Here is a 53987-nt window from a genome sequence, read left to right as displayed (position 1 = left end):
GAGCAACTTTTAACTGAATTGTTTAAAAAATATCCAGCTGCAAGGCCCGTGGCTGAGCGAGCTGATGAGAAAAAGTTCCTGCGACACGGCGCTGTTTTTCAGTCTGGCTAAAGTCCGCCTACATGGATTCGTCTACACTTTTGTTCGGCTTTTGTGTGGCGCCTCTCAATATCTTTCTCGATGTTCAGGTGACTTTAACAACGGGCGCTCGTCTTAAGTCTCAACATCCGGCAATGTACAGGCTATCGACCCCGAGCGATCTTGGGTCGAACCAATCCTGCGTGATCCGGAGCAGCACCCGCCAACCCGCACGATGACGAGCGCACCTTGAGCATTTCCGCCAATGGTGCCTACTATTTGTACGTGCTCGGTAGCGCGAGATCGGTGCAGCTCTTCTCGGTGTCCATTCAGGCACGGGGTGGCGTAGATGTTCCTTCGCCGGAAAAACATCGGTAAGGTAGGGGTCGGAATTCCAGACCCGCGAGGAGTAGTGATGAGCGAGGCGTTGTCCATCCACCATGACCAGGCTGGTCATCAGTTCGAGACCAATGTGGACGGTCATCGTGCCTATCTGACCTATATGGATCTGGGGAAGCAGACCCTGGATATCTATCGCACCTTCGTGCCCAACGCATTGCGTGGTCGCGGTATTGCGGCAGCCTTGACCGAGAAGGCGCTGGAGTACGCTGACGAAATGGGCTACACCGTCATCCCATCGTGCTCCTACGTCGAGCGCTACATGGAGCGTCACCAGCGGCATGCGGCCAAGCTGAGTCAGTGACCTTCAACAAAACGAACGCATAAAAAAACGCCGGGTTCAGCCCGGCGTTTTTTTGTTTGCGCTTTTTGCGCCGCCAGACAGGCGATCAGCTGCGATCGCGTTTAGGCAGCACGTCCTTGAGCTTGGCATGCATGCTGCGCAAGGTGTTTTCGGTCGCGGTCCAGTCGATGCAGGCGTCGGTGATCGACACGCCATATTGCAGGTCGGCGAGGTCTTTCGGGATCGCCTGGGCGCCCCAGTTCAGGTGGCTTTCTACCATCAGGCCGATAATCGACTTGTTGCCTTCGAGGATCTGGTTGGCGACGTTCTCCATCACCAGCGGTTGCAGGGCCGGATCCTTGTTGGAGTTGGCGTGGCTGCAATCGACCATGATGTTCGGCTTGATCTTCGCCTTGTTCAGCGCCTGCTCGCAGAGCGCAACACTGACCGAATCGTAGTTCGGCTTGCCGTTGCCGCCGCGCAGCACCACGTGACCGTAGGCATTGCCCTTGGTGGTCACGATCGACACGCCACCTTCCTGGTTGATGCCCAGGAAGCGGTGCGGGCTGGAAACCGACTGCAGGGCGTTGATCGCCACGGTCAGGCCGCCATCGGTGCCATTCTTGAAGCCGACGGCCGAGGACAGGCCGGAGGCCATTTCACGGTGCGTCTGGGATTCGGTGGTGCGCGCGCCGATGGCCGACCAGCTGATCAGGTCCTGCAAGTATTGCGGGGAGATCGGGTCGAGGGCTTCGGTGGCGGTCGGCAGGCCTTTTTCGGCCAGGTCCAGCAGCAACTGGCGACCGATGTGCAAGCCGTCCTGGATCTTGAACGAGTCGTCCAGGTAAGGGTCGTTGATCAAGCCTTTCCAGCCGACGGTGGTACGTGGCTTCTCGAAATACACGCGCATGACCAGATACAGGGTATCGGACACTTCGGCAGCGAGCACCTTCAGGCGCTCGGCATATTCGTGGGCGGCCTTGATGTCGTGGATCGAGCAAGGCCCGATCACGACGAACAGGCGGTGGTCGGTGCCGTCCAGAATGTTGCGAATGACTTCGCGGCCCTTGGTGACGGTGCGCAGTGCGGCGTCGCTCAGGGGAATATCGCGCTTGAGCTGATCGGGAGTGATCAGAGTCTCGTTGGAGGCGACGTTTAGGTCGTTGATCGGTAAATCAGCCATCGTTTACTCGTCAGGTCACGGGTGCCGGCCGCCAGCGAACCCGCGCGGCGGAGCACAGCAAATTAAGCGCGTCGGGGAGCCGAACCTTAGCGCGTTACACCGTGGCTCGACAATGGGCAGACGCCGGTTTGGTGGGGTTTCGCAGTCAGTTTCCCTGCCGCGAGGCGCAAATCGATCAAGAATGCCTCTATTCCAGCACCGGCTGCGCAAAAGCCTTGCGCACCGAGTCGTGAGAGAACTCGTCGGCATGCTCCTGGACCCATTCGAGGGCCAGGGCCTGGATATCCTGCAAGTCTTCGTGGGTGTCATGCAGGCGGCAGTAGCGTTCGATCTGGCACACCTGCTCGCCCATTCGGGCGCTGAACAGCGTTTGTTCGTCGACGAAAGCGATGCCTACCAGATAACCACGCTTGCGTCGCAGGCACCAGGCCACATAGCCCAGGTAGCGCATGTCCGGGTTCACGGTCGGCATGCGTACCTCCAGCGCCGTGCCGTGGCGCCACGCGCGGTGATAATTGCAAGCCATGCCCCCGAGACTGATAGTGTGCAGCTGTCGTCGCGAAATACACTCAGGTTTCAGTAACGTTAACTCGACAGGCACATCGTCAGGGTGAGGAATGAATCGTCCCATGAACACAGACTCCATGTGTCGGCCATCTGACATTGTTCCCTCCAGTATAGTGGTCGAATTGGAACTGACCGATTTTGACGTCGACCAACGGCTGCTGGCGATGAGCGGTGTATCGCTGGTTATTTTCACCAGTGTCGGCTGCGCCGGTTGCCGTTTTGCCCGCGAGCAATTGCCGACACTCGACCTGGCAGTCGATCGACTGTGCTGGATCGATGCCGGCAACAACGGCGGGGTGGTCGAGCGTTATCAGGTCTTTCACTTGCCGGCGCTGTTTGTCGTTCGCGACGGCGAATTCTTTGGAGCACTGAAATCGCGCCTGACCGACATCGAGCTCAATCGGGCTGTGCGCCAGGCGCTGAGTCGAACAGCAGAGGAGTTGCCATGATGGGAGCAGTTGCCAGGCCGACGGTCGGCATTATCGGGACCGGCGCAATCGGCGGTTTCTACGGGGTGATGCTGGCGCGTGCCGGTTTTGATGTGCATTTTCTGCTGCGCAGCGAGTTTTGCGCTGTGTCCGAGCACGGGTTGCAAGTCGATAGCGCGCCCCACGGTGCGCTGAAACTGAATCCGGTGCAGGCTTATTCGAACGCTGAAGACATGCCGCCCTGCGACTGGCTGCTGGTGGGGGCGAAAACCACCAGCAACGCCGATCTGGCACCCGCCATCCTGCAGGCGGCGGCACCGAACGCCAAGGTACTGCTGCTGCAAAACGGACTGGATGTCGAAGACAGCCTGCGCGCGTTGCTCCCCGATTCGCTGCATGTGCTCGGAGGGCTGTGCTACATCTGCGTCCATCGCGAGGCGCCGGGCGTCATTACCCATCAGGCGCTGGGCGCGGTGCATGTGGGTTATCACAGCGGTCCCGCCGATGGACCGGCACGCAGCGCAATTGTCGAGGAGGGCGTCGGACTTTTTCGTAGCGCCGGCCTCGATTCCCAGGCCATGGCGAATTTACATCAGGCGCGTTGGCAAAAACTGGTCTGGAATATCCCTTACAACGGTCTCTCGGTTTTGCTGGGGGCAAGCACTACACCGTTGATGGCCGATGCCGACAGTCGCGAGCTGGTCAAGGCGCTGATGGCTGAAGTGGTGCAAGGCGCTGTTGCCTGCGGGCACGACGTACCGGCAGGGTATGCCGAGCATTTGTTCATGGTGACCGAGAAAATGCCCGACTACTGGCCGAGCATGTACCACGATTATTTGCACAAGCGACCGCTGGAACTGGCCGCGATTTACGCCCGGCCTTTGGCGGCGGCGAAGGCAGCCGGGTGTGAAATGCCACGCATCGAGGCCTTGTATCGCAGTTTGAGTTTCATTGATCGACGCAACACCTGAGTCGACCGACCTGAGGGGGAAGGGCATGCCAAAGGCAATTGACGACAAGCTGGTGCTGGCGATTTCTTCGCGGGCGCTGTTCGACCTGAGCGAAAGCCACAAGGTCTACCTGTCGAGTGGCGTCGAAGCGTACCGGCAGTATCAGATCGAACACGAAGACGAAATCCTCGAGCCCGGCGATGCCTTCCCGTTGGTGCAGAAACTCCTGAACCTCAACAACAGCCTCGGCCGCGCCCGGGTCGAGGTGATTCTGGTGTCGCGCAACAGCGCCGACACCGGGCTGCGGGTGTTCAACTCGATTGACCACTACGGGCTGGCGATTTCCCGCGCGGCCTTTGTCGGCGGGCGCAGTCCGTATCCCTACCTCAAGGCTTTTGGCTGCGACCTGTTTCTCTCGACCCACGCTGAAGACGTGCGCAATGCGCTGGACGCCGGGTTCGCGGCAGCGACCATTCTGTCGGGCGGTGCCAGCCGTGCGGCCAGCGACGAGTTGCGCATTGCCTTCGACGGAGACGCGGTGCTGTTTTCCGATGAGTCGGAGCGCATTTATCAGGCCGGTGGTCTGGAAGCCTTTCAGGCCAGCGAACGTGAGGCCGCCCGCGAGCCGTTGCGCGGAGGGCCGTTCAAGGGCTTTCTCGCAGCCCTCAATCTGTTGCAACGTGAGTTCCCGGAGGACGCCTGTCCGATCCGTACCGCGCTGGTCACGGCACGATCGGCACCGGCCCATGAGCGGGTCATTCGCACGTTGCGCGAATGGGACATCCGTCTCGACGAGTCGCTGTTCCTCGGCGGCCTGACCAAGTCGGCCTTTCTCGAAGCCTTCGCGGCCGACGTGTTTTTCGACGATCAGGCCGGCCACTGCGAATTGGCCCGTGAAGTCGTCGCCACCGGTCATGTGCCCCATGGCATAAGCAACGAGCAAAAGGTTTAAGCCCGCCGTTCAATGCGTTGCGCCGGACGCCGCAGTCGCCAAGGCACTGCTAAGCTGAATCAAATCTGCGCCATGTTGGCAGTCGAGGAGGTCATATGATTCGTTCGATGCTGTATGCCACTGACCTTGGCCTGTACGCGCCCGTGGTGATGCAGCATGCCCTGGAACTGGCCAGGACCTTCAATGCCAGTTTGTATGTCGTGCATGCGGTTGAACCCATGGGGTTGTTTGCCGAATCGGTGCTGCAAAGTTATCTCGATGAACAGGCGCTGAACGAGTTTCACAGCCAGGGCCTGAATACGGTGATCGCCAGTATCGAGCAGCGGGTGCTCGACAGTTTTCGTGAGGAGTTGGGGGATGAGGGGGAGCACGATCTGGAGCGGATTCAGGCTGTACGGGTGCTGCAGGGCGATCCGTCGCAGGTGATTCTGGACCAGGCGCAGAAACTCTCCGTGGATTTGTTGATCGTAGGTAGTCACAGCCACGGTGCCGGTGCGGAAACGCCTTTGGGGCGAACCGCCGCCCGTGTGTTGCAACTGTCCAAGGTGCCGGTCTATCTGGTGCCGCTGGTGCAACGTCGTCGCCAAGGGGACCGCTAGGACACGAATAGTGGCAATCTGATAAAAAAGTTCTAGATTTATTCTTCGTGCCATTAATATAGTTATATATCGTCGCTGATGCCCGTGGCGTCTACCTGCTTTGAGGGATTCATATGAAGCTTCAACAATTGCGCTACATCTGGGAAGTGGCGCACCACGACCTCAACGTTTCCGCTACAGCCCAAAGCCTTTACACCTCTCAACCCGGCATCAGCAAACAGATCCGTCTGCTGGAAGACGAACTGGGCGTCGAGGTTTTTGCTCGCAGCGGCAAGCACCTGACCCGCGTTACCCCGGCCGGCGAGCGCATCATCACCACTGCTGGCGAGATTCTGCGCAAGGTTGAAAGCATCAAGCAGATCGCCCAGGAATTCTCCAACGAGAAGAAAGGCACCCTGTCGATTGCCACCACTCACACCCAGGCGCGTTATGCATTGCCGCCGGTAATCAGCAATTTCATCAAGCAATACCCGGACGTTGCCCTGCACATGCACCAGGGATCGCCGATGCAAATCGCCGAAATGGCGGCTGATGGCACCGTGGATTTCGCCATTGCCACCGAAGCGCTCGAGCTGTTCGGTGATTTGGTGATGATGCCGTGCTACCGCTGGAACCGTTGCGTGGTCGTGCCTCAGGGCCACCCGCTGACCAAACTGTCGAAACTGACCCTCGAAGCCCTGGCCGAATACCCGATCGTGACGTACGTGTTCGGTTTCACCGGCCGTTCGAAACTCGACGAAGCCTTCAGCCATCGCGGCCTGACGCCGAAAGTGGTGTTCACCGCCGCCGACGCCGACGTGATCAAAACCTATGTTCGCCTGGGTCTGGGCGTGGGCATCGTGGCGAAAATGGCTGTCGATACCAAGCTCGACAGCGACCTGGTGGTACTCGATGCCAGCGAACTGTTCGAGTCCAGCGTGACCAAGATCGGCTTCCGTCGCGGCACCTTCCTGCGGGGTTTCATGTGCGACTTCATCGAGAAGTTTGCGCCGCACCTGACCCGCGAAGTCATGGCCAAGGCCATTCAGTGCCACAATAAGCAAGAGCTGGAAGAGCTGTTCGAAGGCGTAGAACTGCCCGTTCACTGACAGCGTTTCTGCCGGTCAAACCACCTCGGTGACAGCGAACTGTTGCCGAGCGCCAGCCACCATGATCTCCACCTCATCGCCCTCGAACTTGCCCAGCAGGCTTTTGCCCAGCGGTGAGCGCGGGGTGATGACGGTAATCAGTTGCCCCACCAGGTCGACCTTCAGCCCGGCTGCATCGGGGGCCAGAAACAGCCATTGTTCGCGCCCCTTTTCGTCCTCCAGCCCCAACAGCGCGCCCACTTCGATGCCCCGCTGATCGTCATACGGGCGCAGGGACAGGTTCTGACAGAGGCTCAGTGACTGGCGAATTTCCTCGACCCGCCTGGCTTGCCCGGCCGCGAGATAGGACGCTTCCAGCCCCAGGGTGTCGTACTTGTTCTCGGCGATGTTTTCTTCGTGGGTTGCCGTTTCGTAGGCGGTTTGCGCGGCGCGCTCGGCGATGTCGAGATCGATCCGCAGCTTGTCGAGAATCAGTTGGTGGACGGTTTGCTTATTCATGATCAATCGCAGAATTGCAGGACGTTGGCGCGGCTTTTTTCGCTGGGTGCAGTCCGGTCCTGTTGCAGCCAGAACTGACAGTTCGGGTTGGCCAGGTTGCGACTGCTGCCGCGTGCCTGATCAAGCCGTTGCTGCTGTTCGTTCTTGCGCAGGTTTTCTTCATATTGCTCGAACAGCGGGCTCTGTGACGGAATGTTCGGCAGCGGTTGAGCCACTGCGGGTGGTTGGGCCAGTTGCTCTACCGCTGCCGCGATCGGGGCGAGTTGCTCGCTGAACAGCAGGCGCGACGCGAGCCAGCAGGTCAACACAATGGCAATGAACCCGAGCCACATGCCGAGGGCGATACTGCCTGTCAGTTGCAGGGCGCTAAGGCTGATCGGGAAGGATCGGCGCGGAGTGGGGCTGTGGGGCATGGTTGCCTCCTGGCGAAAGGTGACTGGCGGGTAGCGATTGTCGCATGAAGAATAATCGCCGTCGGCTCTTCTGCACGGGGTAATTTATGCGGACAATCGGCGCCTTTGCCAACGGGAACCTGGTATGCCTGAAATGAAAACCCGCTGGGATATTTTTTGCACCGTGGTCGACAACTTCGGCGACATCGGCGTGACCTGGCGACTGGCCCGGCAACTGGTGGCCGAACATGGACTGGCGGTGCGTCTATGGGTCGATGACCTGCGAGCATTCGAGCGCCTGTGCCCGGAAATCGACATTGACGCTGTGCAGCAATGGCAGCACGACGTCGATGTGCGCCAATGGCCAGCCGAATGGCAGCCGACCGAAGCCGCCGATGTGGTGATTGCTGCGTTTGCCTGCCAGTTGCCGAGCGCCTATATGGACGCCATGGTCGAACGGGAAAAGCCGCCCCTATGGATGAACCTCGACTATCTGAGCGCCGAGGACTGGGTGATCGGTTGTCACGGCTTACCCTCTGTGAAGTACAAAAGCGTACAGAAGTTCTTTTTCTTCCCTGGATTCCAGAAGGGCACCGGCGGACTGCTGCGTGAGCGAGGGTTGCTGGAACGGCGTCGGCAATTTCAGCAAGACCCGCAGGCTCAAAGAGAATTCCTGCAAGGTATGGGGATTGATCCTGCGCCCGGCGCGCAGTTGATCTCATTGTTTGCCTACGAAAACAGCGGTCTGGCCAGCTGGCTCGATGCAATGGCTGGCGATTCTACGGCCACTCATCTGCTGGTGCCGGAAGGGCGGATTCTCGGCGACGTCGAGCGTTGGCTCGGTGTGCAGGGGCTGGCGGCCGGTGCCGTGCATGTGCGCGACGCCTTGACCGTGCAGGTGCTGCCATTCGTCCGCCAGGACCAATACGACCGGTTACTGTGGTGCTGCGATTTCAATGCCGTGCGCGGCGAAGACTCCTTTGTGCGCGCCCAATGGGCCGGCCGGCCATTTCTCTGGCACATCTATCGGCAGGAAGAAGACATCCACCTGGACAAGCTCGAAGCCTTCCTTGAACTTTATGTAAAAGGGTTATCTGCACCTGCGCGGGAGGCGATCAGCGGTCTCTGGCGGGCGTGGAACGCTGGTGAAAAAATAGCCGACCACTGGCAATTGACCCGTAAACACTGGCCAGAGCTGGAAAAACACGCCGAGGCGTGGTGTCAGGAACAGGCCTTGCAGGCCGATCTTGCCACGGCGCTGGTACAGTTTTATGGAAATTGGATATGATACGCGGCCTAGATTTTTGTAAATCCCATCCAAATTCGGATATTCGCAATGAAAACTGGTAAAGAACTGAAACCCGGGACCGTGATTCGTCTCGAAAACGATCCTTGGCTGGTTCAGAAAGCTGAATTCACCAAGTCCGGTCGTAACAGCGCGATCATGAAGACCAAGCTGAAGAACCTGCTGACCGGTTACAAGACCGAGATCGTTTACAGCGCCGACGACAAACTGGACGACGTAATCCTCGACCGCAAAGAAGCGACCCTGTCCTTCATCAGCGGCGACACCTACACGTTCATGGACACCACCGACTACACCATGTACGAGCTGAACGCTGAAGACATCGAAGCCGTTCTGCCTTTCGTTGAAGAAGGCATGACCGATGTTTGCGAAGCGATCTTCTTCGAAGAGCGTCTGGTTTCCGTAGAGCTGCCGACCACCATCGTGCGTCAGGTTGACTACACCGAAGGTTCCGCTCGCGGCGACACTTCCGGCAAGGTAATGAAGCCTGCCAAACTGAAGAACGGTACCGAGCTGTCGGTTGCTGACTTCATCGAAATCGGCGACATGATCGAGATCGATACCCGCGAAGGCGGTTCCTACAAAGGCCGTGCCAAATAAGCACAGCTTCAGGAATGAAAAAGCCCGACCATTGAGTCGGGCTTTTTTGTGCCTGCAGAATCTGCGTTGACCCCCACATGTTGTTCTGCGTTATTTCTTCAGGTGTTGCTTGAGCTCTTCAGACGCCTGCAACATCGCCGAACGCACCGCTGGCACCTGGCTCACCACGTTGAGCAAACCGTAGTCGTGGATCAGGCCGTTGTAGCGAACCGAGGTCACCGGCACTCCGGCTTCATCGAGTTTGCGGGCATAGGCTTCGCCTTCGTCGCGCAATACGTCGGCTCCGGCGGTCTGAACCAGCGCTGGAGGCAGTCCTTTCAACTGGGCAGTGGTCGCGCGCAGTGGCGAGGCGTAGATCTCGTTGCGCTGCTTGGCATCGGTGGTGTAGTTGTCCCAGAACCACTTCATCATGTTTTTGCTGAGGAAGTGCCCCTCGGCAAACTGGTTGTAGGACGCGGTTTCGAAGTTGGCATCAGTCACCGGCCACAACAGCACCTGGAACCTGATCGCCGGAGTGCCCTTGTCCTTGGCCATCAGCGCAACCACCGCCGCCATGTTGCCGCCGACGCTGTTGCCGGCTACCGCCAGGCGCTGGCCATCGACATTGATCTCTTTGCCGTGCTCGGCCACCCATCGGGTCGCGGCATAAGCCTGGTTGATCGCCACCGGGTAATGCGCTTCCGGCGACGGCGTGTAGTTCACGAACACCGCCGCGGCACCCGAACCCGTCACCAGGTCACGCACCAACCGCTCGTGGGTCGGGAAATCCCCCAGCACCCAGCCACCGCCGTGGAAGAACATGAACACCGGCAGCTCGCCCTTGACCCCGGCCGGCCGGACGATGGTCAGGCTGATCGGTTGGCCGTCGACTTGAATGGTCTTCTGGCTGACATCGGCTTTTGGCAGCGTCAGCTTGACCCCGGACTGAGCGCCTACCAGAACCGCGCGGGCCTCGGCGGGCGTCATTTGCTCCATCGGTTTGCCGGTGCCGGCGTTCAGTACGTCGAGGAATGCCTGGGTGTTGTGTTCAACCCCGTTACCTGCGATCGCGTTCCCGATGGACAAGGCGAGAAGGGTACCGGTCAAGACTTTGCTGAAAGTGTTCATGTTCGTTTCCTGTTCGGGCCTGGTAATCAGCGGTTAGACGGTAACGTGCAGACGCACATCGACGTTGCCACGGGTGGCGTTGGAGTACGGGCAGACCTGGTGGGCCGCATCGACCAGTGCTTGTGCATCGGCTTGTTCAAGACCCGGCAGGCTGATGTGCAGGTCGATGTCCAGGCCGAAGCCGCCAGGGATCTGGCCGATGCCGACATGGGCGGTGATAGAAGCGTCGTTGGGAATGCTGCGCCTGGTCTGGCTGGCCACGAATTTCAGGGCACCGATGAAGCAGGCGGAGTAGCCGGCAGCGAACAGTTGCTCTGGGTTGGTGGCTGCGCCGCCGGCACCGCCGAGCTCTTTCGGCGTGGCGAGCTTGACGTCGAGGATGTTGTCGCTGGAAACCGCCCGACCGTCACGGCCGCCAGTGGAAGTTGCGATTGCGGTGTAGAGAGTTTGCATGGTGAAAGCCTCATTCGGGGTTTGGTTGTTTTGCGCTAAATGTTTGCGCGCTAAGTAAGTGCGAGGTAAATGTATCGCGCTAATATTTAGTGCGCAATATAAAAAATAAAATAAATTTGCCAGGACAGACAAACGGTTGAGAAGGATTGGCTGGAACTATCGAGTTAGAGCGACTGGAGGTTATGCGGGCGGTTTTCGGAGGGGAAATCGAGTTCTGTGGGACAGCACAAAGCAAATGTGGGAGCGGGCTTGCTCGCGAAGGCGGTGTTTCAGTCAACACAAGAGTCGACTGATCTACCGCTTTCGCGAGCAAGCCCGCTCCCACAGGGGATTTGTGGTGGATTGGAGACTAGAGGCTGTCTTGCAGGTGACGACGCAGCTCCTGCAACTCCGCCTGCAGGTTTTGCAGGCGCTCCACGGTCATCCCGCTGGCGCCGAGGATGCACTGGGGAACATCGCGGGCCTTGTCGCGTAACGCCCGGCCCTGTTCGGTGAGTTCGACGATCACCACCCGCTCGTCTTCGCGGCTGCGGGTTCGGCTGAGCAGGCCTTCGGCTTCCAGGCGCTTGAGCAGCGGCGTCAACGATCCAGGATCGGTCAGCAACCGCGTGCTGATTTCACCTACGGTCAAACCGTCCCTTTCCCATAGCACCATCATCGCCAGGTATTGCGGATAGGTCAGGCCCAGCGCTTGCAGCAAGGGTTTGTAGACCTTGGTCATCATCAGCGAAGTGGAATGCAGGGCGAAGCAGGCCTGATTGTCCAGCAGCAGGTTGTCGCAGTTGTCCGGGGTGTTGCGCTCGGTGCTCATGTTGAAGCCTTGATCTGTGATCTGAAGAATCTAGCGGGCGAATCTTTAATGCGCCAGATAATTTTGATCAGTGCAGTTGCAAATGGGTTTGCAGCACCAGATCCCAGGGCGGAACAGGGCTGAAACGGGTTTTCAGGTACTCCAGCAACAAGCGACTGCGGGAGTTGGGCTGCTGTTCCAGGCGCAAGGCATAGATGCCGGCGCTTTCCGGTTTCGGCAGGCCGCTGTCGCAGAACAGCGGCAGCAACTCACCGCGCAACAGGTACTCGCTGGCCAGCCAGGTCGGCAGATGCGCGATACCCAGTCCGGCCAATGCGCCACACACCAGCGCCTCGGCATTGTTGGCGCTCATGCGGATCCGCGCCGGCCGGTGCAACTGCATTTGCCCGCCGCGCTCGAAACGCCAGGCGAAGGGGGGAGCCAGGCCATCCCAGTCAAGCCCGTCGTGTTCAATCAGCTGTGACGGCTCGCTCGGCACGCCGCGACGCCGCAAATAATCAGGGCTGGCGCAGGCGATACGCACCATGCTCGCCAGGGGCGTGGCTACCAGCCGGGTGTCGGCCAATTGCCCGGCACGCAATACCAGATCGACCTTGCCGAGGTTCAGGCCCTGCATATCGACGAAGCTGTCGATCAGGTGCAGTTGTACATCGAGCCCGGGGTAGAGCATCAGGAAATCGGCAATCACCGGTGCCAGGTGCCGGCGCCCAAAAGCTGCCGGCGCATCGATACGAATCAGGCCTTCCGGCGCGCTGCTCAGGGACACGGCCTCGGCCCGGGCCAGGCGCAATTCGGCGACGATCCGCCGTGCGCGCTCGGCAAAGGCCAATCCCGCCGGGGTGGCGCGTACCGCATGGGTACTGCGCAGGAACAGTTGACTGCCGACTGCGCTTTCCAGGCTGTCGATACGTCGAGCCACGGCCGAAGGGGTCAGCGGATGACGGCGCGAGACGGCGGAAAAACTGCCGGTTTCCAGCACGTCGAGGAACAAGGCCAGTTGGTCGGTCAGTTGATTGGGGTTCATGGCAAGTTTGTGCTTGTGCGAATTTGGCACAGCCATTGTGCGATGCTGTGCGTTTCCGCGCCAGCAGCAACTGCGTAGGATCAAAGGCCTGACGGCGATGGGGAAAAGGCTGTGATTGAGTTCTTGATGTATCTGGTGTTCGGCGCTGCGTTGGGCACGCTCGGCGGGTTGTTTGGCATCGGCGGCGGCCTGATCGCCATTCCGCTGCTGGGCGTGCTGTTCGGGCTCGATCAGCAGATTGCCCAAGGCACGGCGCTGGTGATGGTGGTGCCGAACGTGATGCTGGCGCTGTGGCGCTATCATCAGCGCAACCGGATCGAACTGCGCCACGCGCTACCGCTGGCCATCATGGGGTTCTGCTTCGCCTGGCTCGGGTCGATCTGGGCGGTGGGCATTGATGCGCAAACCATGCGCATTGGTTTTGTCGCATTCCTGATCGCGCTGTCGGCGTACAACCTTGTTCGCATGTTCGCCGCCAGCGCTCCGGCGACCTCGCAGATGAACTACTCATGGCCCTGGCTGGGCGTGCTTGGCGCTGCATCCGGCACGATGGGCGGGTTGTTCGGCGTGGGGGGCGCGGTGGTGGCGACGCCGGTGCTGACCAGTCTGTTCGGCACCAGCCAGGTGGTTGCACAGGGGTTGTCGTTGGCGCTTGCCTTGCCGAGTACAGGGGTGACGCTGGTGACTTACGCCGCGCACCATCAGGTCAGCTGGGTGATCGGCTTACCTTTGGCGGTCGGTGGGTTGATGAGTATCAGTTGGGGGGTGAAGGTTGCCCACGCTTTGCCCGAGCGGCTGCTGCGTGGGCTGTTTTGCGGGTTCCTGGTGTTCTGTGCGGTGATGCTCGCCTTCAAAGTTTGAAGCCTTCGACGATGTGCTCGGCCAGGCACTCAGTGATGGGCGACGGGTTATGCAGGTTGCGCACGAGCATGATGCTGGCCTCGGGCAGCAGCGGCAGGTCCTCGGCCTCACCGAGGATGCGCATGTCAGCGGTGATCAGGCTTTCAAGTTGTGCCGTGACGGCCAGGCCGGCGCTGACCACCGCCATGATCGCCGACAGGCTGTCGCTGTTGTACGCCACCCGGTAATCGCGCCCCCGGGCATCCAGGGCATTGCAGGCCCACAGTCGGCAGAAGCAATCACTGTTGAACATCGCCAGCGGCAGCGGCGTCTGCTCATGAGCGCTGTAGCATTGCGCTTGGGCCCAGACAAAACGTTCCTTGCGCAACAACTGGCCGATTTCGCTGCCCGGTTCGCGGGTCACGATGGACAGGTCGAGATCCTGGCGCATCAGCAGTTGTTTAGATGATTCGCAGTGCACTTCTATCTGAATCAGCGGGTAAGACTGGGCAAACCGGCGCAAGATCCCCGGGAGGAACCGCATCACATAATCGTCCGGCGTGCCGATGCGCACGGTGCCGACCATGTCGGGCTCACGCAAGGTATTGAAGACCTCACTGTGCAGCTTGAGGATGCGTCGCGCATAGCCGAGCAACACCTGGCCTTCGGCCGTCAGTCGCACCTGCCGCCCGTCGCGCTGGAACAACTGGCGCTGCAGCACATCTTCTTCCAGGCGTTTCATCTGCATGCTGACGGCAGACTGGGTGCGGTTGACGATTTCGCCAGCGCGGGTAAAGCCGCCCTGGTCGGCGATGGCGACGAAGGTGCGCAACACTTCGGTATCGATACTCGGGTAGGCGGACATCCATCAATCTCCGAGATATGTGACATCAGAAACATTCGTTGGATTGATCTTAGACCCGGCGCGAGACTGGATCCATCCAAACGGAGGGCAACAAGATGAAAGGTCAACACGAGTTCCAGGGATCAGAAAAACACTCGATTCACGTGATATCCGATCTGCTGCACAAGGTCGGCCGCTGGTACGAACTGCATCGCGAGCGCGAACTGCTGGCGAGCTTGAGCGACGAAGCACTCAAGGACATCGGCATGAGCCGTGCGGATGTGGAGAACGAGTCGATCAAGCCGTTCTGGAATGACCCGATGCATAAATGATGAATGCCACGCTACACAAACCCCTTACCGGTGAGGTAGGTTGCGAGCAGACAAGGAGGCACCCATGCCCGCAACGTTGTCCTTTACCCTCAAACAGGCTCGGCGTCTGGCGCTGGCCGCCCAAGGGTTCAACGGGCGGTCGTCGTCAGCGGCGATCAAGGCAGTTGCGCTCAATCGCCTGATCGAACGGCTGGGCATTCTGCAGATCGATTCGGTCAATGCATTGGTGCGTTCGCACTACCTTCCGCTGTTTTCCCGCCTCGGCAATTACTCATCCGATTTGCTCGACCAGGCTGCCTGGAGCCAGGGCCGGCGCCGTACGTTGTTCGAGTATTGGGGCCATGAAGCCTCGTTGTTGCCACTTTCCATGTACCCCTTGATGCGTTGGCGCATGCAGCGTGCGAGCCGTGGCGAAGACATCTATCAGCAATTGGCGCGCTTTGGCCGTGAACAGCAGGACACCATTCGCCGGGTGCTGGCTTCGGTCGAGGAGCAGGGCGCGTTGGGGGCCGCAAGTCTGTCGACCCGTCAGGAGCGGGCCGGCCCCTGGTGGGACTGGAGTGCGGAAAAGCATGCGCTGGAATGGTTGTTCGCTGCCGGTGAAGTGACCGTTGCCGGACGGCGCGGATTCGAAAGGCTCTACGATCTGCCGGAGCGGGTGATTCCCCGGGCGGTGCTTGCGCACCCCATCCTGAGTGAAGGCGAGGCCCAGCGCGGCCTGTTGCGGCATGCGGTAACGGCCTTGGGAGTCGGTACGGAGAAGGACTTGCGTGACTATTTCCGCTTGAACCCTGGGGACAGTCGTCCACGTTTGGCCGAGTTGGTCGAGGCAGGGGAATTGCTGACCTGCGAAGTCCAGGGCTGGCGGCAACCGGCCTATTGTCTGCCCGAGCCGAAAGTGCCGCGCAAAGTCGTCGCCAGTGCATTGCTCTCACCGTTCGATTCGCTGATCTGGGAGCGCAGCCGGACCGAGCGGCTGTTTGATTTCCGCTATCGGCTGGAGATCTACACACCGCAAGACAAGCGAGTGTACGGCTATTACGTCCTGCCGTTTTTGCACAACGAACGGATTGCAGCACGGGTGGATCTTCGCGCGGAACGGGCTGCGGGCCGTCTGGCAGTGCATGCGGTGCATGAAGAGGACGCGGGGCTGGACGAGGAGGGGATGCTGGCGCTGGCGGTCAATCTGCGGCAGATGGCGGATTGGCTTGGGCTGGCGCAGGTTCAGCTCAATTGCCCGCGGGCGAGTGCGGCAAGGTTGCGGGAGGCATTCACACAAATTGGCGGTGTTTGATCTGACGTCATCGCGAGCAAGCTCGCTCCCACAGTTGACCGAGTTGTTTGGGCGAACGCGGACCCTTGTGGGAGCGAGCTTGCTCGCGATGGCGGTCTATCAGACAAGCAAAATCTAGCGTCGAACCTGCTTCAGTGTCTCAGCAATCAAAAACGCCAGTTCCAGCGACTGATCGGCATTCATCCGCGGATCGCAATGGGTGTGGTAGCGATCCGACAAGCCATCCTCGGTAATCGGCCGCGCGCCACCGATGCACTCGGTCACGTTCTGCCCGGTCATCTCGATGTGGATACCACCGGCATAACTGCCTTCGGCTTCGTGCACCTGGAAGAACTGCTTCACCTCCCCAAGGATCTGCGCGAAGTCGCGGGTCTTGTAGCCGCTGCTGGCTTTGATGGTATTGCCGTGCATCGGGTCGGAACTCCACAGCACCTGCTTGCCTTCACGCTGGACGGCGCGGATCAGCTGCGGCAAGTGATCACCGACCTTGTTAGCGCCCATCCGCGCGATCAGGTTCAGGCGGCCCGGGTCGTTGTCCGGGTTGAGCACATCGATCAAGCGAATCAGGTCGTCGGGGTTCATGCTCGGGCCGACCTTGACCCCGATCGGGTTGTTCACCCCGCGCAGGAATTCGACGTGGGCACCGTCGAGCTGGCGGGTGCGGTCACCGATCCACAGCATGTGGGCCGAGCAGTCGTAGTAATCGTTGGTCAGGCTGTCGCGACGCACGAAGGCTTCTTCGTAGTTCAGCAACAGTGCTTCGTGGGCGGTGAAGAAACTGGTTTCGCGCAACTGCGGCGAGGTGTCCATGCCGCAGGCGCGCATGAACGCCAGGGTTTCATCGATGCGATCGGCCAGGTGGCTGTACTTCTCGGCCAGCGCCGAGTTGGCGATGAAGTCCAGGTTCCACTTGTGCACCTGGTGCAGGTCGGCGAAACCGCCCTGGGCGAAGGCGCGCAACAGGTTCAGGGTCGCGGTGGACTGGTGGTAGGACTGCAGCAGGCGCTCCGGATCCGGCACGCGGCTTTTTTCGTCGAAGCTGATGCCGTTGACGATGTCGCCACGGTAGGCGGGCAAGGTCACGCCATCGATGGTTTCGTCATTGGCCGAACGGGGCTTGGCGAACTGCCCGGCCATGCGCCCGACCTTGACTACCGGGCAGCCGGCGGCAAAGGTCATCACGATTGCCATCTGCAACAACACCTTGAAGGTGTCGCGGATTTTCGCCGCGGAGAACTCGGCGAAGCTTTCGGCGCAGTCACCACCCTGCAACAGAAACGCGCGGCCCTGGGTCACCTCGGCAAACTGACGGCGTAACTCCCGGGCTTCGCCGGCAAACACCAGCGGCGGATAGCTGGCCAAGGTCTGCTCGACCTGCTGCAAATGCGCGGCGTCGGGGTATCGGGGTTGTTGCTGGATCGGCAGGGCGCGCCAGCTGTCAGGGCTCCAGGGTTGGCTCATCACGGTCTCTAGTGTTTTCGCTCGGACGTCCATGTTATCAGCAAATTAGTGCGTGACCTGTTCCCGTCGCTTCGCCGACAATCTCGCCTTTGCCGCTCTCCACGCGCGGTGTTATTGCGTTGCCGGCCCCGGTGACGATCAGGAGATGAAATGACTGAGGAGCGCGTCGAGCATCTGCTCGCCGAGGTACAGGACGAGTTCGGCGTGATTCGCGTGCTGGAAGTGGCCGATTACCGTTTTCTCGAGTTCGGTGATGCCATCGAGCAAAGCTGCGTGTTCACGGCCGACCCGAGCTGGCTCGAGTACGACTACACCCGGGCGATGCTGATCGGAGCGCTGTGCCACCAGCAACCGGAAAGTGCGCTGTTTCTCGGCCTCGGCGCCGGGACGCTGACTCAGGCTTGCCTCAAGTTCCTGCCGCTGGAAGATGTCGAAGCCATCGAGCTGCGCCCGGATGTACCGCGCCTGGCCATTGAATATCTGGGGCTGGATGACGATCCGCGCCTGTACATCCGTGTTGGCGATGCGCTGGAGCTGCTGGACACCGCTGAGTCGGCGGACCTGATTTTCGTCGACCTTTATACCGACGTCGGGCCGGGTGTCGGTCATCTGGCCTGGAGCTTTCTGGAAAACTGCCAGAAGCGATTGAATCCGGGGGGCTGGCTGGTCATCAATCAGTGGGCTACCGACGATGGCAAACCCCTGGGCGCCGCCTTGTTGCGCGGTTTATACCACCGACATTACTGGGAGCTGCCGGTGAAGGAGGGCAACGTGATTCTGATCGTGCCGTCGGAGCTGGACCAGGAACTGGACATGGACGGCCTGATCGCCCGCGCCGAAACGCTGGCGCCGCGGTTAGGGTATTCGCTGGACTCGTTGATCAAGTGCATTCGCCCGGCCACCTGAGGAGCACAGATTCCCCTGTAGGAGCTGCCGAAGGCTGCGATCTTTGAAGATCAAAAGATCGCAGCCTTCGGCAGCTCCTACGCAGACTTTCAGCAACCTTTGAACACTCCGGGCCGTCGCTCCACCATCGACCGCACACCTTCCTTGACGTCCTCGCTGGCCATCAACTTCTTGACCAGCAGCGGCAACGCCTTTGCCGCCGCGGTTTCCCCTTCATATCGGGCCTGTCGCGCCGACATCAGTGTCGCCTGAACCCCAAGCGGTGCCTGGCGGGCGATCCGTTCGGCCAGTTCAATCGCCCGGGGCAGCAAGTCCTCGCTGGCCATGACCTCCTGCACCAGGCCCAGGTGCAAGGCATCACGGGCGTCGAATTCGTCACCGGTCAACAACCAGCGCATGGCGTTCCCCCAACCGGCGACTTGATGCAGGCGCAGGGTCGCACCGCCGAACGGGAAGATTCCCCGTTGCACTTCCATTTGTGCAAACCGGGTATTGCTGGCGCACAGGTTGATGTCGGCGGCCAGCATCAATTCGATGCCGATGGTCAGGCAGTAGCCTTGGGCGGCGACGATCACCGGTTTGCTGACCCTGGGGCCTGCGAACACCGCCCACGGATCACAGCCGCCGGGCGGAACCTGCCAGCCATCTGCCAGTGTGACGCTGGCATTGACCAGGTCGAGCCCGGCGGTGAAGTGCTCGCCATGAGCGAACACCACCGCCACCCGCGCCTCGCTGTCGGCTTCGAACTCGCCATAGGCCAGGCTCAACGCGTTGAGCAGGTCGAGATCGAAGGCATTGCGCTTGGCCACCCGATCCAGACCGATCAGGAACACGTGGCCATGCCGTTCGCGGCTGACTCGACTGGAGCTGGGCTGATTCATGGAGCGATCCTCGGGGTGGGAAGGGCGTGCCGGACCGGCGGTCTGCACGGCAAAGGGTGAACCGTTTTAGCGCCATCACCCGCAAGGCCGGGCCTTTGAAAAGTAGACGGCTGACCGATTATTCGCAAAGCCTGTGACACAACGGCGTATCCGGTGGATTTCCGATAAAAAAAGCTCCCTTTTTGGGCAAATTCCGGTATAGTGCGCGCCGGCCTTTAGCCGGGCCGCGTTTAGGTAGAGCAATTCCCCGAAGCCAGCTTCGGCTGCACGTCCGTACTGCGGACTCTCCCTTGACGATTCTTTTCATTCATTCGTTTTCGCAAATCCCCGCCGACAAAGCTGCCAGGGCGACTCTTGAGTCTCAACACGGCACGCGCAGCTTTGGAGCATGGGTCTTTGCGGATGCACTTAGAGGCAGACCCATGACCCAGGAAACCGGCGGCTTCGCCGCTTTTAATCTTAATCCGAATATTCTTGCAGCCGTCACCGCGACTGGCTACGAAGAGCCATCGGCTATTCAGCAGCAATCGATCCCGATCATCATGGCCGGTCACGACATGATTGGTCAGGCGCAAACCGGTACGGGTAAAACCGCTGCGTTCGCCCTGCCAATCCTGCATCGCATCGATCCTGCAAAGCGCGAACCGCAAGCCCTGATCCTGGCACCAACTCGTGAGTTGGCGCTACAAGTTGCAACCGCTTTCGAAACCTACGCCAAGCAAATGCCGGGCGTAACTGTTGTGGCTGTCTACGGCGGCGCGCCGATGGGCCCACAGCTGAAAGCAATCCGTAATGGCGCACAGATCGTTGTCGCCACTCCGGGCCGTCTGTGCGACCACCTGCGTCGCGACGAAAAAGTACTGGCGACCGTGAACCACCTGGTTCTCGACGAAGCCGACGAAATGCTCAAGCTGGGTTTCATGGACGACCTGGAAGTTATCTTCAAGGCTCTGCCTGCAACCCGTCAGACCGTATTGTTCTCGGCCACCTTGCCGCAGTCGATCCGCGCCATTGCCGAACGCCACCTGTGCGATCCGCAACACGTGAAGATCCAGACCAAGACCCAGACCGTTACCGCGATCGAGCAGGCTCACCTGCTGGTTCACGCTGACCAGAAGACTTCGGCCGTTCTCAGCTTGCTGGAAGTGGAAGATTTCGACGCCCTGATCATGTTCGTGCGTACCAAGCAAGCGACCCTGGATCTGGCCAGTGCCCTGGAAGCCAAAGGCTACAAAGCCGCTGCGCTGAACGGTGACATCGCCCAGAACCAGCGTGAGCGCGTGATCGATTCCCTCAAGGATGGCCGTCTGGACATCGTTGTGGCGACCGACGTTGCTGCTCGTGGCCTGGACGTTCCGCGCATCACTCACGTGTTCAACGTTGACATGCCGTACGACCCGGAGTCCTACGTTCACCGTATCGGCCGTACCGGCCGTGCCGGTCGCGAAGGTCGTGCGCTGCTGCTGGTGACTCCGCGTGAGCGCCGCATGCTGCAAGTGATCGAGCGTGTAACCGGTCAAAAGGTTGCTGAAGTTCGCCTGCCGGACGCTCAAGCCGTTCTGGATGCGCGCATCAAGAAACTGACCAACAGCCTGTCGCCGCTGGTGGCCGAGGCCGAATCGACTCACGGTGATCTGCTTGATCGCCTGACCGCCGACATCGGTTGCAGCCCGCGTGCCCTGGCCGCAGCCCTGCTGCGCAAGGCAACCAACGGTCAAGCGCTGAACCTGGCCGCTATCGAGAAAGAACGTCCACTGGTGCCGAACAATGCACCGCGTGGCGATCGTCCAGAGCGTTCCGGTGATCGTCCTGAGCGTGGCGACCGCGAGCGTCGTGCTCCGATGCCACTGGGCGAAGGCCGTGCACGTTGCCGTACCGCGCTGGGCGCGCGTGATGGTATCGCTGCCAAGAACCTGCTGGGCGCCATCCTCAACGAAGGTGGCCTGGCGCGTGAAGCGATCGGTCGCATCCAGGTGCGTGACAGCTTCAGCCTCGTCGAGTTGCCGGAAGATGGTCTGGAGAAGTTGCTGACCAAGCTGAAGGACACTCGCGTTGCCGGCAAGCAGTTGAAGCTGCGTCGCTACCGCGAAGATTGATCCGCTCTCGGGCTGATTGATCGAACATGAAAAATCCCCGACTGGTTCGGGGATTTTTTATGCCTGTAAAAAAGATCGCAGCCTGCGGCAGCTCCTACATGGGATCACATTCCTCCGTAGGAGCTGCCGAAGGCTCGGGCCGCGTTCGGACGATCTTTTGCCTTATTGGCTAACCGAAGCGATAGATGTCCATGCCCAATGCCCCCATGGTGAACCCCTGATGGGCAACGCTGAACGGCCCCCCGGCAGCGCGGGCAAAATACAACGGCAACAAGTGCTCATCACTCGGATGATTGCGTACAGCGTTTGGCGCCTGCGCGCGATAGTCGTGCAGCGCGTCTTCGTCGTTCGCGGCGAGTTTTTCGATCATCCAGTCGCGAAATGCCCGGGCCCAGGGTTCAACGCTCTCGGGGCCGGCATGCCAGTCCAGTTCCCGCAGGTTGTGAGTGATGCTGCCGGAGCCGATCAGCAGCACGCCATGCTCGCGCAGGCTGGCCAGCGCGTGACCAACACGGGTCTGCAGGGCGGGACCGCCACGGGTGGGCAATGAAACCTGGACAATCGGGATGTCTGCCTGCGGGTACATCAGCGATAAAGGCACCCAGACGCCATGGTCGAAAGGTCGATTGCTGTCGATACGTGCTGCAAAGCCAGCGGTTTTCAGTAATTCGGCAACCTCTGCGGCGAGTCGTGGATCGCCGGGGGCCGGGTACTGGACTTCGAACAGGGCTTTGGGAAAGCCACCGAAGTCATGCCAGGTTTCCGGTTGTGGATTGCCGCTGACCAGCAGCTCATTGCTTTCCCAGTGTGCGGAAACAATCACAATGGCCTTGGGCTTCGGTAATTCGGCGGCCAGGCGGGCGAGTGCCGGCCCGCTGGCGCCGGGTTCCAGGGCGAGCATGGGGGAGCCGTGGGATATGTACAGGCTGGGGAACATGAATGAGCTCCTGAGAGTTAAGATGCAACATCTTCAGTCAGATCATTAATCTAAATCTAATATAAGTTTTAGGGTGTTTTGATCGAATTTTCGGGGTTATTTATGCAGCCGGAGTTTTGGCACAAGAAGTGGGCGGCGAACCAGATCGGCTTTCACCTGCCACAGGTGAACCCTTATCTGAAACGGTTCTGGCCAGCGTTGAGCCTTGAAGAAGGCGCGCGCGTGCTGGTGCCGTTATGTGGAAAAAGCCTGGATCTGCTATGGCTCGCCCATCAAGGCCATGAGGTCTTGGGAGTCGAACTGTCGGAAAAAGCCGTCGAGGAGTTTTTCAGCGAACATGGCTTTGATCCGGCCGTTAGCGAGCAGGGGCCGTTCAAGGTTTATCGGGCAGGTTCCATTGAGCTGTGGTGCGGCGATTTCTTCGAGCTGACGGCAGGCGACGTTGCCGATTGCTCCGCGCTTTATGATCGCGCGGCGTTGATCGCGTTGCCGGCGCAAATGCGCGAGCGCTACGCCGCCCATTTGAAGCGGATTCTGCCGAAGGAGTCCCTTGGCCTGATGATTACCCTGGATTACGACCAGGCGCAAATGCCCGGTCCGCCGTTTGCCGTACTCGATGAAGAGGTGCGACGGTTGTTCGGGGACTCATGGGCGCTGAAGATCCTGGAAGATCAGGATGTGTTGAGCGAGAGCGGGAAATTCCTGGAGGCGGGTGTCACGCGGCTGGAGGAGCGTGTGTATCGGGTTTCCAGTCGGTAGGAACGGTTAGCAGTACTGGCCTCTTCGCGAGCAAGTCGAATCGTCGCACCGCCGCTCCCACATTTGACCGCGATTCCCTGTGGGAGCGGGCTTGCCCACGAAGAGGCCCTGAAAAGCACTGACGCTTTTGAACAGGCAAAAAAAGGCCCGCATCGCTGCGGGCCTTTTCATTTTTGCTGTGAAGTCTCTTAGCCCCGACGACGAGCCAGAGCGTCGATACGCTCTTCCAGTGGCGGGTGGCTCATGAACATGCGGGCGAACCCTTGCTTGATGCCACCGTTAATGCCGAAGGCGTTCAGGGTGTCGGGCATGTGCACCGGCAGGCCTTGTTCCGCCCGCAGGCGTTGCAGGGCGCCAATCATCGCGGCGGTGCCGGCCAGGTTTGCACCGGCTTCGTCGGCACGGAATTCGCGCTTGCGCGAGAACCACATGACGATGGCGCTGGCCAGGATGCCGAGAACAAGTTCGGCGAAGATGGTTGCCACGTAGTAGGCAATGCCTTGGCCTTCTTCGTTCTTGAAGATCACCTTGTCGACGAAATTGCCGATGATTCGTGCGAAGAACATCACGAAGGTGTTCACCACGCCCTGGATCAATGCCAGGGTAACCATGTCGCCATTGGCTACGTGGCCGATTTCGTGGGCCAGGACGGCTTTCACTTCATCCGGCGAGAAGCGCTCGAGCAAACCCTGGCTGACCGCGACCAACGCGTCGTTCTTGTTCCAGCCGGTGGCGAAGGCGTTCGCCTCGTAGGCCGGGAAGATACCGACTTCGGGCATCTTGATCCCGGCTTCGCGGGACAATTGCTCGACGGTTTGCAGCAGCCATTGCTCGTGACGGGTACGTGGCTGGGTGATGATCTGGGTGCTGGTGCTCATCTTCGCCATCCACTTGGAGATGAACAGCGAGAACAGGGAACCGGCGAAACCAAAGACCGCACAGAAAATCAGCAGCTGATTGAGGTTGAGATCAACCCCATTGGCCGCCATGAACCCGTTGAAGCCGAAAAGGCTCAGGGTGATGCTGGCAATCAGCACGACCGCCAGGTTAGTGGCCAAGAACAGCAGGATGCGCATCATGGTTGTAGAAATCTCCTCAAGCTAAAGATGTAGCGTACTGCGGGGTATATAAGGTGCTGCACCGGGGTATTCAACCGGGTGACTATTTCAAACTGTGTCCTACGGCAACAGTCTAGCTGCTTGCAGGGCATTTCCGACAAGTGTGCAGGAAGTGTTTGTCAGTCAATTCGTGCCGAAGGCCCAGCCTTTGTTAGGCGTGGGCAGGCAAGGGGCTGTCCGGTAGCGACAAAGCGACGGCCAGTGGCCCAATGCAAATAAATGTTGCCGGATGAATCACCGTGCGACGTTCGGGGGCATCGCACGGTGACGGACCGCTTACTGGCGGTAGGACTTGAGGAAGCCGCCGATGCGTCCGATGGCCATCTCCAGGTCATCGACACGGGGCAGGGTCACGACGCGGAAGTGGTCTGGCCATGGCCAGTTGAAGGCGGTGCCTTGAACCACAAGCAGCTTCTCGGAGAGCAGCAGGTCGAGGACGAACTTTTCGTCGTTATGGATCGGGCAAACCTTGGGGTCGATCCGCGGGAATGCATACAGCGCGCCCATCGGCTTGACGCAGCTCACGCCCGGAATGTCGTTGAGCAACTCCCAGGTGCGGTTGCGTTGCTCCAGCAGGCGGCCCTGGGGCAGTACCAGGTCGTTGATGCTCTGATAGCCACCCAGGGCGGTCTGGATTGCATGCTGGCTCGGCACGTTGGCGCACAGGCGCATGTTCGCCAGCATGTCGATGCCTTCGATGTAGCTCTGGGCGTGGTGTTTCGGTCCGGAAATGGCGATCCAGCCGGAACGGAAACCGGCCACGCGATAGGACTTGGACAGGCCGTTGAAGGTCAGGCACAGCAGGTCAGGCGCCAGGGAGGCGGTGCAGATGTGCACGGCGTCGTCGTAGAGGATCTTGTCGTAGATCTCGTCGGAGAACACCACCAGGTTGTGCTGGCGGGCCAGTTCCAGCATGCCCAGCAGCACTTCCTTCGAATACACCGCGCCGGTCGGGTTATTCGGGTTGATGATCACCAGGGCCTTGGTGTTCGGGGTGATCTTGGCCTTGATGTCAGCCAGGTCCGGCCACCAGTTGGCTTGCTCGTCGCACAGGTAATGCACCGGATTGCCGCCGGACAGGCTCACGGCTGCGGTCCACAATGGATAGTCCGGCGCTGGCACCAGCACTTCGTCGCCATTGTTGAGCAGCGCCTGCATCGACATTACGATCAGTTCGGATACGCCGTTGCCCAGATAGATGTCTTCAATGCCGACGCCTTCCACCTGCTTTTGCTGGTAGTACTGCATCACGGCCTTGCGCGCACTGAACAGGCCCTTGGAATCACTGTAGCCCTGGGCGGTCGGCAGGTTGCGGATCACGTCCTGGAGGATTTCATCCGGTGCTTCGAAACCAAAAGGCGCCGGGTTGCCGATGTTCAGCTTGAGGATGCGATGACCTTCCTCTTCCAGGCGCTTGGCGTGCTTGAGCACCGGGCCGCGAATGTCGTAGCAGACGTTGGCGAGCTTGTTCGATTTGCTGACCTGCATGGCGATGTGTTCCCGAAAATGAACGATCCAGACGGTGTTTGGGCAACCGTGCTGGGAATCCTGCGTATTCACACAGGCCTGACGCCTTGAGATGCAGCACCCATATTTCCGTTTGAATGCGCGTGGTCTGGCTGCCAGACTGGCGTTTGACGAGGCGCAATCATACGTGCCGCCCGATCCGTGGAAAAGGTACAGATCGGGCTTTTTCAGCCGCTGAGGTGTGATGATGGAAAAGTTGGAAAAAACCCTGGAAGAATGGAAGGCGATGCTCGACCCGGAGCAGTACAACGTGTGCCGCCTCAAAGGCACCGAACGTCCGTTTTCCGGCAAATACAACGCCACCAAGACCGACGGTATCTACCACTGCATCTGCTGCAGCGAGCCACTGTTCGACTCCAGGACCAAGTTCGATTCCGGCTGCGGCTGGCCGAGTTTCTACGCGCCGATCGGCGACAGCGCCATGACCGAAATCCGTGATGTCAGCCACGGCATGATCCGCACCGAAGTGGTCTGCGCCAAATGCGACGCGCACCTGGGGCATGTATTCCCTGATGGTCCGCCGCCGACAGGCCTGCGTTATTGCATCAATTCGGTATGCCTGGACCTGGTGCCCCGCGAGTAATGCGAGCCCCGTAGGAGCTGCCGAAGGCTGCGATCTTTTGATTCTTGGCCTCAAGAAAGACCAGGTCAAAAGATCGTCCGAACGCGGCCCGAACCTTCGGCAGCTTCTACAGTTGGTCAGTGTTTTGATTAATTAAATTGCACACAATTAAATTGCTAGCTATTTTGTTGTTTCTTCCATTCGTTCGGAACCTCAAACATGAGCGACAACCTGCTGAGCATCCCTTGCACCACGATCAAGGGCGAGCAAAAGACCCTGGCGGATTTCGCCGGCAAGGCCGTGCTGGTGGTCAACACGGCCAGCAAGTGCGGTTTCACTCCGCAGTACAAGGGCCTGGAAGAGTTGTGGCAGACCTACAAGGACCAGGGTCTGGTGGTGCTCGGATTTCCCTGCAACCAGTTCGGCAAGCAAGAGCCGGGCAATGAAGGGGCGATCTCCGAGTTCTGCGAGTTGAACTTCGGTGTCAGCTTCCCGCTGTTCAAAAAGATCGACGTCAACGGTGCCGATGCCCATCCGCTGTTCGTGCAATTGAAAAAGCGCGCACCGGGGGTGCTGGGTTCCCAGGGCATCAAGTGGAACTTCACCAAATTTCTGATTGGCAAGGACGGGCAACTGGTCAAGCGCTTCGCTCCGGCGACCAAGCCGCAGGACCTGACCCGCGAGATCGAAGCCCTGCTCAAATGAATACCTTGTCAGTCGATTCCCTGAAGCTCGACAGCCAGTTGTGTTTTAAGCTGTACGCGGCTTCCCGGGCGGTGATTCGCGCCTACAAGCCAATGCTCGATCAGTTGGGCCTGACTTACCCTCAGTACCTGGCGATGCTGGTGTTGTGGGAGTGGCAGGAAGCGGCCCCGGAGCAACCGACCGTCAAGGCATTGGGCGAGCGTCTGGCCCTGGATTCCGGCACGCTGACACCCTTGCTCAAGCGCCTGGAACAACTGCAACTGGTGCAACGCCAGCGTTCGGCGCGCGATGAGCGTGAAGTGCACCTGAGCCTGTCGCCAGCCGGCGCGGCCTTGCGTGACCAGGTCGGGCCACTCAAGGCGCGCCTGTTGTGCGACAGCGGGGTCGATCTGAATCGTCTCAACGAATTGCGCGATGGCCTCGATCACCTGTTGGGGCAGATCAAGGCGTTGTCGTAGCGGGGATCCACAGGTCCAGCAGGGCGGCCAGTTCTTCGCGCCGAAAGGGTTTGGCCAGGTAGTCGCTCATGCCCGCGGCACGACAGCGTTCACGCTCCTCCGACATGGCGTTGGCCGTCAGGGCAACAATGGGCAGTTGGGGCCAGCGTCCGTTGCGGCGGATTTGCCGGCTGGCTTCATAGCCGTCCATCACCGGCATGTTGCAGTCCATCAGCACCAGGTCGAAATCCCGTTGTTCGAGTTGGTCCAGGGCCTCGCCGCCATGAGCCGCGGTGGTGACCTCACAGCCGAGTTTGCCGAGCATGCCCTTGGCCACCAACTGATTGACCGGGTTGTCTTCCACCAACAGCACTCGTCCGCGGCGTAGCGGGCATTGAGTGTCGAGCCTGGCCTCATTGATCGGGTGGGTTTGCGGTTGCAGGATCCGCTGCAACGTCTGAAGCAGCGTACTGCGGGCCAAGGGGCGGGCCTGTTGTTGCAGGGGGGCGAGGGCGCTGGCCTCTTCGCTGGGCATGAAGTTGCCGTAAGCGGTGATCAGCAGGATCGGCGCGCTGAGGGTGGGGCGCAAATTGAACAGGCATTCGGGGCAGTCGGTGATGAGCACGTCGGCTGTCAGGCCAAACAGTGGGTCATCCATCGAACGCCGCTCATAGTCCAGCCCCCAGACAGGCAACAGGCTGTTCAACAGTTCCCCCAGACCGCTGCTGGCGGCAGTGATGGCAATGACCTTGCCCTTGAGCGAAACAGCAGGCATTGCGCGAGTATGACTGGGCAAAGGCAAGTCTGCGCAGAACTGGCTGCCAAACCCAGCCTCGGAACTGATCGTCAGGCGTCCTTGCATGGCTTCGCAAAGGTTGTAGGTCAGGGCCAGGCCCAGCCCGGTGCCGCCAAACTGACGGGTAATACCGGCGCCGGCCTGGGTGAAAGGCTGGAGGATCTTGACCTGGGCATCCTGGGGGATGCCGATGCCGGTGTCGCACACTTCGATCCTGACGCCGTCGCCGAACGTCGACAGGCGCACGTCGACCCGCCCGAAACGGGTGAACTTGAGGGCGTTGGACAGCAGGTTACTGACGATCTGCCGCACCCGGGTCGGATCGCCGAGCACCAGTGCCGGGAAATGCGGATCGATCAGGCAGGTCAGTTCGACGCTGGGGGCGGCGTTCTGCGACAACAGGTTGGCGGTGTCTTCGATCAGCGAACCGAGGTCGAAGGGGATGTGTTCGAGTTCGAGTTGGCCGGCATCGAACTTCGACAAATCGAGAATATCGTTGAGCAATTCCACCAGCACTTTGCCCGAGTCATGGGCGATAGACAGTTGCTGCTGTTGTTCGGCATTCAGCGGCCCGTCGAGTGACAGCGCGATCATCCCGAGCAAGCCATTGAGAGGCGTGCGGATTTCATGGCTCATGTTGGCCAGGAACACCGAGCGGGCTTCGGCCATGTCGAGGGCGGTACTGCGGGCGGCTTCCAGTTCCTCGTTGGATTGGCTCAACCGCGCGTTGATCGCCTTGAGTTCGGCAGTGCGGGCCGAGACGATATTTTCCAGTTGGCCGAGGTATTCGGTCAGGCGGTTTTCCGCGTTGCGCCGCTGCTGGATTTCGGTGGCGATGTTCTTGAATTGCTGGTTGGCAACCTTGACCAGCACGCCAATTTCATCGTTGGCGTGTCCGGTGGGACACTCCAGTGAGGTCGATTCGGTGCTGCCCGGGTCGCGACCGCTGAGTTCACGGATGACTCGCACCAGGGGTTTGGTCAGCATCACATAGAACAGCGCCAGCAGGATGCCGGACAGCAGCAGGCTGCGGGCGAAGCCATTGATCAGGGTCACTTCGGCCCGGCGCAGGAATCGGTCGCCGAAGGCGTAAGTATCGACGTTCAGCCGCAGCGTACCCAGGGATTCGTTGGGCATATGATCCAGGTAAAGCCGGTCTTCGAACTGTCGGTTGGCGCCGAACAGGAAGTCACTGAGCATCCGGTAACCGTTTTCCACACCGGGTCGCTTGACGTTGGCCAGAACGGTACCGTTGTTGTCGGTCAGTTTTGCGCCGATGATCGCTGGCGAGCGCAGCAGGCCCAGGGTCAGTTCCTTGGCGAGTTCGGCGTCGATGTTGTAGGCGATTCGCGAGGCCGGGTTGTGGCTGATTTCCAGCAATGAAAGGATTTCACGATTGATGGAGGCGTCTTCACTGGCATAATCGATGCCTATTTGCAGCAGGCTGAGCAGCGTGCCCAGAATGAAACCGACCAGCACAGTAAGCCGGGCTTGCTTGAATGACAGCCGGTTGGTGAATTTGATGTCCATGAGGGGGTGAACCACTTCGGTTTCCTTTCGCTGCTCAAGCATAGTCGATCATGCATGCCTGCTGATGTTCTCGCGAGGCTTGTACTGCGGGGGCCGCCGCTTGCGTGACGCTGTGTTTCGTCGCTGTATCACCATCATTACTGTGAACGTGCCTGAGGAGAAGTCGTGGATTCCCGATTGAATGCTTTTCTTGAACGCGCCGATGCCGTTCTGGCCCGTATCGAGCCGTTGCTGCCGGCCCCCCGGCCAGCCATCGACTGGACCCAATGCCTGGCCGCGCGCTGGCAGCGCGAGTCGCGCGGCGGTTATCTGATGCCGCTGGAGGTCAGCCTCGACATGCGTTTGTCGGACCTGATCGGCGTCGACCGGCAAGTCGAGCAGCTTGGGCGCAATACCCAACAGTTTCTCGACGGCATGCCGGCCAACCACGCCTTGCTCTGGGGCTCACGCGGCACCGGCAAGTCGTCGCTGGTGCGCGCCTTGCTGGCTGAGCACGCTCAAGCCGGATTGCGCTTGATCGAGATTGAACGTGATCACCTGGCAGACCTGCCGCGAGTGGTCGAACAGATCGGCAAACTGCCTCAGCGTTTCGTGTTGTTTTGCGATGACCTCTCGTTCGAGTCGGGCGAGGGTGATTACCGAGTGCTCAAGAGTGTCCTCGATGGCTCGCTGGAACAGGCGCCGGACAACGTTTTGCTGTACGCCACGTCCAACCGTCGCCACCTGGTGCCGGAAAAGGAAAGTGACAACGAAAACTGGAAACGGGTCGACGGCGAACTGCATCCGAGCGAGGCGGTGGAAGACAAGATCGCGCTGTCGGACCGCTTCGGCCTGTGGCTGTCGTTCTATCCGTTTACCCAGGAACACTTCCTCGACGTCGTCGAGCACTGGATCGGCCAGTTGGCCGGCAAGGCCGGACTGGCGTGGCAGCGCACCGAGGAACTGGACATCCTGGCGGTACGCTGGGCCACCGGCCGAGGCAATCGCAATGGGCGTTGCGCCTATCAATTTGCTCGTTATTGGGTCGGGCTGAAACTGTTGGAGCACAAGGCATGATCGATTTACAAAAGAGCGGCCAGGGCCTCGAAGGCTACGGCATGCTGCACGCACAGCTGGAGTCATTGCTGGCGGACGAGCGGGATTTTATCGCCAATGCCGCACAATTCTCGGCGTTTCTGTTCAATCAACTCGATGACTTGAACTGGGCCGGTTTCTACCTCAACCGTCATGAAGAGCTGGTGCTGGGCCCGTTTCAGGGGCAGATCGCTTGCGTACGGATTCCGTTCGGCCGTGGCGTTTGCGGGACGGCGGCAGCCACCCTGCAGACTCAACGAGTCGAAGATGTGCACGCGTTCCCCGGTCACATTGCCTGCGACAGCGCCTCGAACAGCGAACTGGTGGTGCCGTTGGTCAAAGACGGCCGATTGATCGGCGTGCTTGACCTCGACAGTCCGAAACTTGCGCGTTTCACCGCGCAGGACCAAGCCGGGATCGAACAGCTGGCGGCGATTTTCCTGCGCCTGACCGACTGCTGATCAAGACGCCAGGCCGGCCTTGGCCAGCAGGCCGGAGGCGTCCACCGCATCGATCTGCCCGGGGTCGAGGAAGCGCCTGGCGTACTGCAAATAGATCCGTGCCTTGATGAACAGCCCGAACAGCTGCGGGTCTATGTGGGCATCACGGCACATGAACGCCATGATGCTCAGCGCCTCGCTCAGGGTCTTGGCTTTTTTGTATGGGCGGTCGGCGGCCGTCAAGGCTTCGAAAATATCGGCAATCGCCATCATCCGCGCCGGCAGGCTCATCTCTTCTCGCTTCAAGCGTTTCGGATACCCGCTGCCGTCCATTTTTTCGTGATGCCCGCCGGCTATTTCCGCGACGCTGCGCAAGTGCCCGGGGAATGGCAGATGGTTGAGCATCTGGATCGTCTGAACGATGTGGTTATTGATGACATAACGCTCCTCGCTCGTCAGTGTGCCCCGGACGATGCTCAGGTTGTACAGCTCGCCGCGGTTGTATTTGTGGGGCGGAACGTCGAGCTTGAAGCCCAGGGGATTGTCTTGCGGTATCACTTCGTTTTCGCTGCGTTCGAACAGGTGCTCGGGTTTGTCCGCCAGTAAGGGTTCGCTGACGGGCAGGGCTGGGGCAGGCGTTCGGGCCTGACGCCGGTTTTCTTCCCAGGACACGCCCAATCGGTCATCCAGGGTCCGGGTCCAGGTGCGTTCAGCCAGGCGGCGCAGGCGTTGCAGATCAGCGTCGGCCATGGCTTCGCCGCCGAGATTGCAACGGGCCACAAAGGCGAAATCATCATCCAGTCCGGCCAGGCTGGTATTGCGCAGTTCCGCCAGCGCTCGCTCGTCACCGCCCAGGGCAATGGCCTGCCAGTAGCTGATCCAGGCATCGCGCTTGAGCACCTCGAAGCGGGTACGGATCTCGTGGATGCGATCGGTCAGGGTTTCCAGTTTCGTGGCTTTGTCGACAACGTATTCCGGCGTGGTGACCTTGCCGCAATCGTGCAGCCAGGCGGCGATGTGCAGTGCCTCCCATTCATCTTCGGTTGGCTGATAAGCGCTGAAGGCGGGCTCCTGGCTGTCTGCCGCCGCTTGGGCAAGCATCAGGGTCAGTTCCGGCACCCGCTGGCAATGGCCGCCGGTGTAGGGGCTTTTGGCGTCGATGGCGCCGGCCAGCAGTTGAATGAAGGCGTCCAGCAGCTGTTTTTGCCGGGCTTGCAGGCGCTGGCTTTCGATACACACGGCAGCCGCGCCGGACACCGCCTGGAGAAACGCAATGCGGTCCGGCCGCAGTTTGTCCAGATCGCTCTGCTCGCCGCTGTCGGCCAACAGCAACACCAGCAGACCCACGGTTTCGTTGTGGCGATTGTGCAGGCGGATTCCGATCAGATGGACCCGGGGGCTTTCCAGCGAGAGCAGGATTTTCCGCAGATCATCTGCCTGCTCGAAACCCAGGTTGCTGACGACAGTGTCGACGTTGGCCAACTGGTGCAGCCATGGGGGGCTTTGCGGGTTCTTGAGCGAGTGTCCGCGGATGTCGAAGGCTTGCAGGTTCTCGGCGGTGTTGTTGATCACCAGTCCGTGAGGTTCCATGTGCTCGCCATCACCTTCGCGCAGATAGATCAGGCCGGCCTGGGCCTGACCGATTTTCACGGTTTCAAACAACACCCGTTCCAGCAGTGGGGCGAAGCGGGTTTCGGCGCTGAGGCTGTCTGTGATCTGGAAGAAGCTTGCCAGGGTGTCTTTCATCCGTGCCATCGACACACTCAGCTGGTCGACTTCGAGCACTGGCGAGCGACGGGAAAGCGGAAAATTGAAATCGAAGCTGCGAATCGCATCGGCCTCCTGCACCAGGGCGCGCAAGGGCTTGACCAGGACTCTCGACGTCAGCCAACCCAGGGGCACGCATAACAGCAGGATTGCCAGGGTAATGAGCGCACCTTGCCAGCGCATCCGGTACGCGTCGACGAGCAACTCGTCCTCCGGTACCAGCAGCGCCAGTTGCAGTCCTTGGGGGCCGCCTTCCTGCATGCTGCTGCGGGCCACGATCCACTGCCGGCCGCTGGCGTTCAGGTGACTGCCCTGAGGGGGACTGTTGAGCAACGCACCCAGGCTGGGGCTCAGGTCCGCCGCCTTGATCAGGCGGGACGTCTGATCATCGATGATCAGCCTGCGGCTGTCGGGGTAGGCAATGGCATTGCCTTGGGCATCGAACAGCACGATTTCGGTGTTGGGGGTCACGACGTGCTTGGCCAGGGTCGCGCTGAGTTCAGCCAGGGTCAGGTCAGCGGCCAGGATTGCCTTGTCGCCGCTGCGTCGTGCCAGTGTCGTGCCGATGTTGTGGGTGGAAAAGAAAATATAGGGTTCGGTGGTGATCTGGTCATTGTCGCCGCGGGCGCTGGTAAACCAGGCGCGGTCGCGTGGGTCGTACGTATCGTTCAGGTTGTCCTGACGGCTGACAAGTACCAGGTTCCGGTCGAAAAACAATGACTGGGAGCGGGCCTGGCCGCTGCTGTCGTGCTCGATGCTCCAGACCTGGTAAACCGCCGTGTCCGGTGCCTTGACCAGGGCTTTGACCGCTGGGGTGCGCAGCGGGCGGACCATGAAAAAGTCACCATTGTCGTAGCCCAGGTACAGCGAAGCCAGGTTGGGGTTGTCCTCGAGTGACTGGCTGAACGGTTCGAGCAGTGCCAGGCGTTGTTCCAGATCAGGGGACTGGCCCGCCGGATTGAGTGCCAGCAGGCTCAACAGATGACGAATGGGGTCATAGGTCGCGTGCAGGTCCAGCCGGACATCCTGCTCAATGCGGTTGAAGAGTTTTTCACTGCTGGACAAGATGATCTGTGTGGTTTGCCGGTAGTTGAAAAGCCCCAGGGCAGTCCCGGTCAGTAACAGTAGAAGGGTGAACATCACGCTGATATGGACATGCAGCGGAAACCGGCGTGGATCCGTGCGCAGTGGGTCAGGCATTGCGGGTTTCTCCAGGATGGTCAACACACTGCCGAGGGGCCAAGCATAGTTAAGGCTCTGGCATTTTGCCTTCGTCGTAATGCTCGATCTGACGTAGCAACGCGTCCTCCAGTTCGAGCATGGCACGCTCCATGGCTTTGCAGCATCCGGCCACTTTTTCGCGATCGAAATCCTCATGGCAGGCGGCTTCGAGTGCCTCGCAGCAGTCAATCAGGCGGGAGGCCTGTACGATCCGGGCCGCACCTTTGATTTTGTGGGCAATGTCCCGTAGCGCCTGGGTATCCCCGGAGCTGGATAACGACAGTAGCGTTGGCAGGTCCTGGCGGTTGCTGCTGACCAACTCGTTCAGCAATCGTCGGTTCAACATCGGGTTGCCCCCGGTCAGCTGTTTCAAACCGTGAAGGCTGAACGCCGGAGCTGCCTGGCCGGGTTCTATGCCTTGCACCCATTGTCCCAAGGCCCCGAGGCTGAGGGGTTTGAACAGGCAGTCGTTCATTCCGGCCTGTTTGCAGCGTTTTATTTCTTCCGGTTGAGCGTTGGCGGTAAAGCCGAGAACGGTGCAGGGAGGGCGATGGAGTTGGCGTTCATGCTGGCGAATGGCGCGGGCCAACTGGTAACCGTTCATGACCGGCATGTTGCAATCGGCGATCACCAGATCAAAAGGCTGATCTCTCCATGCCTCCAATCCTTCCTGCCCATCGGACGCGACGGTAAATCGATGCCCAAGAAACTCCAACTGCTGGCACATGAGCAATCGATTGGCCGAGTGATCGTCGACTACCAGAACATTCAATGGGGTTATGGCGACGACAACTTGGGTTTCGACCGCTTGGATCGACTGTTGCAGCGGCAACGTTTCCAGTTGCAACAACACCTCCACTTGGGTGCCGATGCCCGGCTCGCTGCGCAATTGCAGGCTACCGCCCATCATCTCGCAGAGATTGCGGCTGATCACCAGCCCCAGTCCTGCGCCTCCCCTGGCCGATTGCATGGCATGGTCAGCCTGAGCGAAGGGTTCGAACAGGCGTTGTTGATCCTGCTTGCTGATCCCGATGCCACTGTCGTGAACCTGCACCCGCATTTGCACACGCTCAGGTTGCGTAGCCGGGTGCAGTTCGACAATGATCCGGACCTGGCCTTGTTCGGTAAACTTGATGGCATTGCTGATCAGGTTGGACAGCACCTGCTTGAAACGCAATGGGTCCAGCAACACATCGAAGGTCGTATTTGCCGATGAAAACTCCAGCACCAGTTCGAGTTCCTTCTGTCGGGCCAGGCCTTCGAAAATTCGTACGACCGAGGTCACAAGTTCACCCGGATTGACCCGCTCCGGGCTCAGGCTCAAGCGTCCTGATTCGATTCTGGCGATGTCGAGAATGTCGCCGATCAATTCCAGCAACCCTTTCGCCGAGTTGTACGCGACATCGATGGCCGGACGCTCCGGGTGCTGATGATCAAGACGCTTGAGTGTCAGTTCAAGCATGCCGATGATTGCATTCATCGGCGTACGGATCTCATGGCTCATCGTGGCCAGAAACGTGCTTTTGGCCCGGTTGGCGTTATCGGCGCGTTCTTTCGCGCAACGCAGATCATCAAGCAGTTGCCGCCGTTCACTGATGTCGATCCAGCCACCGATAATGCCTTGCACTTTTGCGCTGGAATCCCGATAGGGAAGAATCCAGTGATAGATCGTCAGCCGCCGGCCACCAATGTGCAGTTCGCGATCGACGATCAATGGTCTGCCTTCGGCCACTACGCGCTGGTAGTCGGCCTGGTACTCCCGGGCTTCGAACACATTGCTCATCGATCCCTGCATGACGCTTTTGCCGATGACATCTTCACGCCGGGCGCAGAACGCTTGCAGGTAACTGTCGTTGCAACTTTGCAGCAGCCCCTGGCGATCACGCACGTAGATCGGATGGGGCGTGCCATTGACCAGTGATCGCATGAACTCGAACTGATCGTTCAGCGCACGTTCGGCGGCCTTGCGTTGCTTGATCTGGCGTCGCATGTAGTCGTTCCACGCAATGGAAATCAGCAATAGCACGCCGGCACCGATGACGATTTGGTAGAACAGTCTTTGATAGTTGCGCCAGGTGCTTTGCGAGGATGCCGAATAGCCGCGCCAGCGACTGTTGATGATGCCCAGTTCTTCCGGCGAGATGCTCAGCAACGCCTTGTCGAGAATGGCGTTCAGCTCTTTGGCGTCCAGAGCGGTGGCAAGGGAAAACGCCGCCTGCTCAGTGCCGATGGCGGTGCTGATTTGCAATGTGTGCTCGAACAGCCGCGAGGAAATGAAGTAATTGGCAATGACCAGTGAGTTCACTGCGCCCTCTGCCTGGCCCTCGGCGAGTAACTCTACGGCACTGAAGGCGTCCGGGGTTTCGATCAACTTGATCCGGGGAAACTCTCTGCGCAGGTAATCCATGATTGGATTGCCGCGGGCAATGGCCAGGCGCTTGTCCTGTAACTGCGCGAGGTTGGCCGGGCTGTCTCCGGCTTTGCGGGTCAGCAGGACGTAGGAGTTTTCCAGAAAGGGGCGGGTAAAGTTCAGTTGAGATTGACGTTGGGCGCTGGGGAGTAATGCGGCGATCACATCGACCTTGTTGTCCTTGATCTGTTTGATCATCTCTTCATCGCTTCGACTGCGCCGGATATCAAAGCGCAAGCCGGTGCGCAGCCTGATCAGCTCAAGCAAATCCGCGGTGACCCCACGAAAATTGCCATTGCTATCGAAAAATGTCAGTGGCGCAAAAGCTTCGTTGACAACAACGCGCACAATCGGGTGGTGGCTCAGCCAGCGTTCTTCCCGCTCAGTGAGTTGCAGCTTTTGATCGGTCAGCAGAATGTCGCTGCCGGCGCTCCAGCGTTTGGCGATGTTTTCTCGTTCACTGGAGGGGATGGCTGTGATCATCGCGTTGATGATGCCGAGTAGTTCGGGATTGTTCCGGTTGACGGCGAAGCTGAAACCAAAGGCTTCATGTTTGCCGAAGTTGGCCATGCGGATGTTGTTCAGGTACCCCTTGTTGATCATGTAGTGAGTTGAAATGGTGTCTCCGAGGAACACGTCCGCCTGATCGAAAGCAACGGCATTGATCGCATTCTGGTAGGACGGATAGGACGTGATGATCGCCTTCGGGTACAACGCCTTGACTTCCGCCAGTGGCAAGTAGTGATACACCATGCTCAGGCGCAATCCGGCCAGGCCATCAGTGAGGGATCGGGTTTCCCCTTCGCGGGTCACCAATACGGGTTGGTCGACGGCATAGGGTATGGACAATGCAATGTCGGCGTTGCCAGCTTCGAATCCATTGGCGGTGCCGAGCAGATCGACTTCACCGTTCTCCAGCGCAGTGATCGCGGCCCCTCGGGAATCGAAACGCTGAACCGTGACGGGCAGACCGGTTACTTTTTCCAGGAGACCGGCGTAATCAGCGGTAAACCCTTCATAGTCCCGACCACTGGTGGTCAGGTCGAATGGTGGATAGTCCGGGGCCGACGTACCGAGCGTCAGCTGTGTTTTTTGTGTTATCCATTGTCGCTGGGATTCATCCAGCCGAACCTCCAGCGCTCCGACCTTCGAGCGGCTGAGCAGCGTGTAGTTTTCATTGCCCGGTGCGCCGAACAACGTGGTGCTCACGCATAGACCTGCGGTCAGTTGAATCAGATAGACCTTCAAACGGCTGGGCATCCAGGTTCTCACACGAGTGCGTTACGTTTAGCCATCTCGATCAGTTCAACCAGGGATTTGGCTTTGAGTTTCTGCATGAGGCGCTTTTTGTAGGTGCTCACGGTCTTGTTACTCAGAAACATGCCCTTGGCGATTTCCTTATTTGTGCGACCTTGGGCAAAAAGTTGCAATACCATCAGTTCCCGGTCATTTACCGACTTGAATAGTTCCAGTTCAATGCAGCGTGTTTCATCTCCGCGGACGGGGTTCAAGGCTTCGCTCGGGAAATAGTTGTAACCTGCAAATACCGCTCTTATGGCGCTGACCAGTTCACTGATGTCCTCTTGTTTGCAGACATAGCCTGATGCACCTGACTGCATGCAACGAATACCGAAAAGTGTCGGGCATTGTGCTGTCAGCACCAGTGTTTTAAGAGGGGTGTTCATTGCATTGAATCGGGATAGCACTTCCAGGCCATCCAGTTTTGGAATGCTGATGTCGAGAATGACCAGGTCCGGCATGCATTCGCGAACCATCTGCATGGCGTCGACCCCATTGTCAGTTTCGCCGACGACTTTGTAACCTTCATGTTCCAGTAACATTCGAACGGCAAGGCGGATAACCGGGTGATCGTCGACAATAAAAACGGAGTTCATAATCAAGTCCCATGCGAGCTCAAATAAAGCGCGCACCATAGCTCAGATACTTGAAGGGGCGCATGAACTGACTGTCCTGTAGCAGCAATATAGGAAAAATCCTACATATTAAAAAGAATAGGACTACGTATTAACTAGGTTTCTTATTAGGAAGGCTGAAAATAGTCCGATGTGCGGGCATACTTTAAAAGGAGGATGTTTGTAAGTTTTTCACTGTGCGTTTATCAGCTTTTATATGTTTTTTTCTATAGTGGTGCTGAGGTCAACAAGTCTCTAAATTCAGATTGTTTCAGTGGTTTTATCAAGTAACCCAATAATGGCAGCCCGTATTCGGTTGCCGTTTTTTCAAGCTCATCCAGTTCAGACGTCGTCAGGCTGCTCAGAATGATCGCCTGCCTGATCAGGCCCCGCTGGCTGGCGAACCGGACCAGTTCGAGTCCCGTCAGATCGGGCAGGCATTGATCGCATAAGAGGATGTCGAACGGTTGGTCTGCCCCGAGCATTTGCAGCAGGGCGCCTTTGGCGCTGTCGGTGGTCGTCAGTCGGGTGAAGCCATAACTTTCCAGCAGGTATTGAGTGGCTATTAGTTGGAAAGGATGGTCTTCCACCACGAGGATGCGTAGATCGTCTTTGGCCATGGGGCGCACTTCATCTGTCGAACAGAAGGGAGGGAGATTGTTTCGCGAGAGTACCGGGCAAGCGATCAGTTTGCTCGCCATGTGCTGTAGGGCGATTCGACGAAGCTTGAATGCTGTTGGATGTTGAAGGGGGGATCAGCCATAACGAATGCCGTAATGGCTGATCAGTCGATTCATCTCAGTGGCTGGCGCGGCCGGTCATTTCCAAGGCCATGTCGCTGGCATAGCTGTCGGTCATGCCGGCAATGAAATCAATCATGCGCAAAAAGGAGGTATGCAACGAGCCGTGAGGATCGGGTGCATTGTTGCCCAGCAGGTCAAGGATGCGGCGGCTCTTGAACGACGGCGTGCGTCCATTATGCTGCTCCAGCGCGGCACCGCAAAAGGCGTTGAGCAGGATTTCCAGCGTGGTGTAGGCGCCGATCTCGTGCAGGGTCTTGCGCTTGTCCTGGAAGATCTTCTTGCGGGCCATGTCCTTGGCATTGAGCACGCAACGCTTGGCGGGACCGTGCATGTGTTCCACCAGATCGCCAGGCAGTGTGCCGGCCAGCAGCGCATCCTGTTGCTCGACGAAGGCGCGGGCCGCGGCATTGGTCAAGTGTTCGATGGCTTTACCGCGCAGGATCGCCAGTTTGCGTCGGCGCGAATCGCCGGGACCGAGCTGGCGATAGGTTTCCGGCAAGTCATCGCCCACCAGGCCAAGCAGCAGGGATTCGACTTCGGCGTATTCGAGCAACTCCATTTCCAGGCCGTCTTCCAGGTCGATCAGCGCATAGCAGATATCGTCGGCGGCCTCCATCAGGTACACCAGCGGGTGCCGCGCCCAACGTTGCTCCTCCACTTGTGGCAGGCCGAGTTTATGGGCGATCTGCTCCAGCAGTGGCAGCTCGCTCTGATAACAGCCGAACTTGTGTTTCTTGTAGCCCAGCGAGTCGGCGTGCCTGGCCGTCCATGGATACTTCAGGTACGTGCCCAGCGTTGCATAGGTCAGTCGGGTGCCGCCGTCGAACTGGTGATACTCCAGTTGAGTGAGTACCCGAAAGCCTTGGGCATTGCCTTCGAAATTCAGGAAGTCATTGCGCTCGGCCTCACTCATGGCATCCAGCCAGCCGCGGCCGGCGGCTTGCTGGAACCAATGACGGATCGCGTCTTCACCGGAATGGCCGAACGGCGGGTTGCCGATGTCATGTGCCAGGCAGGCCGATTGCACCACCATCCCCAGGTCGCTGGGTTCGCACCATTCGGGCAGGGCGCTGCGGATGGTTTCGCCGACGCGCATGCCCAGCGAACGACCCACACAGCTGACTTCCAGTGAATGGGTCAGGCGCGTATGAATGTGATCATTGCTGGACACCGGATGGACCTGGGTCTTGCGCCCGAGGCGGCGGAAAGCCCCCGAAAAAATGATGCGGTCGTGGTCTTTGTGAAAAGGGCTGCGGCCGAGTTCTTCAGGGCTGTGCAGAGGTTTTCCGAGGCGTTCGCGGGTAAGCAGGGTGTGCCAATCCAAGGCGGGTCTCTCCGTCAGGTGACTGATGGCCTAGCTTCCCGTTTCGCGCCATGACCTGCAAGCGGAACTACCACCCGGCGGCGGCGATATCGAGGTCTTTTTGCAAGATCTTTTTTTGGCGGATGCCTGTCGACCGGGTAGGCGCACAGGATTGCGCCCCCCGATAGAGGGGCGCATCCCGTCGATGTTGCAAGGACGCAGCCAGAAAGAAACTGATCAGTCTTTGCGTGAGGAGCCCTGCATGATCAGTTTGACCAGCGGCCCCAGTGTGGTGCCGAGACGGATCAGCCGGGTCAGGCTGCTGAGGCTACCCCCGTTTTTTGCACCCTTGCCGGTCAGAAAGCCCAGCAAGGTAACGGCGGCCACGCCCCAGAGTGGAGCGTGCTTGATGCCAAAGCCGTCCTGCAGGTTTTGTGTCATCCCGCGCACCCGTTGCAAGGGCTGCAGCAGTTGCGCGGATTCGTGGCGGATTTCCTGACGGTGCATTTCCATGCGCAAGCGGATCAGGGCCTTGCGCATTTGCGCGCGCGAGCTGTTTTGTGGCAATTCAGGCAGGCTCATGGCAGCAGGCGCTCCCGATCATTGGCCAACTCTTCCAGGGTGCCATGGAAAGGCGAGGACTCATCGAAAATCGCCGCTCTCAAGCGCATCCCACAGAATATGGCGGCGAGGAAGTAGAACACGCAGAGCCCGATGATGGCGGCCAGGCGGTACGTGTCCCAGAACAGGATAAGCACCAGCGTCGACAGCCCTACCAGCAGCAGCAACGCAAACACCAGCGCCAGGCCGGCAAATAGCAACAGGCTGACGGTGCGGGCTTTTTGTTCCTGCAATTCAATGCCGAACAGCTCGACATGGCTGTGCAGCAACCCAAGGAAGGCAGCACCCAGGCGCCGCGATGAGGAGCTTGTTCCCGTCACGGACGGGCCGGATTCGCCGATCGACATATCAGCGCCGGCTGGCCAGCAGGCCGATCAGGAAACCCACGCCGGCCGCGATCCCCACGGATTGCCAAGGGTTGGCCTGGACATAGTCTTCAGTGGCGGTGACAGCAGCCTTGCCGTGTTCGCGCAGGGAGTCTTCGGTCAGTTTCAGGGTTTCACGGGCACGCAAGAGACTCTCGTGGATCTGCTCGCGCAACTCGTCGGCCTGATCGCCGGCCAGGGTCGCGGTGTGTTCCAGCAAGCGCTCGGTGTCACTGACCAGTGTCTGAAAGTCGTTCATCAGGATTTCTTGAGCAGTCTTTGCCTGGGTGCGGGCCATGATGGATCTCCTTAAGTGGCTATCTGATGCGTTCGAGTATGAGCCTTCGGCGAAGGTTCAGTACAAATGACTGGTACAACTTTTGCTGAGTCTTGGTGCGCCGGTCCGCACCATTGCGCTATTGCCGGGCATGATTCCAGTAAAACCGTAGGACCAACAATCAAAAACTCGCGTAAACGTCCGGGGCGCGTTTTTCCTGGACGGCGTCCGTGCGCCAAAGTGGTTCAGCGAAATCAGTCCACTGATGTCTTGAAGCTGCAACTTGGTGCACGGGCAGTCATCGCGAACTGCTTTGGTGCTTTTTTCTGCCATAAGGTCTGCCCATTCCATGGAAAATCTGCAAAGCGCTGTGGACACCCTGGTCCATAGTTCCAACACGCTGTTCATTCTGATCGGTGCGGTCATGGTTCTGGCCATGCACGCCGGTTTCGCCTTTCTCGAAGTCGGAACCGTGCGACAGAAAAACCAGGTCAATGCGTTGTCGAAAATCCTCAGCGACTTCGCGGTTTCGACACTGGCCTACTTCTTTATAGGCTATTGGATTTCCTATGGCGTGACGTTCATGCAGCCAGCGGCCGTGCTCAATGCCGACCATGGCTATGGACTGGTGAAATTTTTCTTCCTGCTGACCTTTGCCGCGGCGATTCCGGCGATCATTTCCGGTGGGATCGCCGAACGCGCCCGGTTTGTTCCCCAGCTGTGTGCAACCGCGCTGATTGTCGCGTTCATCTATCCGTTCTTCGAAGGCATTGTCTGGAATGGCAACCTGGGTTTGCAAGCCTGGTTGCTGGAGCGCTTTGGCGCCGGTTTCCATGATTTCGCAGGCTCAGTGGTGGTGCATGCCATGGGCGGTTGGCTGGCTCTGGCGGCGGTGCTGTTGCTCGGGCCGCGTAATGGCCGCTATCGCGAGGGTAGGCTGGTCGCATTCGCGCCATCGAGCATCCCGTTTCTGGCTCTGGGCTCGTGGATCCTGATTGTCGGCTGGTTCGGCTTCAACGTCATGAGCGCGCAAACCCTGCAAGGTGTCAGCGGACTGGTGGCGGTGAACTCGTTGATGGCCATGGTTGGCGGTACGGTGGCGGCGCTGATTGTCGGTCGCAACGACCCGGGCTTTCTGCACAACGGCCCGTTGGCGGGGCTCGTGGCAATCTGTGCCGGTTCCGACCTGATGCATCCTGTTGGGGCGCTGGTTACCGGTGCCGTCGCGGGGGCGCTGTTTGTCTGGTGCTTTACCGCGGCCCAAGGCAAATGGCGCATCGACGATGTATTGGGTGTGTGGCCGTTACATGGCTTGTGCGGCGTGTGGGGCGGCATCGCCTGCGGCATTTTCGGCCAAACCGCTTTGGGCGGGTTGGGCGGGGTCAGCCTGAGCAGCCAGTTGATAGGCACTGCGCTGGGCATCACTGTGGCACTGGCTGGCGGGTTTGCGGTGTATGGCGTGATCAAGGCGTTGCATGGATTGCGCCTGAGTCAGGAAGAGGAGTACTACGGCGCGGACCTGTCGATCCACAAGATCGGCGCCGTGAGCCAGGACTGACCCAGGTCACTTTATCGTCGGTAGCATCAGGGCAGGGGCCTCAATGGCTCGACGGTTTTTCGGGGCAGGCCTAGAATGATCACTTCATTTACTGGTTGAGCGCTCATGCTTCCCGAATGTCAGCTGTTCGGCACCCTTGGATGCCACCTGTGTGAAGTAGCCGAAGCCATGTTGATGGAGTTCGTCGAGCGCGGTCTGCTGGTGGAGCTGGTGGACATCGCCGACGATGAAACATGGTTCGCAGCCTACAGCCTGCGTATTCCGGTATTGCGGCGCGTCGATACCGGTGCTGAACTGGGCTGGCCGTTCAGTGCCGACCAGGTGGTGGCGTTCCTGCGTTGAGCGGTTCTTGCGCTGGCGGTATGTCCCGCCTGTCGAACTTTGCGATTGATCCCCTTGGCTTATTCGGTGTTGATCGGATACTGTATGTGTATACAGTTATTCGCGGTGCCTGCCTTGCCATTCCAGATTTTTGGGAGTGAGCAGGCAAGCCCGGGTGTCAGAGGGATGAATCGTGGTCAATGTCGAACAGTTGAAGAACAATGTGAACCGGATGTCCGCGGACGTCGTGCGCGAGGCTGTCCTTGAGTTGCGTCTGGATGGTCTGGTGACCGAGGGGAAAACGCCCTTCAACAAAACACATTTCAATACCTGTTTCGCAGAAATCGAAGCCTTGTTTCAGCGCGCGGGTTATCACCGGCAACTCGATGTCGTGGGCTATCAGGGATTGTTGTACGCCCTGTACGACCCCGCTCGCTGGGAGGCGGTCGATGTGCTGCGCTGGCTCAAGGAGTACACCGAAGCGGCAGCGCGCACGCAGATCCCGGCTTGAGTAATCTTAGGGTGCGTTCATTCCCCTTGCTGTTGGATAATGCCGCTCTGCACTGAGGTTAGAGCTTTCGTATGTCCACTTCTTCTTTTTCCGCGGCACACAGTCAGGCCAGTACGCTCTACTTGCCACCTGGCCCGTGGCAGACCGTTGTCGATTGTCTGTGCGAGCATTTCAGCACTATTGGTCGTGAACAATGGCTGGACAGAATCGCCCGTGGCCGGGTCCTCGATGGGCAGGGCATGCCGATTGCACTCGATCTGGCCTACAGGGAAGGTTTGCGGATTCATTATTTTCGCGAAGTGCCGGATGAAAAACCGATTCCGGTGATCGAGTCGATCCTGTACGCGGACGAGCATCTGGTGGTGGCGGACAAGCCGCATTTCCTGCCGGTGACGCCGGCTGGCGAATACGTCGAACAGACGCTGCTCAGGCGCTTGATCCGGCGCCTGGACAATCCGTATCTGGTGCCATTGCATCGCATCGACCGGCACACCGCGGGGCTGGTGCTGTTTTCCGCCAATCCGCAGACCCGTTCGGCTTATCAGTCGTTGTTTCCAACCCGGCAGATCGAAAAGCGCTACGAGGCCATCGCCAAGGCGTTGCCTGGCCTTTCTTTCCCGTTGGTGCATAAAAGCCGGCTGGTCGATGGCGAACCGTTCTTCCGCATGCAGGAAGGTCCGGGGGCCAGTAATACCGAGACGGCGGTCGAAGTTCGGGAGAAACAGGGGGATCTCTGGCGTTATGGTCTTTACCCGGTGACGGGAAAGAAACATCAGCTACGGGTACATATGGCGGCGTTGGGCGCCGGTATCTGCAACGACCCGTTTTACCCCGAGGTGCTCAAGGATGCGCAGGATGACTACGCCAATCCTTTGAAACTGCTGGCTCAGGGGCTGAAATTTGTCGATCCGGTCACGGGCCAGGCGCGTGAGTTCGAGAGTGAAATCACCCTGCAATGGTGATCGGTAAGCGATCCTGAAACGCTGCTCTCCAGGCATGAAAAAGCCCGCATCAAGCGGGCTTTTCTGTATCCGGTGGCACCAGGATTACAGCTCCTTGACGGTCCGAACCTGATCCTTGTTGATGCGGGTCTGTTTGCCATCGAGCTGTTCGAATTCGTAGAAACCGGAATCCTTGTCGAATTGTGGCGTGTCGACGGCCTGGATTTCGCGACCGTCATTCAAGGTGATCACCGTAGGCGATGCGCAACCGGCGAGGGTGGCAAGGCCCAGTGCGAGCATGAAAGTGGCGAGGGTCCGTTGAGTCATGAGTTGTGTCTCCGAATAAGAATTCTGTGGTTGCTGAACTTGAGACGTGCACCGTCTGCGCAAGTTCCTGATCAATGTCAGTCTGACACAGTGTCATGACCGCTTAAAAGTTCCGGCGTGTTGAGGTTGGCCAGTCGCGGGTCGTTGTCCGGGCATTGCAGCGCGGTCGCGCCGAGCTTGCGCATCAACCGGCCAGGGCTGCGCTCACCCTCGTTCCAGGCATTTTCAAATGCTGCCCTGTGCAGCACCGGGATCACACACAACAAGGGTTCCCAGTGGTCATCATGGCGCACCATCAGCGGCTTGTCCGGATGCAGGTTGGCGGCCTCGCGCATAGTGCCGATCAGTGCCGCATCGATGCCCGGAACGTCACAGGGCATGACCAGCAAATGGCTATGGCGAGCAACTTTCAGGCCCGCGCGAATACCGGCCAGCGGCCCGGGGAAGTCACCTTCATCATCGTGGACCAACTGGTCAGCGTAGGGGGCGTACTTCTCAAGGTTGCGATTGCAGGAGATGATCAGGTCATCGGTCAGCGGACGGGTCTTGCGGTGCAGATGTGCAATCAGGGGTTCGCCGTGCCAGTCCAGCAACCCTTTGTCCCGACCACCCATGCGTTGGCCGCGCCCGCCCGCCAGGAGCAGAATGGAGCAGGGTGGCAATTGTGAATTCGTGGTCATGGCAGGCCTCCATGGGGGCGGCGAAAAAACGGAGCGCTGTGATATAACACCGGGCTGTTTCTCCTACAACTGGACGAGCCTATGAAAGCCAAGGCTGATGTACCTTTCGCACCGCTGAATATTGCAGTGCTGACTGTCAGCGATACCCGCACACTGGAAACCGACACCTCAGGCCAGGCCTTTGTCGACGGATTGACCGCTGCCGGTCATTACCTGGCTGCTCGGGTGTTGCTCAAAGATGACCTCTACAAAATTCGCGCGCAAGTCGCCAACTGGATTGCCGACGATGTCGTGCAGGTGGTGCTGATCACCGGCGGCACCGGTTTTACCGGGCGTGACAGCACACCGGAAGCCGTCGGTTGCCTGCTGGACAAGCAGGTTGATGGATTTGGCGAGCTGTTCCGCCAGATCTCGGTTGCCGATATCGGTAGCTCGACCGTTCAGTCCCGGGCATTGGCTGGCCTGGCAAACGGCACGTTGGTTTGCTGCTTGCCGGGCTCGACCAATGCCGTGCGCACAGCTTGGGATGGCATACTGGCCGAGCAGCTGGATGCGCGGCATCGGCCGTGCAACTTCGTGCCTCATTTGAAACAGGCCGCGCCTTGTGAATCCCGTGGGTAAGCCTGGCAAGTCTGGCAGTCTGATGCCTGTCGAGCAGGCGTTGGCGCGCCTGCTGGAAATGGCCGAGGCCTCGAGGATTGTCGAACGTGAACGCTTGCCATTGGCGCAGGTACAGGGGCGCGTACTGGCTGAAGATCTGGTGTCGACGCTTGATCTGCCACCCTGGCCCAACAGCGCCATGGACGGTTATGCCTTGCGCATGGCTGACTGGACGGGAGAGCCGTTGCTGGTCAGTCAGAAGGTGTTTGCCGGCCAGGCCCCCGATCCGTTGCAGCCAGGCACCTGTGCGCGCATTTTCACCGGGGCGCCTGTTCCTGCCGGTGCCGATTGCGTCGAGATGCAGGAGAACGCCGAGGTTCAGGCCGATGAGCGAGTACGTTTCATTCAAGCCTTGACCCAAGGCCAGAACATTCGCCCGCAAGGCCAGGAAACGACCGTCGGCGAACTGATTCTGCCGGCAGGTACACGGCTGGGGCCGATCGAGCAAGGATTGGCGGCCTCCTTGGGATGCGCTGAGCTGGCGGTGGTTCGCAAGGTGCGTGTGGCGGTACTGTCTACCGGCGACGAATTGATTGAACCGGGGCAGGCGCTGGGGCCAGGACAGATCTACAACAGCAACCGGGTGTTGTTGTGTAGCTGGTTGCAGCGTTTGGGGTGTGAGGTCGTCGATGCGGGAATTCTGCCGGACAATCTGGAAACCACTCGCTCCCGATTGGGAGAGTTGAAGGATGTCGACCTGATCCTCTCGACCGGCGGCGTATCGGTGGGGGAAGCCGATTTTCTGGGTATCGCCTTGCGCGAAGAGGGCGAGCTGACGCTGTGGAAGCTCGCCATCAAACCCGGTAAACCGCTGACGTTCGGACATTTTCGTGGTGTGCCGGTGATTGGCTTGCCGGGCAATCCGGCATCGACCCTCGTGACCTTTGCCTTGTTGACCAGACCCTATCTCCTGCGTCGTCAGGGCGTGCAGGACGTTGAGCCGCTGAAGGTCCAGGTGCCTGCCGGGTTTGACTGGCTCCAGCCAGGCAGTCGGCGTGAGTATTTGCGTGGACGTCTGGAAAACGGCAGGGCAACGATCTACAAAAACCAGAGTTCCGGTGTGCTGCGCAGCGCGGCCTGGGCTGATGGACTGGTAGAAGTCCTGGAGGATCGCACGCTGGTTCCGGGCGATAGCGTTTTCTTCATTCCGCTGAGCGAAGTCCTGGGCTGATAGCTTCAGTGGCTTTGTCACACAAGACCCGGTTGATTGAGCCGGGTCTTGTGTGGGTGGCAACTCAATGCGCCAAAAGCAATGAAATGACCTGTTCGAAACGGCTATTGGCGATCCAGCCAAGGAGGCCGAGGATCACGGCTGTTCCGCAGGCGGAATAGACAAGTCGGTGTTTGATGGATTTGACGTCATCCCGGGCTTCTTCCATGTCCCTGCGTATGCACTTGAGGTGTGTTTCCAGCTCGGTGACGCGAGGTTCCATATCAACTTCTCCCGTGGCTTTTGTGCTGTTGCGGCATTCAGCTCGATGGCCTGCATTTTTATTATCTGTGAGCGGCAAGACCGAAATGGTCGGTGACGCGAGGTTCTGGCGTTGCATGGCACGTCCTTGTGATGTCCAGCAGGCTTCTAAAACTCTATCAATTCAGATTTCCGGTCAATTGAGCCGATTCCTCATGTTTTGTAAGAAAAGTCCTGCCGTGTGGGGTGCGGGACCTTCCGACTGGAAATAATTCGTTTTTTGTGGCTTTTAACGGACGCTTCGAGTGGCGAATTGATAGTTTAAAATGTGCAACTCGATGGTTTGTACGATAAGGCGCTTCTATCATAAATTTATTTGTGTAGTGGTTTTTTTGCTAATTGTCCCGATAAGAGGGACAAGGCTTGATGTGTTCCGATATTTGGAATAAGTGCACTGTTTGAGTAATGGTTTTCTGTTTGCGTGTTTGTAGCGTAAATCTGCAGATGAAATGATTTGTTAAGAAGAGTGAGTCACTTTTAACTTGACTCTTTTCTATGAAGAATTAAATGCTGTGCTTCAAATTGAAACAGTGTTCCAAATACAGGGACAGATAATGTCATTAAAAACTCTTAATATTTCCCTTGAGTTGCTCTCCCGCTTTTCCGCGGAGCGTTTCAGTTGGGGCGTTCGTGAAATGAGCGCAGAGATGGGCCTTTCGCCCTCCGCTGTGCAACGGATCATGTCGACGTTTGCAAAGCAGGGCTTTTTGCGCCAACAAACGGAAACTCGCCGATACGAACTGGGCGTTCGCTTTTGGGAGTACGGGTTGTTGTTTCGCGACCGGTTGCAGTTATCCGATGCGCCCGCTATCTGGCTGCGAGAAGTGGCCACGGAACAGGGCGAAACGGTGTATCTGAATTTCCTGGACGGCCACACTTCTGTGTGTGTGCAGGTAGCCGACAGCACCGAACATGTGCAACTGAACATTAAGCCGGGAGAGCGGACTTCGCTGCATGCGGGCTCCCGAGGCAAGGTGATGCTAGCGTTTTTACCTACGCAGATGCGCAATCTGATTCTCGAAGAGACGTTTGTTTCGTTGCCGATGGACGAGGCCCGGCAACGCCGGTCAAGTCTTCACGCGGACCTCGATAGTGTCCATGAACAAGGCTTTTGCGTCAGTCGCAGTGAGCGGCTGAAGGATGTTGTCGGTTTGAGTTTCCCGCTGTTTGACGCCCGTTCAATCGTAATGGGTTCGGTCACCATCGGCGGCCCCGGTGCGCGTATGACAGATGAAAAGTTACAGGCTTGCATGTCTCCTATGCGCCAGTTGGCTGAACAACTTCAACGTCACTTCCGGAAATTCCTATGAGTACAACTTTTGTACCACACGCCATTAAACGTGTGTCGATGCCGCTGTTGTCGATGGGGTCTTTTTTTGTCGGTGGACATGAGGTCTGCTACAGCGGCGAACCAGAGGAGGCGTATGTACTGGCTCCCAATGGAGTGCCCGTGAACATCAACCCCAACGGTACGTCCTGTGTCGGGCAGATGTATGTGCAGTACTTGCTCAATGCCGAAGGGACACGCCGCCCACCCGTGGTGTTTTGCCATGGCGGCTCGATGACGGGGGCGGTCTGGGAGTCGACCCCTGACGGGCAGGAAGGCTGGTTGAGCGATTTCTTTCGTCAGGGTTGGTCGGTCTACAACGTTGATGCCGTCGAGCGTGGCCGTTCGGGCTGGGCCCCACGAGATCGCGCTTTTGCCGCCAAACCATTATTGCGCACCGGCCAGGACTGCTTTGTGCAGTTTCGCATCGGTACTGCGGTTCAGGATTGCTCGCTCGACAGCCTGCATGCCGCCGCTTACCCCCACTGCCAATTCCCGCTTCAGGCGTTTGACCAGTTCATGAGGCAGGTGGTGCCGCGTTGGTCAGATACGGACGAACTGACTCTGAGCGCTTATGTAGCGATGCTGGATTGTTTGGCGCAGCCGGTGATTCTTATTGCCCACTCACAAGGCGGTGTTTTCGCCGTGCGTGCGGCCGAACAGCGCCCTGACAAAGTGGCCGCGATCGTTGCCATTGAACCGGCGCAGGCGGGCACGGCAGAAGGGCTTGCGCAAAGGCGGCTGAAAGATACTCCGATCCTGTTGGTCTATGGCGACAATCTGCGACTGGACGCACGCTGGCCCCATATCAGAAAACGTACCGATCACTATTTTGATCAGCTCGCGACTTGCGGTGGTCATGTAACGGTCATGGATCTGCCAGCGCACGGTATTTATGGAAACTCACACCTACTCATGCTCGAACGCAACAACCTGGCTATTTCGGCGCTGATCCAAAAATGGTTGCAAACGCAAGGATTGGCTACTGCTCTCTAATGCTTTCTAACAAGCACCAGCGCATTACACCTGAAGGAGCACTTCATGGAACAAAAACAACAAACAGTTGAAAGCCTCACGATGCGCAAGGTGGCATGGCGAATATTACCTTTTGTGACCGTCGGATATTTTCTTGCCTCTCTGGACCGAGTCAATATTGCCTTCGCCGCATTACAGATGAAGCAGGATATTGCATTGGGAGACGCGGCTTTCGGCTTCGGCGCGGGTTTGTTTTTTATCGCTTACTGCCTGTTCGCGGTTCCTGCCAATATGATGCTGGAACGGTTCGGGCCGGTACGCTGGCTAGCGTTCACCATGGTTTCCTGGGGGCTCATCAGTAGTTGCATGGCTGCTGTGTCGGGACCTCAGTCCTTTTACATCCTGCGTTTTCTGCTCGGGATGGCCGAGGCTGGATTTTTTCCTGGCGTTATCTTCTATCTGACGCTGTGGTTCCCCAGTGGCCACCGCAGCCGTGCGGTCGCGATATTGATGATGGCCTTGCCAGTGTCAAGTGTTCTGGGCTCCCCGTTGTCTGCCTTGTTGTTGCTGACCGATGGCTGGTTGGGCATGCGAGGCTGGCACTGGTTGTTCATCATTGAGGGTTCGCCGGCTATTTTCATGGGCATTCTCTGTTTGTACGTGCTTCCTCACGATGTTAGTCGTGCCAGGTTCCTGACAGCTCAAGAACGGGCATGGATTGCCAGCCAGGTCAGTGAGGTGCCCGGCGAAAAAGTTCGGGGTACGCTCAAGGATCTATGGGGCGTGCTTTGCAACAAGTATGTGTTGGTTTTGACATTGATATATATAGGTGGGACTTCCGTGACCAATGGTCTGTCGCTGTGGCAGCCACAAATCATTAGCACGTTCAATTTGTCGACCATGCAGATCGGTTTCCTCAACGCGCTGCCTTTCGCCCTCGCCAGCTTTGTCATGTACCTCTGGAGCAGCCATTCGGATCGCACCGGTGAGCGTGTAAAGCACTTGGCGCTTCCATTGGCCATCGGCGCGGTTGCGCTGACATGCATCATGTTCGTTGAGTCGTTGCTGGCGACCATTGTTGTGCTATGTGTTGCCATCACCGCCGCGTCGATGATCAAAGGCCCATTCTGGGCACTGGCGACCGAAATGGTCCCGGCGCGCAACGCAGCCATGGCCATTGCGATGATTAATGCCTTGAACAATCTGGGGGTTTTTGCCGGCACCTATCTGATCGGGGTAATCAAAGAGGCCTCTGGCAACTTCACCTTTGCGCTGGTGCCTTACCTGGTGATCTCAGTCGTCGCCTGTACCCTGGCGCTTTGGATCGGTCGCCGCCAGGGAATGAACATCGGGAGCGCATCAAGCAAAATCGCTGGCTAGCCATAGCATTCGATGGACGCTGCCAGGCGGAGAAAAGCCCGCGATGGGGAGGGCGGGCTTAAAGGTTTTCGCCAGGCTCTGTACGAAAGTAATGTTGTGAACGCAGCATGGTACAAGCCAGTGAAATACCTAGTCATCAAGGCTGATGATTTGTTCGCGCACGGCAAACAGTACCAGGCCGGCCACATCGTAGATCTGCAGACGCTTCATGATCTGCGAACGGTGGGTTTCGACGGTCTTGACGCTCAACCCCAGGCCGTTTGCGATCTCTCGGGTGGATTTTCCGCGAACGATCAACCGCAGGATTTCCAGCTGACGTGCCGTCAGGTTGTGCGAGTCGGCAGGTTCAGGTGGGCGCTTCTGGTTTCGGGTCAGGGCCTGGTTGATCACCGTGTGGGCAATGGCCGGGCTCAGATAGCGCTCGTTGTTGCGCAAGGCTTCCAACGCGTGTTCAAGTTCAGTCGCCGTAGTGTCCTTGAGCAGGTAGCCATGGGCTCCGGACTCCAGCGCCTGCATGATCAGGGCCGGGTCGGTGTGCATCGAGAGGATCAGGACCTTGCTCTGCGGGCGCACCCGCTTGAGCTGCTGCAGCGCTTCGAGGCCGCCGGTCTGGCGCATCGAAATATCCAGCAAGACAATGTCCGGGGACAGATGCCCGACCATTTCGAGCAACTGCGAGCCGTCACTGGCCTCACCGATGACGGCATAGCCGGGCAGATCCATTACCAGGGCGCGCACGCCAGCCCTGATCAGCGAGTGGTCATCCACCAGAAGTAAATTACAAGTCAATGCATAACCTTATTCGAACTGGCACGTTCGAGCGCACGGGGCGCCCAGGGAAAAAGAGCTTCGATTTGAGTGCCTTTGCCCGGCTCGCTGGTAACGGTCAGTGTGCCGCCCAGTTGATCGATTCGTTCCGACATCCCGGCCATACCGCGTTGCCCTTCACGACCAGGGTCTGATGCGGGTGCGAAGCCCTGGCCATCGTCGCTGATCTGCAACTTCAGGCCTTGGGGCAGACGCTGCAGGCACACTAGCAGGTTCTTGGCCTGGGCATGTCGCAGGATGTTGGTGACCGCTTCCTGGGTAATGCGGAAAGCCGCCACGGCCATTTCCTCCGGTATGCCGGTCAGGCGCTGCTGGCATTCCAGGCTCCAGTGCACCGGGGTGTTGGCCAGGGTCTTGAGCAGGTGCGCCCGCAGACTGGCTTCCAGCCCAAGGCTGGTCAACTGCCGGGGATTGAGAATGGCGGATACGTCACGAACTTTGGCGAGGGTTTCTTCCAGCGTGTCACAGAGGACCGAACATTGTCCCTGGAGCTCTTCGGGCATCCGGCGTTTGAGCCAGTCACTTTGCAGTTTTGCGGCGGTCAGCAATTGACCGATGTCGTCATGCAGTTCGCGGCTCAGTCGGTGACGCTCGTTTTCCTGGACCTGTAATAGCCGGTCGGCCAGTTCCTGGGGCTGGAATTTGATCGATTTGCGCGAGAGGCAATACTGCACGGCAACACTGGTCAGCGCCGCAACGTTGAGCACCAGCAATGACAGGGGGAGCGGAATGGACAAGCCATGGACCAGTAGACTGCCGAGGGTCGAGCAGACGCATAGCAATAGCGTGAATGTGCGTGCATTTTCCCGGGAGGGTGGCCACTTGGCGATTGACTTGAGGCTGGCGTGCATAGCGGATGGAGCCAATGGATGTTCGCTGCGGGCTGACCGGTCATGCTGGCTGACAGGCCCCTGTTTTTTCATGTGGAGCGCCGACGCGTTCAGCTCCGAACTGCAGCGAGCTGTATCCGGCTGCAATCACACTGCCATTAATTGGCGTCAACTAACAGGCGGCATGTTAGCACTTAAGATACCGATGGTCGCGTCCGTATGTATGTCCGAAAAGTCAGGC

General features: G+C 58.9%; 56 protein-coding genes. 28 read left to right on the top strand and 28 right to left on the bottom strand.

All coding sequences use genetic code 11. The features are described 5' to 3' along the window. The first annotated feature begins 493 nt into the window (after positions 1-493). Positions 494-781: a GNAT family N-acetyltransferase gene (locus tag ACM6IT_RS06450; protein WP_007973562.1), complete on the top strand. Its 288-nt coding sequence runs from the start codon at positions 494-496 to the stop codon at positions 779-781. Positions 782-866: 85 nt separating this feature from the next. On the opposite strand, the gene ACM6IT_RS06445 is transcribed toward ACM6IT_RS06450, so the two are convergent. Then, positions 867-1943, bottom strand: coding sequence for a 3-deoxy-7-phosphoheptulonate synthase (locus ACM6IT_RS06445; protein WP_007973561.1), 1077 nt, complete (start codon positions 1941-1943; stop codon positions 867-869). A gap of 187 nt (positions 1944-2130) precedes the next feature. Then, positions 2131-2574, bottom strand: coding sequence for a PilZ domain-containing protein (locus ACM6IT_RS06440; protein ID WP_082563014.1), 444 nt, complete (start codon positions 2572-2574; stop codon positions 2131-2133). On the opposite strand from ACM6IT_RS06440, the gene ACM6IT_RS06435 reads away from it, so the two are divergent. The 5 genes from ACM6IT_RS06435 to cysB all read left to right on the top strand — a co-directional run bounded on the left by ACM6IT_RS06435 (position 2573) and on the right by cysB (position 6527). Then, on the top strand, positions 2573-2959 hold the full coding sequence (locus ACM6IT_RS06435; RefSeq protein WP_056727117.1) for a thioredoxin family protein: 387 nt from the start codon (positions 2573-2575) through the stop codon (positions 2957-2959). The genes ACM6IT_RS06440 and ACM6IT_RS06435 overlap by 2 nt on opposite strands. Continuing rightward, complete coding sequence (locus ACM6IT_RS06430) at positions 2956-3909, top strand: putative 2-dehydropantoate 2-reductase (RefSeq protein ID WP_056727116.1); 954 nt, start codon at positions 2956-2958, stop codon at positions 3907-3909. The genes ACM6IT_RS06435 and ACM6IT_RS06430 overlap by 4 nt, the downstream gene beginning before the upstream one ends. A gap of 25 nt (positions 3910-3934) precedes the next feature. Continuing rightward, entirely contained in the window at positions 3935-4840 is a 906-nt protein-coding gene (locus ACM6IT_RS06425) for a 5'-nucleotidase (protein ID WP_110659447.1), read from the top strand. Between the two features lie 95 nt (positions 4841-4935). Next, positions 4936-5439, top strand: a complete 504-nt coding sequence (locus ACM6IT_RS06420) for a universal stress protein (protein WP_056727114.1) — start codon at positions 4936-4938, stop codon at positions 5437-5439. Positions 5440-5552: 113 nt separating this feature from the next. After that, a complete protein-coding gene (gene cysB / locus ACM6IT_RS06415; protein ID WP_015094029.1) occupies positions 5553-6527 on the top strand; it encodes an HTH-type transcriptional regulator CysB in 975 nt (324 codons plus the stop codon). Between the two features lie 15 nt (positions 6528-6542). Here the strand turns inward: cysB and ACM6IT_RS06410 are convergent, their stop codons facing one another. Further along, the gene (locus ACM6IT_RS06410; protein WP_414914980.1) at positions 6543-7025 is read right to left on the bottom strand and encodes a GreA/GreB family elongation factor; all 483 of its coding nucleotides are present in this window, start codon (positions 7023-7025) and stop codon (positions 6543-6545) included. A 2-nt stretch (positions 7026-7027) separates the two neighbouring features. Continuing rightward, positions 7028-7438 carry a hypothetical protein gene (locus ACM6IT_RS06405; RefSeq protein ID WP_223541079.1) on the bottom strand — a complete coding sequence of 137 codons (411 nt, stop codon included), beginning with the start codon at positions 7436-7438 and terminating at the stop codon, positions 7028-7030. Between the two features lie 124 nt (positions 7439-7562). On the opposite strand from ACM6IT_RS06405, the gene earP reads away from it, so the two are divergent. Next, positions 7563-8705, top strand: a complete 1143-nt coding sequence (gene earP, locus ACM6IT_RS06400) for an elongation factor P maturation arginine rhamnosyltransferase EarP (RefSeq protein WP_414914981.1) — start codon at positions 7563-7565, stop codon at positions 8703-8705. A 48-nt stretch (positions 8706-8753) separates the two neighbouring features. Next, positions 8754-9323: an elongation factor P gene (locus ACM6IT_RS06395; protein ID WP_007943632.1), complete on the top strand. Its 570-nt coding sequence runs from the start codon at positions 8754-8756 to the stop codon at positions 9321-9323. 90 nt (positions 9324-9413) lie between these two features. Here the strand turns inward: ACM6IT_RS06395 and ACM6IT_RS06390 are convergent, their stop codons facing one another. The 4 genes from ACM6IT_RS06390 to ACM6IT_RS06375 all read right to left on the bottom strand — a co-directional run bounded on the left by ACM6IT_RS06390 (position 9414) and on the right by ACM6IT_RS06375 (position 12718). Then, positions 9414-10430, bottom strand: a complete 1017-nt coding sequence (locus ACM6IT_RS06390; protein ID WP_056727110.1) for an alpha/beta hydrolase — start codon at positions 10428-10430, stop codon at positions 9414-9416. A gap of 33 nt (positions 10431-10463) precedes the next feature. Continuing rightward, positions 10464-10883 (bottom strand): organic hydroperoxide resistance protein, encoded by a 420-nt coding sequence (locus ACM6IT_RS06385; RefSeq protein ID WP_056727109.1) that lies wholly within the window; start codon positions 10881-10883, stop codon positions 10464-10466. Positions 10884-11232: 349 nt separating this feature from the next. Further along, complete coding sequence (locus tag ACM6IT_RS06380; protein ID WP_414914982.1) at positions 11233-11694, bottom strand: MarR family winged helix-turn-helix transcriptional regulator; 462 nt, start codon at positions 11692-11694, stop codon at positions 11233-11235. A 67-nt stretch (positions 11695-11761) separates the two neighbouring features. Then, positions 11762-12718 carry a LysR family transcriptional regulator gene (locus ACM6IT_RS06375; protein WP_414914983.1) on the bottom strand — a complete coding sequence of 319 codons (957 nt, stop codon included), beginning with the start codon at positions 12716-12718 and terminating at the stop codon, positions 11762-11764. A 126-nt stretch (positions 12719-12844) separates the two neighbouring features. Here ACM6IT_RS06375 and ACM6IT_RS06370 point away from each other — a divergent pair, with 126 nt between their 5' ends. Further along, on the top strand, positions 12845-13579 hold the full coding sequence (locus ACM6IT_RS06370; RefSeq protein WP_056727107.1) for a sulfite exporter TauE/SafE family protein: 735 nt from the start codon (positions 12845-12847) through the stop codon (positions 13577-13579). On the opposite strand, the gene ACM6IT_RS06365 is transcribed toward ACM6IT_RS06370, so the two are convergent. Beyond that, positions 13569-14423: a LysR substrate-binding domain-containing protein gene (locus ACM6IT_RS06365; RefSeq protein WP_056727106.1), complete on the bottom strand. Its 855-nt coding sequence runs from the start codon at positions 14421-14423 to the stop codon at positions 13569-13571. The genes ACM6IT_RS06370 and ACM6IT_RS06365 overlap by 11 nt on opposite strands. Before the next feature lie 95 nt (positions 14424-14518). On the opposite strand from ACM6IT_RS06365, the gene ACM6IT_RS06360 reads away from it, so the two are divergent. Both ACM6IT_RS06360 and ACM6IT_RS06355 read left to right on the top strand, forming a co-directional pair. After that, on the top strand, positions 14519-14734 hold the full coding sequence (locus ACM6IT_RS06360) for a DUF1127 domain-containing protein (protein ID WP_008049076.1): 216 nt from the start codon (positions 14519-14521) through the stop codon (positions 14732-14734). Positions 14735-14798: 64 nt separating this feature from the next. Beyond that, positions 14799-16028 carry a winged helix-turn-helix domain-containing protein gene (locus tag ACM6IT_RS06355; protein ID WP_414917718.1) on the top strand — a complete coding sequence of 410 codons (1230 nt, stop codon included), beginning with the start codon at positions 14799-14801 and terminating at the stop codon, positions 16026-16028. 114 nt (positions 16029-16142) lie between these two features. Here the strand turns inward: ACM6IT_RS06355 and ACM6IT_RS06350 are convergent, their stop codons facing one another. Then, on the bottom strand, positions 16143-17489 hold the full coding sequence (locus ACM6IT_RS06350; RefSeq protein ID WP_414917717.1) for a class II 3-deoxy-7-phosphoheptulonate synthase: 1347 nt from the start codon (positions 17487-17489) through the stop codon (positions 16143-16145). A gap of 150 nt (positions 17490-17639) precedes the next feature. Here ACM6IT_RS06350 and ACM6IT_RS06345 point away from each other — a divergent pair, with 150 nt between their 5' ends. Then, positions 17640-18395, top strand: coding sequence for a spermidine synthase (locus ACM6IT_RS06345; RefSeq protein WP_414914985.1), 756 nt, complete (start codon positions 17640-17642; stop codon positions 18393-18395). 89 nt (positions 18396-18484) lie between these two features. Here ACM6IT_RS06345 and ACM6IT_RS06340 read toward each other — a convergent pair whose 3' ends face one another. After that, the gene (locus tag ACM6IT_RS06340; protein WP_056727102.1) at positions 18485-19276 is read right to left on the bottom strand and encodes a crotonase/enoyl-CoA hydratase family protein; all 792 of its coding nucleotides are present in this window, start codon (positions 19274-19276) and stop codon (positions 18485-18487) included. 422 nt (positions 19277-19698) lie between these two features. Between ACM6IT_RS06340 and ACM6IT_RS06335 the strand changes: the two genes are divergently transcribed. Further along, positions 19699-21372 carry a DEAD/DEAH box helicase gene (locus ACM6IT_RS06335; RefSeq protein ID WP_414917716.1) on the top strand — a complete coding sequence of 558 codons (1674 nt, stop codon included), beginning with the start codon at positions 19699-19701 and terminating at the stop codon, positions 21370-21372. Positions 21373-21541: 169 nt separating this feature from the next. Here the strand turns inward: ACM6IT_RS06335 and ACM6IT_RS06330 are convergent, their stop codons facing one another. Continuing rightward, positions 21542-22309 carry a DODA-type extradiol aromatic ring-opening family dioxygenase gene (locus ACM6IT_RS06330; protein WP_056727100.1) on the bottom strand — a complete coding sequence of 256 codons (768 nt, stop codon included), beginning with the start codon at positions 22307-22309 and terminating at the stop codon, positions 21542-21544. Between the two features lie 102 nt (positions 22310-22411). On the opposite strand from ACM6IT_RS06330, the gene ACM6IT_RS06325 reads away from it, so the two are divergent. Continuing rightward, a complete protein-coding gene (locus ACM6IT_RS06325; protein WP_056727099.1) occupies positions 22412-23068 on the top strand; it encodes a thiopurine S-methyltransferase in 657 nt (218 codons plus the stop codon). 188 nt (positions 23069-23256) lie between these two features. Here the strand turns inward: ACM6IT_RS06325 and htpX are convergent, their stop codons facing one another. Then, positions 23257-24147 carry a protease HtpX gene (htpX, locus tag ACM6IT_RS06320; protein WP_007973520.1) on the bottom strand — a complete coding sequence of 297 codons (891 nt, stop codon included), beginning with the start codon at positions 24145-24147 and terminating at the stop codon, positions 23257-23259. Positions 24148-24462: 315 nt separating this feature from the next. Next, the gene (locus ACM6IT_RS06315; protein WP_007973513.1) at positions 24463-25674 is read right to left on the bottom strand and encodes a pyridoxal phosphate-dependent aminotransferase; all 1212 of its coding nucleotides are present in this window, start codon (positions 25672-25674) and stop codon (positions 24463-24465) included. A gap of 226 nt (positions 25675-25900) precedes the next feature. On the opposite strand from ACM6IT_RS06315, the gene msrB reads away from it, so the two are divergent. From msrB to ACM6IT_RS06300, 3 genes are all read left to right on the top strand, one after another. Beyond that, positions 25901-26296: a peptide-methionine (R)-S-oxide reductase MsrB gene (gene msrB, locus ACM6IT_RS06310; protein ID WP_046043423.1), complete on the top strand. Its 396-nt coding sequence runs from the start codon at positions 25901-25903 to the stop codon at positions 26294-26296. 198 nt (positions 26297-26494) lie between these two features. Further along, on the top strand, positions 26495-26980 hold the full coding sequence (locus tag ACM6IT_RS06305; RefSeq protein ID WP_056727098.1) for a glutathione peroxidase: 486 nt from the start codon (positions 26495-26497) through the stop codon (positions 26978-26980). Beyond that, positions 26977-27438, top strand: a complete 462-nt coding sequence (locus ACM6IT_RS06300) for a MarR family winged helix-turn-helix transcriptional regulator (protein WP_223541075.1) — start codon at positions 26977-26979, stop codon at positions 27436-27438. The genes ACM6IT_RS06305 and ACM6IT_RS06300 overlap by 4 nt, the downstream gene beginning before the upstream one ends. Here the strand turns inward: ACM6IT_RS06300 and ACM6IT_RS06295 are convergent. Next, positions 27422-29785, bottom strand: a complete 2364-nt coding sequence (locus tag ACM6IT_RS06295; protein WP_056727096.1) for a response regulator — start codon at positions 29783-29785, stop codon at positions 27422-27424. The genes ACM6IT_RS06300 and ACM6IT_RS06295 overlap by 17 nt on opposite strands. A 123-nt stretch (positions 29786-29908) precedes the next feature. On the opposite strand from ACM6IT_RS06295, the gene ACM6IT_RS06290 reads away from it, so the two are divergent. Both ACM6IT_RS06290 and ACM6IT_RS06285 read left to right on the top strand, forming a co-directional pair. Then, entirely contained in the window at positions 29909-30799 is an 891-nt protein-coding gene (locus ACM6IT_RS06290; protein ID WP_095944936.1) for an ATP-binding protein, read from the top strand. Continuing rightward, the gene (locus ACM6IT_RS06285) at positions 30796-31278 is read left to right on the top strand and encodes a GAF domain-containing protein (protein WP_414914987.1); all 483 of its coding nucleotides are present in this window, start codon (positions 30796-30798) and stop codon (positions 31276-31278) included. The genes ACM6IT_RS06290 and ACM6IT_RS06285 overlap by 4 nt, the downstream gene beginning before the upstream one ends. Here ACM6IT_RS06285 and ACM6IT_RS06280 read toward each other — a convergent pair whose 3' ends face one another. The 8 genes from ACM6IT_RS06280 to ACM6IT_RS06245 form a co-directional block, all read right to left on the bottom strand. After that, complete coding sequence (locus ACM6IT_RS06280; protein ID WP_414917715.1) at positions 31279-34224, bottom strand: HD domain-containing phosphohydrolase; 2946 nt, start codon at positions 34222-34224, stop codon at positions 31279-31281. A 49-nt stretch (positions 34225-34273) separates the two neighbouring features. Beyond that, on the bottom strand, positions 34274-37915 hold the full coding sequence (locus ACM6IT_RS06275) for a transporter substrate-binding domain-containing protein (RefSeq protein ID WP_414917714.1): 3642 nt from the start codon (positions 37913-37915) through the stop codon (positions 34274-34276). An 8-nt stretch (positions 37916-37923) separates the two neighbouring features. After that, a complete protein-coding gene (locus ACM6IT_RS06270; RefSeq protein ID WP_056727435.1) occupies positions 37924-38550 on the bottom strand; it encodes a response regulator transcription factor in 627 nt (208 codons plus the stop codon). 245 nt (positions 38551-38795) lie between these two features. Next, positions 38796-39188 carry a response regulator gene (locus ACM6IT_RS06265; RefSeq protein ID WP_414914990.1) on the bottom strand — a complete coding sequence of 131 codons (393 nt, stop codon included), beginning with the start codon at positions 39186-39188 and terminating at the stop codon, positions 38796-38798. A gap of 178 nt (positions 39189-39366) precedes the next feature. Next, on the bottom strand, positions 39367-40695 hold the full coding sequence (locus ACM6IT_RS06260; RefSeq protein ID WP_056727090.1) for a deoxyguanosinetriphosphate triphosphohydrolase: 1329 nt from the start codon (positions 40693-40695) through the stop codon (positions 39367-39369). 216 nt (positions 40696-40911) lie between these two features. Next, on the bottom strand, positions 40912-41256 hold the full coding sequence (locus ACM6IT_RS06255; protein WP_056727089.1) for a hypothetical protein: 345 nt from the start codon (positions 41254-41256) through the stop codon (positions 40912-40914). Further along, positions 41253-41642, bottom strand: a complete 390-nt coding sequence (locus ACM6IT_RS06250) for a phage holin family protein (RefSeq protein WP_223542441.1) — start codon at positions 41640-41642, stop codon at positions 41253-41255. The genes ACM6IT_RS06255 and ACM6IT_RS06250 overlap by 4 nt, the downstream gene beginning before the upstream one ends. A 1-nt stretch (position 41643) precedes the next feature. Then, positions 41644-41958 (bottom strand): DUF883 family protein, encoded by a 315-nt coding sequence (locus ACM6IT_RS06245; RefSeq protein WP_056727087.1) that lies wholly within the window; start codon positions 41956-41958, stop codon positions 41644-41646. A 328-nt stretch (positions 41959-42286) separates the two neighbouring features. Between ACM6IT_RS06245 and ACM6IT_RS06240 the strand changes: the two genes are divergently transcribed. The 4 genes from ACM6IT_RS06240 (at position 42287) to ACM6IT_RS06225 (ending at position 45289) form a co-directional block, all read left to right on the top strand. Then, positions 42287-43495 (top strand): ammonium transporter, encoded by a 1209-nt coding sequence (locus tag ACM6IT_RS06240; RefSeq protein WP_414914991.1) that lies wholly within the window; start codon positions 42287-42289, stop codon positions 43493-43495. Between the two features lie 105 nt (positions 43496-43600). Continuing rightward, positions 43601-43837: a glutaredoxin family protein gene (locus ACM6IT_RS06235; protein ID WP_008049107.1), complete on the top strand. Its 237-nt coding sequence runs from the start codon at positions 43601-43603 to the stop codon at positions 43835-43837. A 172-nt stretch (positions 43838-44009) separates the two neighbouring features. Further along, positions 44010-44327, top strand: a complete 318-nt coding sequence (locus ACM6IT_RS06230; protein WP_414917713.1) for a transcriptional regulator — start codon at positions 44010-44012, stop codon at positions 44325-44327. Between the two features lie 71 nt (positions 44328-44398). Next, positions 44399-45289 (top strand): pseudouridine synthase, encoded by an 891-nt coding sequence (locus ACM6IT_RS06225; RefSeq protein WP_056727084.1) that lies wholly within the window; start codon positions 44399-44401, stop codon positions 45287-45289. An 84-nt stretch (positions 45290-45373) separates the two neighbouring features. Here ACM6IT_RS06225 and ACM6IT_RS06220 read toward each other — a convergent pair whose 3' ends face one another. Beyond that, entirely contained in the window at positions 45374-45595 is a 222-nt protein-coding gene (locus tag ACM6IT_RS06220; protein ID WP_007994800.1) for a YgdI/YgdR family lipoprotein, read from the bottom strand. A gap of 77 nt (positions 45596-45672) precedes the next feature. Further along, on the bottom strand, positions 45673-46275 hold the full coding sequence (gene mobA / locus ACM6IT_RS06215; protein WP_414917712.1) for a molybdenum cofactor guanylyltransferase MobA: 603 nt from the start codon (positions 46273-46275) through the stop codon (positions 45673-45675). A gap of 81 nt (positions 46276-46356) precedes the next feature. On the opposite strand from mobA, the gene moaB reads away from it, so the two are divergent. Together moaB and glp are read left to right on the top strand one after the other, a co-directional pair. Next, positions 46357-46896, top strand: a complete 540-nt coding sequence (gene moaB, locus ACM6IT_RS06210; protein WP_223541692.1) for a molybdenum cofactor biosynthesis protein B — start codon at positions 46357-46359, stop codon at positions 46894-46896. Beyond that, entirely contained in the window at positions 46880-48106 is a 1227-nt protein-coding gene (gene glp / locus ACM6IT_RS06205) for a gephyrin-like molybdotransferase Glp (protein ID WP_056727081.1), read from the top strand. Before moaB ends, glp begins: the two co-directional genes overlap by 17 nt. Before the next feature lie 64 nt (positions 48107-48170). Here the strand turns inward: glp and ACM6IT_RS06200 are convergent, their stop codons facing one another. After that, positions 48171-48485 carry a hypothetical protein gene (locus ACM6IT_RS06200; protein WP_414917711.1) on the bottom strand — a complete coding sequence of 105 codons (315 nt, stop codon included), beginning with the start codon at positions 48483-48485 and terminating at the stop codon, positions 48171-48173. Positions 48486-48888: 403 nt separating this feature from the next. Here ACM6IT_RS06200 and ACM6IT_RS06195 point away from each other — a divergent pair, with 403 nt between their 5' ends. The 3 genes from ACM6IT_RS06195 to ACM6IT_RS06185 are packed head-to-tail and all read left to right on the top strand — an operon-like array spanning position 48889 to position 52088. Continuing rightward, positions 48889-49716 carry an IclR family transcriptional regulator gene (locus tag ACM6IT_RS06195; RefSeq protein ID WP_414914993.1) on the top strand — a complete coding sequence of 276 codons (828 nt, stop codon included), beginning with the start codon at positions 48889-48891 and terminating at the stop codon, positions 49714-49716. Next, the gene (locus tag ACM6IT_RS06190; protein ID WP_414917710.1) at positions 49713-50729 is read left to right on the top strand and encodes an alpha/beta fold hydrolase; all 1017 of its coding nucleotides are present in this window, start codon (positions 49713-49715) and stop codon (positions 50727-50729) included. The genes ACM6IT_RS06195 and ACM6IT_RS06190 overlap by 4 nt, the downstream gene beginning before the upstream one ends. Positions 50730-50774: 45 nt before the next feature. Next, positions 50775-52088: an MFS transporter gene (locus ACM6IT_RS06185; protein ID WP_414917709.1), complete on the top strand. Its 1314-nt coding sequence runs from the start codon at positions 50775-50777 to the stop codon at positions 52086-52088. 129 nt (positions 52089-52217) lie between these two features. Here the strand turns inward: ACM6IT_RS06185 and ACM6IT_RS06180 are convergent, their stop codons facing one another. Next, positions 52218-52877, bottom strand: a complete 660-nt coding sequence (locus ACM6IT_RS06180; protein ID WP_056727077.1) for a response regulator transcription factor — start codon at positions 52875-52877, stop codon at positions 52218-52220. Next, entirely contained in the window at positions 52874-53767 is an 894-nt protein-coding gene (locus tag ACM6IT_RS06175; protein ID WP_056727076.1) for a sensor histidine kinase, read from the bottom strand. Before ACM6IT_RS06175 ends, ACM6IT_RS06180 begins: the two co-directional genes overlap by 4 nt. Positions 53768-53987 lie beyond the last annotated feature (220 nt).

Origin of the sequence: Pseudomonas sp. IT-P4, assembly GCF_949767755.1 — a bacterium.
In the GTDB taxonomy this organism is placed as follows: Bacteria; Pseudomonadota; Gammaproteobacteria; order Pseudomonadales; family Pseudomonadaceae; genus Aquipseudomonas; species Aquipseudomonas monachiensis.
The sequence above is the reverse complement of the archived record's forward strand: the minus strand, read 5'-3'. Positions and strand labels throughout refer to the sequence as shown.

What these genes read in the sequence shown, in the direction of transcription:
- ACM6IT_RS06330 (WP_056727100.1), bottom strand. Translation starts at nt 22,309, where the DNA reads ATGTTCCCCAGCCTGTACATATCCCACGGCTCCCCCATGCTCGCCCTG.
- ACM6IT_RS06430 (WP_056727116.1), top strand. Translation starts at nt 2,956, where the DNA reads ATGATGGGAGCAGTTGCCAGGCCGACGGTCGGCATTATCGGGACCGGC.
- ACM6IT_RS06380 (WP_414914982.1), bottom strand. Translation starts at nt 11,694, where the DNA reads ATGAGCACCGAGCGCAACACCCCGGACAACTGCGACAACCTGCTGCTG.
- ACM6IT_RS06190 (WP_414917710.1), top strand. Translation starts at nt 49,713, where the DNA reads ATGAGTACAACTTTTGTACCACACGCCATTAAACGTGTGTCGATGCCG.
- ACM6IT_RS06275 (WP_414917714.1), bottom strand. Translation starts at nt 37,915, where the DNA reads ATGCCCAGCCGTTTGAAGGTCTATCTGATTCAACTGACCGCAGGTCTA.
- moaB (WP_223541692.1), top strand. Translation starts at nt 46,357, where the DNA reads ATGAAAGCCAAGGCTGATGTACCTTTCGCACCGCTGAATATTGCAGTG.
- ACM6IT_RS06255 (WP_056727089.1), bottom strand. Translation starts at nt 41,256, where the DNA reads ATGAGCCTGCCTGAATTGCCACAAAACAGCTCGCGCGCGCAAATGCGC.
- ACM6IT_RS06375 (WP_414914983.1), bottom strand. Translation starts at nt 12,718, where the DNA reads ATGAACCCCAATCAACTGACCGACCAACTGGCCTTGTTCCTCGACGTG.
- ACM6IT_RS06325 (WP_056727099.1), top strand. Translation starts at nt 22,412, where the DNA reads ATGCAGCCGGAGTTTTGGCACAAGAAGTGGGCGGCGAACCAGATCGGC.
- ACM6IT_RS06435 (WP_056727117.1), top strand. Translation starts at nt 2,573, where the DNA reads ATGAACACAGACTCCATGTGTCGGCCATCTGACATTGTTCCCTCCAGT.
- ACM6IT_RS06420 (WP_056727114.1), top strand. Translation starts at nt 4,936, where the DNA reads ATGATTCGTTCGATGCTGTATGCCACTGACCTTGGCCTGTACGCGCCC.
- ACM6IT_RS06365 (WP_056727106.1), bottom strand. Translation starts at nt 14,423, where the DNA reads ATGTCCGCCTACCCGAGTATCGATACCGAAGTGTTGCGCACCTTCGTC.
- ACM6IT_RS06270 (WP_056727435.1), bottom strand. Translation starts at nt 38,550, where the DNA reads ATGAACTCCGTTTTTATTGTCGACGATCACCCGGTTATCCGCCTTGCC.
- ACM6IT_RS06450 (WP_007973562.1), top strand. Translation starts at nt 494, where the DNA reads ATGAGCGAGGCGTTGTCCATCCACCATGACCAGGCTGGTCATCAGTTC.
- ACM6IT_RS06370 (WP_056727107.1), top strand. Translation starts at nt 12,845, where the DNA reads ATGTATCTGGTGTTCGGCGCTGCGTTGGGCACGCTCGGCGGGTTGTTT.
- ACM6IT_RS06315 (WP_007973513.1), bottom strand. Translation starts at nt 25,674, where the DNA reads ATGCAGGTCAGCAAATCGAACAAGCTCGCCAACGTCTGCTACGACATT.
- ACM6IT_RS06235 (WP_008049107.1), top strand. Translation starts at nt 43,601, where the DNA reads ATGCTTCCCGAATGTCAGCTGTTCGGCACCCTTGGATGCCACCTGTGT.
- ACM6IT_RS06385 (WP_056727109.1), bottom strand. Translation starts at nt 10,883, where the DNA reads ATGCAAACTCTCTACACCGCAATCGCAACTTCCACTGGCGGCCGTGAC.
- ACM6IT_RS06300 (WP_223541075.1), top strand. Translation starts at nt 26,977, where the DNA reads ATGAATACCTTGTCAGTCGATTCCCTGAAGCTCGACAGCCAGTTGTGT.
- htpX (WP_007973520.1), bottom strand. Translation starts at nt 24,147, where the DNA reads ATGATGCGCATCCTGCTGTTCTTGGCCACTAACCTGGCGGTCGTGCTG.
- ACM6IT_RS06220 (WP_007994800.1), bottom strand. Translation starts at nt 45,595, where the DNA reads ATGACTCAACGGACCCTCGCCACTTTCATGCTCGCACTGGGCCTTGCC.
- ACM6IT_RS06295 (WP_056727096.1), bottom strand. Translation starts at nt 29,785, where the DNA reads ATGCTTGAGCAGCGAAAGGAAACCGAAGTGGTTCACCCCCTCATGGAC.
- ACM6IT_RS06250 (WP_223542441.1), bottom strand. Translation starts at nt 41,642, where the DNA reads ATGTCGATCGGCGAATCCGGCCCGTCCGTGACGGGAACAAGCTCCTCA.
- ACM6IT_RS06440 (WP_082563014.1), bottom strand. Translation starts at nt 2,574, where the DNA reads ATGGGACGATTCATTCCTCACCCTGACGATGTGCCTGTCGAGTTAACG.
- msrB (WP_046043423.1), top strand. Translation starts at nt 25,901, where the DNA reads ATGGAAAAGTTGGAAAAAACCCTGGAAGAATGGAAGGCGATGCTCGAC.
- ACM6IT_RS06390 (WP_056727110.1), bottom strand. Translation starts at nt 10,430, where the DNA reads ATGAACACTTTCAGCAAAGTCTTGACCGGTACCCTTCTCGCCTTGTCC.
- ACM6IT_RS06240 (WP_414914991.1), top strand. Translation starts at nt 42,287, where the DNA reads ATGGAAAATCTGCAAAGCGCTGTGGACACCCTGGTCCATAGTTCCAAC.
- ACM6IT_RS06340 (WP_056727102.1), bottom strand. Translation starts at nt 19,276, where the DNA reads ATGAATCAGCCCAGCTCCAGTCGAGTCAGCCGCGAACGGCATGGCCAC.
- mobA (WP_414917712.1), bottom strand. Translation starts at nt 46,275, where the DNA reads ATGACCACGAATTCACAATTGCCACCCTGCTCCATTCTGCTCCTGGCG.
- ACM6IT_RS06265 (WP_414914990.1), bottom strand. Translation starts at nt 39,188, where the DNA reads ATGGCCAAAGACGATCTACGCATCCTCGTGGTGGAAGACCATCCTTTC.
- ACM6IT_RS06395 (WP_007943632.1), top strand. Translation starts at nt 8,754, where the DNA reads ATGAAAACTGGTAAAGAACTGAAACCCGGGACCGTGATTCGTCTCGAA.
- ACM6IT_RS06355 (WP_414917718.1), top strand. Translation starts at nt 14,799, where the DNA reads ATGCCCGCAACGTTGTCCTTTACCCTCAAACAGGCTCGGCGTCTGGCG.
- ACM6IT_RS06360 (WP_008049076.1), top strand. Translation starts at nt 14,519, where the DNA reads ATGAAAGGTCAACACGAGTTCCAGGGATCAGAAAAACACTCGATTCAC.
- ACM6IT_RS06410 (WP_414914980.1), bottom strand. Translation starts at nt 7,025, where the DNA reads ATGAATAAGCAAACCGTCCACCAACTGATTCTCGACAAGCTGCGGATC.
- ACM6IT_RS06445 (WP_007973561.1), bottom strand. Translation starts at nt 1,943, where the DNA reads ATGGCTGATTTACCGATCAACGACCTAAACGTCGCCTCCAACGAGACT.
- ACM6IT_RS06225 (WP_056727084.1), top strand. Translation starts at nt 44,399, where the DNA reads ATGTCCACTTCTTCTTTTTCCGCGGCACACAGTCAGGCCAGTACGCTC.
- ACM6IT_RS06175 (WP_056727076.1), bottom strand. Translation starts at nt 53,767, where the DNA reads ATGCACGCCAGCCTCAAGTCAATCGCCAAGTGGCCACCCTCCCGGGAA.
- ACM6IT_RS06305 (WP_056727098.1), top strand. Translation starts at nt 26,495, where the DNA reads ATGAGCGACAACCTGCTGAGCATCCCTTGCACCACGATCAAGGGCGAG.
- ACM6IT_RS06245 (WP_056727087.1), bottom strand. Translation starts at nt 41,958, where the DNA reads ATGGCCCGCACCCAGGCAAAGACTGCTCAAGAAATCCTGATGAACGAC.
- ACM6IT_RS06350 (WP_414917717.1), bottom strand. Translation starts at nt 17,489, where the DNA reads ATGAGCCAACCCTGGAGCCCTGACAGCTGGCGCGCCCTGCCGATCCAG.
- ACM6IT_RS06200 (WP_414917711.1), bottom strand. Translation starts at nt 48,485, where the DNA reads ATGCAACGCCAGAACCTCGCGTCACCGACCATTTCGGTCTTGCCGCTC.
- ACM6IT_RS06280 (WP_414917715.1), bottom strand. Translation starts at nt 34,224, where the DNA reads ATGCCTGACCCACTGCGCACGGATCCACGCCGGTTTCCGCTGCATGTC.
- ACM6IT_RS06345 (WP_414914985.1), top strand. Translation starts at nt 17,640, where the DNA reads ATGACTGAGGAGCGCGTCGAGCATCTGCTCGCCGAGGTACAGGACGAG.
- ACM6IT_RS06185 (WP_414917709.1), top strand. Translation starts at nt 50,775, where the DNA reads ATGGAACAAAAACAACAAACAGTTGAAAGCCTCACGATGCGCAAGGTG.
- cysB (WP_015094029.1), top strand. Translation starts at nt 5,553, where the DNA reads ATGAAGCTTCAACAATTGCGCTACATCTGGGAAGTGGCGCACCACGAC.
- earP (WP_414914981.1), top strand. Translation starts at nt 7,563, where the DNA reads ATGCCTGAAATGAAAACCCGCTGGGATATTTTTTGCACCGTGGTCGAC.
- ACM6IT_RS06405 (WP_223541079.1), bottom strand. Translation starts at nt 7,438, where the DNA reads ATGCCCCACAGCCCCACTCCGCGCCGATCCTTCCCGATCAGCCTTAGC.
- ACM6IT_RS06335 (WP_414917716.1), top strand. Translation starts at nt 19,699, where the DNA reads ATGACCCAGGAAACCGGCGGCTTCGCCGCTTTTAATCTTAATCCGAAT.
- ACM6IT_RS06285 (WP_414914987.1), top strand. Translation starts at nt 30,796, where the DNA reads ATGATCGATTTACAAAAGAGCGGCCAGGGCCTCGAAGGCTACGGCATG.
- ACM6IT_RS06425 (WP_110659447.1), top strand. Translation starts at nt 3,935, where the DNA reads ATGCCAAAGGCAATTGACGACAAGCTGGTGCTGGCGATTTCTTCGCGG.